This window comes from Sulfitobacter sp. (assembly GCF_036961165.1).
In the GTDB taxonomy this organism is placed as follows: domain Bacteria; phylum Pseudomonadota; class Alphaproteobacteria; order Rhodobacterales; family Rhodobacteraceae; genus Sulfitobacter.
The window spans coordinates 1-47,179 of the sequence record NZ_JBALVJ010000029.1; the positions used below are offsets into that span (position 1 = coordinate 1).

The window sequence follows — 47,179 nt, forward strand, 5'->3', positions numbered from 1 at the left end:
CCTTGGTCCACCTTAAGTTGGCTGCAAACTGGTCGAATTACTGGGACCACCTCTCAGCGCCTGAAATGCCTTGCTGAACGCAAGATCTTCGTCCTCGAATGCCTCGATATAATTAGGCAGGTCGAAGTTTCTCCGCAGCAACAGAATCGCAGCAGTCGGCATGGTGACCTTGCCTTCAAACTTCGTTTGCGTGTCAAACGTGACGCTTCCGTTAAGGAGAAACGTGCCCGAAGGGATCAGAACTGTCCGCCCGTTAGCAGCGGAATTTGCCGCCTCGAACGCCGCGGTGTCATCAGTGACGCCATCACCAATGGCACCATAGTCGCGTACGTCAACAGTAGCGACAATATTGCCCAGAAACAAATGAGAGACATCATTGATTTCGATATCGTCGACCCGCACAACACCGCCATTCTGCCCGACGAGATCAATGCCGAAATGTCCGTAGGCAGCGGTCGCACCCCAAACCATATCCACCCCGGCTCTGTTCCCGATGCCGACAATCGCACTGACCTCGATAACTTCACCATTGCAGTCAGCGGTGTAACCGCGCCTTCGGTGACAACACCCAAATTGGCAGAACCATTCGATCGCTCGGCATAGGCTGCAATGCGGACCGCTGGCAGATTGCTCCTGATCGCTTTGACGCGCACTTTGATCTGGACATAGCATCCCGGCTCGATCGGTGTTTGGCCCTTGTAACGTACCCTCTAGGTGCTGTCGGTCTTCAGAATTTCCAACGCCCCGCCAAAATCCTGATCTGCCGGCACAAAGGCACCATTGCCTGAGGTGGCATAACTAGGCGATCCAGATGTGCCGTTCCCGTTTGAATATGCCGCCAGTCCCTCTGAATAGGGGGCAGGCGTGTATGTGGCCATGTTCATATATATATCCCTTTCGCGCTTCTCCGGCGCAACTGCCGGACAGGCATTGGGAAATATCAACAAGGCGTTTACGGGCCGCTATGGCACCGTCACGGTGGCGTTGCGCCTCAGACTGCCGCCCCCGGCGCATCCAGAATCTGCACCCCACTTATCCGCCAGCCCTCGGGCGTCTCAATCATTCGGTATTCAAGGTAATGCGGGCGGCCATCGGCATCTGTGATCTGCACCCTCTGCCAAAAGCTGCCACCTTCTTCACGCAACTCCAGATATGTCACATCAGCCGGACGCCAAACCATCGGATAGCCCTGCGTCACCATGCGGCCGAAATTTTCAGGTGACTGAAAAAACTGCTGCAAACCAGGGCTGGCGAAGGTGAAAGCGGTGGCAAAATCATCCACCTTAAACGCCTCGAACTGTTGGCTGATGGTGTTGCGAATATCGCTATCTTGCGCCTGCGCGCCAAATGCGCCCATCACCGCAATTGCTGCGGTCAAGACCAGTACTCTCATCATAGCTACTCCTCTGGCTTACGTGACTCTAGGCAAACCACGCAAGCCAGAGGACAAGAGTTTCACGCCGCTGCGAGTTTTCCCGCCAGCGCATCGTCGATCAAAGAAATGGTTTCATCCACACCGTAGAGCGCGATGAATCCGCCGAACCGTGGCCCTTGAGACGCGCCTAGCAGCACTTCGTATAGTGCGGTGAACCAATTGCGCAGCGGCTCAAAACGTTCTTTGCCGACGGCAAAAACCATCGTCTGCAAAGCTTCCGCATCCAGACCGCTATCCCACGACGCCAATTGCGTGCGCAGATCTTCTAATGCCTCGCGCTCCAGATCAGACGGTGCGCGGAACACTTTGGCAGGTTTCACAAAATCGTTATAATAGCGTACCGCATACCCTGCCGCCGCATCCATACTGGGGTTGCTCTCAGGTGTTGCCTCTGGCGCATACCGCTGGATAAAGCCCCACAACTGCGCCTTGTCCTCAGCCGAGGAAACTGACGCGAGGTTGAGCAGCATCGCAAAAGGCACAACCATATCCGACTTTGGCACATCGCCACCGTGGATGTGCCACACAGGGTTGTTCAATTGTGCTTTGATATCTTGCGTCTCATAGGCGCGAAGCTGTTGGTGATATTCGTCCACAGCTTTCGGAATCACATCGAAATACATGCGCTTGGCCGTCTTGGGCTTGAGGTACATGAAATAGGACAAAGATTCGGCGCTGGCATAGGTCAGCCATTCGTCGATCGTCAGGCCATTGCCGGAAGACTTCGAAATCTTGTGACCATCCTGATCCAGAAATAACTCATAGATGAAATGCTCAGGCGCGCGGGCACCCAAAATTCGGCAGATGGAATCGTAGATTGGCGTATTGGTCGAGTGGTCCTTGCCGTACATCTCGAAATCAACGCCAAGTGCGGCCCAGCGTGCGCCAAAGTCCGGCTTCCATTGCAGTTTTACATTGCCACCGGTCAGGGGCAACGTCATCTCCTCGCCCTCTTCAGTGTCAAAGGTGATCGTGCCCGCCTTTGCATCCACTTTCTTCATCGGCACATACATCACGCGACCGGTTTCAGGATGGATGGGCAAGAAAATTGAATAGGTCTGGCGACGTTCTTCACGCAGAGATTTCAGCATCACAGCCATAATCTCGTCGTACTTTTCAGCCGCAAGCATCAGGATTTCGTCAAACAGGCCAGAGCCATAGAATTCTGTGGCCGAGTAAAACTCGTACTCAAAACCGAATGTGTCTAGGAACCGGCGCAGCATGGCGTTGTTGTGATCACCGAAGCTGTCGAACTTGCCAAACGGATCGGGGACAGACGTCAACGGTTTTTGCAGATGCTCGGCCAGTGCCACAGGGTCGGGCACGTTGCTTGGCACTTTGCGCATCCCGTCGAGATCGTCCGAGAAGCAAATGAGCCGCGTGGGAATATCGCTGATCGCCTCGAAAGCACGGCGGATCATGGTTGTCCGCGCGACCTCGCCAAAGGTACCGATGTGCGGCAAGCCGGAGGGGCCATAGCCTGTCTCAAACAACACATAGCCCTTTTCCGGCATCTTTCCCTGATAGCGTTTGAGTACCCGGCGCGCTTCTTCAAAAGGCCACGCTTTGCTCTGCATTGCTGCATCCCGCATCTCAGACATATCAAACTTCCCGAAAATTATCGTCCGCGCCCTATCGCGCGGCTGTCGCTTCATCTATTGTGCAAGGCCTACGCCGTCAATATTCTGCAGGCCTACCGGTTGCGCGCAAAGGACCCATCCAATGACAAATGACCCTTCCCTCGCGCTGAGCGCCCAGGATTGCCTTATAGCTGTAATGGTTGCTGTTTCCGCCTCTGACGGCGATATCGGCACAACCGAGTTGATCAAGATTCAGGCAGCCGTAAACCTGTTGCCAATTTTTGCGGACTTCGACGTGGACCGGATTAAAACCGTCAGTCAGATAGTGTTTGACTTGTTTGAACAGGAGGACGGGCTTGATGCGCTCTTTGGTCTGATCAAAGGCGCGCTGCCTGACCGCCTCAATGAGACAGCCTATGCACTGGCTTGTGACGTGGCCGCGGCCGATGGCACGCTAGAAGAAACCGAACTGCGCTTGCTTGAAGAAATCCGCTATGAGCTGGAAATAGATCGTCTTCATGCTGCCGCGATCGAGCGTGGCGCACGCGCGCGCCACTTGACCTGAATAGGCTCAGGCGCCGTACAGCACGCCCCAGCGTTCCAATAACTGCTGCTGCATGCGCTTTGCGCGGCGGTTCCAGCTAACGCCACCGGGCGGGCCTTCACGCTCCGCGCGGGTAAGTTTGGCGCGGATACTTTCATCTGCGGCAAATATCGCAAAGGCCATCTCGGTGCCATTCGGCCCCGTCAGATACCCCGCGAGAGATGAGACAAAGTTAAGCGTACCGGTCTTGGCGTCGACCTTGATCGGATGATCCTTGACCACCTTGCGCTTGTCATCACGCATCGCAATCGGCTTCAGGATGTCACGCATCCCCTCCGCGTGAACCTTCAACAGCGCAGTTACCATGTCGCTTGCGGTGATACGGCTGTCATCACCAAGGCCAGAATGGTCCACCAGCGCGGCAGACTGCATCCCCAGACGGGTTTGCGCCCAAAGGTTCATCTCTTGTGCTGACGCCTTCAAGTTGTCTGAGGGTTTGCCACGCGCAGCCGTTGCGGCAAGCCCCACCATTTCAGCGGTCAGGTTCGTAGACCATTTCAACATGTCGCGCAGGATACTGCGCAAATCTGTGCTCTGATTGCTGACCAGCACCTCACCCTCGGGCAGGCTGGTGACCATCTTTGGCGCACCAAGGCGTATCCCGTTAGACCCTGCGAGGCTCTCGAAGACCTCACCAGCATAAAGCCCCGGCTTGCGCACTGGCAACCAGCGCGCACCGCTGCCGCCCAGCGCGCCGCGCGCGACTGTCCAAGCGTCACGGCCGGCACTATTCTCGTAGGTGTACACTGGCGAAGAGCGATCCCTGATCTGCATCGCCGCCATCCGCACCGCGGGGCGGTATTTTTCCGTCCGCCCCTCCATTGTGATGGCGTATTTACCATTCGCGCGCTTCCATTCAAAATGCACACGGTTGTAGTTGAGCGCGATGCCCGACACTCCGGGGTTATAGCCGACCTGATCTGGTTGCTCGGGATCAATACGGTCCAGAACCGGCAAACTTGCCTCGTAAACCTTGAAATCGCCCCTGACACCAATGATGCCCGCCGCCTTCAGATTGGCCGCCATTTTGGCCAGCGTGTCAGTGTCCAACGTCGGGTCATTGCCACCGACAAGTATCAGATCACCCAAAATTTCGCCGTCTGCCACGCCACCGGTGGCCAGCAACTGCGTCTCGAAACGATGGTCCGCCCCAAGAGCATCCAGCGCATAAAGCGCGGTGATCGCCTTTGTGACGCTGGCAGGCGGACGGGAAGTCGCCGCCTGCGCACTTTCAAGCGTCATTCCCGAGTTCAAATCAGCCACCACGAAGGAAACCTTGTCCGTGAGCTTTGCCTCGCTCAGGATGTCCTTGGCGCTGCGCACGGCACGTTTAAGGAGATCCTCGCCGCGCATCACCGGCCGCAGGGAGGCCTCGGGCGGAGCCGCCTGAACAGCAGGCGCACCAATCAAGCACGCTGCGGCCACAGCCGTACCTAAAAAATATCGTCGTGATAATGCGCGTTCCATGCCCTAGGGTTACCGCAAGAGCAGACCCGGCTACAAGCGGTCAAAAATCACTTTCTGTCCATTAATTTGCGTGCTAGCGCAGCGCGATGCAACGCGCCGTTCTTATCATGTTTCTAGCCATGTCGCTGATCCCTGCGGGGGACAGCGCCGGAAAACTGCTGACCAGCTCCTACGCGACAGCGCCGATATTCGTCGCTTGGTCCCGCTTTGTTGTGGGGGCCCTTGCGGTCTTGCCGTTTGTACCGCGCAGCGCTTGGGCGCTCTTGCGGAACTGGCGCATCTGGCTGCGGGCGGCCACACTTGCCGCTGGCATTACCTGCATCCAGACAGCGCTGAGGGTCGAAGACGTCGCAACCGTTTTTGCTGCCTTCTTTATAGGACCGCTTATTAGCTACGCATTAGCGGTCCTATTCCTGCGCGAGCCGGTGACGCTGTTGCGCTCGGTACTGGTTCTTGTGGGCTTTGCTGGTGTCCTAATCGTGGTACGCCCCGGAATGGAAACCAGCGCAGGCGTTCTTTGGGCTCTTGCCGCGGGTACATGTTATGGCGTTTTCCTGACCATGTCGCGTTGGCTCGGCCCCTTGGGCACCCCCATGGCCCTCACGTTCACACAACTGCTTATCTCTGCACTATTGTTGCTGCCATTCGGGCTGGCGCAAGTTCCCCCTATGACAGGAGCTATCGCCGCCCTGACTATTACCTCTGCCCTATGCTCAATGTTGGGTAACTTGCTGTTGCTCTTTGCCTACAAGTTGGCACCCGCCACGCGGATCGCACCGATGGTCTATTTCCAACTGGTCGCAGCCGTCGGCCTTGGCTGGGTGATCTTCGGCGATCTGCCAGACGTTTGGACATGGACCGGACTTATCGTCATCCTGACCGCGGGTCTTGCTTCAACCCGTTTACGCTGACCATCCACCAGAAGCGCGGATCGCAGACGAGGACACATCCATCATCGGCACATTCACAAAACACCATGCGGGTGCATGGGTGTGCGCCAACCCTTGACTGAACCGACCCGGAATTCTGTATGGCGCATAGAGAGTGGCGGTGCGGCTCATCCGGGCCGATATCCGCTGCCCCGGACGCGCAAGAATGCCCATCGGAACCGAATTCACAATATCCTGCCAGTCCTGCCAAAGATGGAACTGCGCCAGATTATCCGCGCCCATCAACCAGACAAACCGCTGCTTCGGATAAAGCCCTTGCAGCGCGCGCAATGTCTGGGCGGTGTACCGCGTACCGAGACGCTCTTCGATCCCCGTCACTTTTACACGCGGATGCTGCATCACCGCGCGGGCCTGCGCAAGGCGCTGTTCCATAGGCGCGGGTCCGTGAGACTTAAGCGGGTTTCCGGGGCTCACAAGCCACCAGACCTGATCCAACCCAAACCGTTTGAGCGCTTCACGCGTAATATGCGCGTGCCCTGCATGCGCGGGATCAAACGACCCGCCCAACAGACCGATCACCTGACCAGATGCCGCATATGGAATATCATGGCGCAAAACGAAAACGGCCCCCGAGGTATCTCAGGGGCCGAAAGGACGGGATGCCCCACCATTTGTCAATCAGAGTCAGCTCTCGTATTTGACGATCTCGCCAGACTTCAAGCGACTGAAGTAGCTATTCATCTCGCGCTTGACGATCGGCATAAGGAAGTAGAGCGCCGTAATGTTGACAACAGCCATGGCAAAGATCATCGCATCAGAGAAGTCGATAACCGCACCCAGCTGAGCTGCTGCACCGACGATGATGAAGAAGCAGAAGATCAACTTAAAGATCAGCTCGGTCGTTTTGCCCTCACCAAACAGGTAGGTCCATGCCTTCAGGCCGTAGTAGGACCAGCTGATCATGGTAGAGAACGCAAACAGGATCACCGCAACCGCCAGAACGTAAGGGAACCAGCTGAAGCCCGTCGCGAATGCCGCAGAGGTCAACGCCACACCGGAAGACCCATCGGTCGTCTGGATCGCATTACCCGCCTCGTTCAACACGAAGTTGCCTGTCGCAGGGTCCATCACCAACACGCCAGAAATCGTGATAACCAGCGCCGTCATGGTGCAGATCACAACCGTATCAATGAAAGGCTCCAGCAGTGAAACAACACCCTCGGTCACAGGCTCTTTTGTACGCACGGCTGAGTGTGCAATCGCCGCAGAACCAACACCGGCTTCGTTCGAGAATGCCGCCCGCTTGAAGCCTTGGATCAACGCACCGACGAAACCGCCAGCAACACCAAGACCTGTAAAGGCACCGGCAAAGATCTGGCCAAAAGCCCAGCCAATCTGGTCTGCGTTCACAATCAGAATGATCAAAGCGGCAATTACATACATCACACCCATGAACGGCACGACCTTCTCGGTCACCGAGGCAATGGATTTGATCCCGCCAACAATGACCATGAACACTACAACAGCAAAGATACTGCCAGTGATGAGGCCAGAGAAATCTCCCGTAATCTGGGTGATCTGCGCATGTGCCTGATTGGCCTGGAACATGTTCCCGCCTCCCAATGCACCGCCAATCGTAAAGATCGCAAAGATCACCGCCAGCACTTTGCCACCTGGCAGGCCACGCTCTCTGAAACCCTTGGTCATATAGTACATGGGACCACCCGAAACCGATCCGTCAGGATACTCGTTCCGGTACTTCACACCCAATGTACACTCGGTGAATTTCGAGGCCATGCCAAGCAGACCGGCCACAACCATCCAAAAGGTTGCCCCCGGACCACCGATCCCGACAGCCACCGCAACACCTGCGATGTTACCCAGACCCACGGTACCCGACAGCGCTGTTGTCAGCGCCTGAAAGTGGCTCACTTCGCCCGCGTCGTCAGGGTCAGAATAGTCGCCCTTGACCAGACTAATCGCGTGACCAAATGCCTTAAACTGGATGAAGCCGAAATAGATCGTGAAGATCGACGCGGCGACAACCAGCCACAGCACAATCCAAGGAAAGTTTGTGCCAGGCAGGTTCATGAAAATCAGGTTCACGAACCAGCCTGTAGAGCTAGCGAACACATCGTTGACCTTCTGATCGAAAGAGACCGCATCCTGCGCGGCCGCAAGTGTGGGCAGGCTTAACGCCGTTGCCGCAAACCCGCTTGCTAGAAATCGTTTCATATCTGCCCCCTTATGGAATGACCGTGATCGGAACGCTGGACGCAGCAACCAGCCGCCCCGTCACGCCACCAAACAACCGCTCTTTCATATTCCGTTCGCCCACACGCCCAACGACGATCTGCGAAGCGTTGTGCTTTTTGGCCAGCTTTTCCAGAATCTCGGCGACATCGCCGTGCTTGACGATCCCCTCCACAGTGCAGCCATCGGATTGTGCCAACGCAACAGCTGGGTCAATCACCCGCTCACGGGCAAGGTTCAGTTCTTCTTCACGGCGGGCATGACGCATTTCGTTTTCTTCAGCGGTCTGAAAGCTAAACGGCGACCATTCGATGACATAGACCAGCACAATACGACAATCGCCGATAAGCTTGGCCCGGGATGATGCGAAATCGAGCGCGCGCTTGCCCGCATCCGATCCGTCCAGACCCACGATGAGAGTGGTTTGAGACATTATATTTCCCCTGTTTGCGACTGCATCAAAATAGCAGTCCGGTTTCTCCCCCGCCAATCTGGGCAAAATACCCGAGGAGGATGCTTAAACTCTAACATCATACACTGCGACATTTTGACCTATTTTTTCAATACTTCGGGGAATTGGCCTTAATTTTCCGATTTTACATCCCGAATGATTCCCAAGCGAGGTGAAATATGATCATGCGACCTTATCCGCCTTCATTAACTCTGGAAGCCGGTGTCTTGTAGAATGAATTGTTGGCTAGGCTGTGAAACTGCCATCGATATCAGAACAGCTATTCACCCGATGCGCCTGAATCTGCCTCAAACTGTTCCTACCCCGTGTCGTTCGCACCCATGAACGGCGCAATAGACGTCTGTCTAAATCAACGCATCATCCGATCCGCTTCGGGCGCGATATCCTTGTGCCGTTGATCTTGCCTTGCGCGCCAGTTATTGCAAGCCAAACCCTGACTCATACGAGGAACAGCGCCATGGCCGCATATCAATACGTCTACCACATGCAAGGGGTCTCGAAAACTTACCCCGGTGGTAAAAAATGCTTTGAAAACATCCACCTAAATTTCCTTCCCGGCGTGAAAATCGGTGTCGTCGGCGTGAACGGCGCTGGCAAATCCACCCTGATGAAAATCATGGCTGGTATGGACAAGGATTACACAGGAGAGGCTTGGTCCGCTGAAGGCGTCCGTGTTGGATACCTGCCGCAGGAACCTAAACTTGATCCTACGTTGACCGTACGCGAGAATGTCATGCTGGGTGTTGCGGGCAAAAAGGCGATCCTGGACCGCTACAATGAGCTGGCCATGAACTACTCGGACGAGACTGCCGATGAGATGGCATCTTTGCAAGACCAGATCGATGCCGAAAACCTCTGGGATCTCGACAGCCAGATCGACGTCAGCCTCGAAGCCCTGCGCTGCCCCCCAGATGACGCGCACATCAACGATCTGTCCGGCGGTGAAGCTCGCCGCGTGGCACTGTGCAAACTGCTGCTCGAAGCGCCAGAAATGCTGCTTCTTGACGAACCAACCAACCACCTTGACGCAGAAACCATCGCGTGGCTGCAGCAGCACCTGATGGCCTACAAGGGCACGATTCTGATCGTCACCCACGACCGTTACTTCCTAGATGACATAACCACATGGATTCTGGAACTCGACCGCGGTCGCGGCATTCCTTGCGAGGGTAACTACTCTGATTGGCTGGAGCAAAAGGCCAAGCGTCTGAGCCAGGAATCCCGTGAAGACAAATCCCGCCAGAAAACGTTGGAGCGCGAGCTTGAATGGATGCGTCAGGGTGCCAAGGCCCGCCAGTCCAAATCCAAAGCGCGGATCAAATCCTACAACGAGATGGCAGACCAGTCAGAGCGTGAAAAGCTCGCGACGGCGCAGATTGTCATCCCGAACGGTCAGCGCTTGGGCAACAAGGTGATGGACGTCGAAGGACTGTCCAAGGCCATGGGCGACAAGCTGTTGGTCGAAAATCTCAGCTTCTCCTTGCCGCCCGGCGGCATTGTCGGCGTTATTGGCCCCAACGGTGCCGGTAAATCAACCCTGTTCAAGATGCTGACCGGTCAGGAACAGCCAGATGCAGGCACGATCGAGGTCGGCGACACTGTGCAGCTGTCCTATGTCGACCAGTCACGTGATGACCTAAACGCCGACGATAACGTCTGGCAGGCAATCACAGGAGGGGCCGAACTGATCCAGTTGGGCGATGCCGAAGTGAACTCCCGCGCCTATTGTTCGTCCTTCAACTTCAAGGGCAGCGATCAGCAAAAAAAGGTCGGGCTGCTATCTGGTGGTGAGCGTAACCGCGTTCACATGGCGCGCCTGTTGAAATCAGGTGGCAACGTGCTGCTGCTCGATGAACCGACAAACGATCTGGACGTGGAAACCCTGCGTGCGCTCGAAGACGCGCTGGTGGACTTCGCCGGCTGCGCCGTGGTCATTTCCCACGACCGCTTCTTCCTCGACCGTATCTGTACCCACATCCTTGCCTTTGAAGGCGAGGCCCATGTGGAGTGGTTCGAAGGCAACTTCGAGGACTACGAAGAAGATAAAAAACGTCGTCTTGGTGCCGATTCACTTGAGCCAAAGCGCCTCAAGCACAAGAAGTTCATGCGCTAAAGTTGATGAGGGAGGGCGGCCATTGCGCCGCCCTTTCTACTTTGCGGGGAGCCCGCGCACCATTTCCCCGAACGCAATGATTTGCCTAAATAGCTCCGATCAGGCCCCTGCGATCCTGAAGGACAATCTTTCGAACAATCCCTGAACCTGAAAGGGATCAGCTTGACTGCCCAGATCCGCGCGGGACTGAAAGCTGCGCATGACATCCGCAGCCATCTTTCCCGGCCAAGCCTCGGGCCCTTCGATCCGGCGTGCGGTGATGATTGGTGTAATCGACATCCCTGTCGCGCGACTATCCCAGAGTTTAACAAGCGCATGGTTCGTCCCACGCTGCAAATCAGTCTGTTTCAAAGTCGCACCCTCATGGGCAGCAACAAACATGGTCCCGCGACCTGCATAGGCAAAATAGCAATTCTGCGCGTCAATCACGTCACTCAAGGCGTTGCTGACAGCTTCAATACCCGCACGGAACTGTGCAGGTCTACTGCCGCGATAGAACTCCAGCGCGTTATCCATTTGGACACTGAACAAGGTCAGATCGAGACGGGAATCTCCTCTGCGCAGCAATTCGTTCTCAAGACTCAAGAAACGTTTCACACAAGGGCGTGGTTGCAGGTCGAACGGCTCATCAAATGACACCTCTGCGAGCCGCCCAAGTTCCTCTAACGCAGCAGAGTTTACCCGCTCTCGCTGCTGACTGTCATTAAGCAACGCTGCCAGCCTGATCCGCGTCACCAACTCCAACGCGTCGAAGGGCTTACTGACAAAATCCGTCGCCCCGGCATCGAATGCGCGGCTCATCATATCGCGCGCGCGGCTTGCGGTTATCATGATGACAGGCGTTGACCGGTAACGTTCAAGCGTGCGCAGCTTGGCGCAAACCTCAATCCCGCTTGTCCCAGGCAACATAATATCCAGCAAGAACACATCGTAGGGCACCTTCGCAATCTCGATCAATTCCAGCGCATCCTCGGCGGATGCAGCGAAGGTAATGTCATCAAAGCCGTTTTCTTCAAGCGCGACCCCGAGAACATCCAGTGTCACCGGGTCATCATCCACTGCCAAAATTCGCACTATCGGTTCCTCGCTCACTACCAGTTGCCCCGGCAGGTTAAGCAGGAGCCCTTTTCCTAATAATTGACGCAAATCACGGCAGAGGTGCGGCAGCCGCGTGTCAACAAGACGTACAGAAAGGTGAATCTAAGATAAATTCACGCTGCGGCGTCCAGAAAACCTTGGCTAAGGCAGGTCCCGTCAGCAGATTCGGCATGCCAGCGCCACTCAAATAAATGCCACTCATTTTGGTGGAAATCCCGCGCTGAGTTGGCCCCGTTCTTAGCTTTGATAGGGCGAAAAGTCATAAAACCCCTTGGCTTTCTATAGGGATAGCCCCCTCACCCCCGCGCTGGCAGATGTTTGCCTTTGCCCCCCATGCCACTTGAAATTCTGGGGTCTTTATGCCATATCTCAAAACGCAAACGTTATCTTTATCCAGACCACTGTCTCCGCTACCGCGTTCAGTCTCTCGATTACAGACCGACCAAGCCGGGCCATCGCACACTGCGGATGGCATTTAAACTTAGGAGACTACGGAATGGCTACTGGCACCGTAAAATGGTTTAACACTACAAAAGGCTTCGGCTTTATCGCACCCGATGGCGGCAGCAAAGACGTGTTCGTGCACATCTCTGCTGTTGAACGCGCTGGCCTCACAGGCCTGGCCGACAACCAGAAAGTGACTTTCGACATCGAAGCTGGCCGTGACGGCCGCGAATCTGCGACAAACATCGCACTCGCGTAAGCTGTTCAACGCGGCGCAGACTTAGATCCGCACCCGCAGAACACGGCATTTTGACCGGCCATTCTGCAACGAATGGCCGGTTTTTCCGTTCTGGGCTTGATAATTTAAGTATTTTTGCGACATTGACGCCAATTCATCCGAAAAAGGACCATAAAATGCGCCGTCGTACATTTATTGCAAGCTCTATCGCTGCCACCGCCCTGCCCCAGGTCGTTTCCGCCCAAGCAGCGGCTTTTGATCCGACGCCGCAAATGGTGCGCGTGAAGAAGAACTACCAAGTCGGCGAAATGCTGATCCTGCCACGCAGCTACTATCTGTATTTCATCACCGATGAAAACCAAGCCATGCGTTATGGCGTTGGCGTTGGCAAAGCAGGTCTGGAATTTACCGGCTCCGCAACGATTTCAGTGAAAAAAGAGTGGCCCACGTGGCGCCCGACCGATGAAATGATCGAGCGGGACCCCCAGTCCTACGGCCGCTTCATCGGCAACACAGAAGCACAGCCCGGTGGCCCCGATAACCCGCTCGGTGCGCGCGCACTTTATCTGTTCCAGAACGGCAAAGACACGTACTTCCGCATCCACGGCACCACAGCGCCCAAATCTATCGGTCGCTCGGTGTCCAACGGCTGCATCCGTATGTTGAACGAGCATGTTCAAGATTTGTACCAGCGCGTGCCGATCGGGACCAAAGTGACGGTTCTCTGACTACACTGAAATCACATTAAAAAGGGCCGGTGCTTGCGCCGGCCTTTTCTATTTTGCCCAAGCAGACTTTTCTACCGACCATGCAGCAGATCAGCGCTTAGACAGCTCCTCTAGAACGTTCATCGCATCATGCTCGCGGCCATCTGGAACAAACAGATGGTCATGGAAGAAGCCCGAAACAGGGTTTACCCCCATGTCATGCTTTGCAAGTTCCGTTGCAATTCGAGCCATAAACCCTACCGCTTCTAAAGACGAGTGAATGTTCAGTGTGATCATCCGGCATGGAAATTCGTAAGCCAGCCCATGCTTTTCGGCTTCAGACTTCAGCAAGATATAGGTGGTTCCTTCCGCTTCTTTGAACATCATACGAGGCTCAATGCCTGCCAGTGTCTGATAGGACTGAAGGGTGACGAAAACATACAAACCATCAACGAGAACTGCAGATAGCGACTTAATGAGTTCATCTAAATTTGATTCAACGGTCATGCCTGATTCACTTTGCTGGATTTTACTGATTTGTGAGTATGTAACTGGAAAACGTGCATGTCGAGTTGGCAGGTTTCAGACAACCCTAGCCGGCTCGGATTTCAAGCGGCCCCTGACAACCAAACGTACAGACTTCGGGCGGACAGCAAGCATGAAAAAAGGGGCCCGCACTTTTGTGCCAGCCCCTTCCTTCGGTCTATTGTCTGAGCTTACTTCAAAGCGGCATCTGTAATCACAGACGTCCACGCACCCTCTGGCTGCTTGGAGATCACCGGATCAGAACCACCAGCCAGCAGCGTATCCACTGTGCGCTGGTAATCGGCTTCGACCAATGCACCGTTGGAACCAGCAGTCAGCTTGGCGATTTCTTTCATCATACGGACCTGTGCGTCCTCGGATTGGGCGCCGGTTTCATCATTCTCGATGATGATGCCGCCTGCTTCCTCGGGGTTCGCTGCCGCATACTCCCAACCCTTCATCGAAGCGCGTACAAAGCGGGTCATCTTGTCAACAAAGACTTCGTCCTTGAGGTTGTCTTCAAGCACATAGATGCCGTCTTCCAGCGTCGCGACACCTTGGTCTTCGTACTTGAACGTCACCAACTCATCTGGGTTCACGCCTGCATCCAGCACCTGACCGTATTCGTTGTAGGTCATCGTCGAGATACAATCCGCTTCACGTTGCAACAGCGGATCTACGTTGAACCCCTGCTTGAGCACGGTCACACCGTCCTCACCGCCATCTGTGTCGATGCCTTCTTTGCTCATCCAGCTCAAGAACGGATATTCATTGCCAAAGAACCACACGCCGATGGTCTTACCCTTAAAGTCCTGAACAGACGTGATGCCGGTATCTTTCCAGCAAGTAAGCATCAGGCCAGACGTCTTGAATGGCTGGGCGATGTTCACAACTGGAAGCCCCTTCTCCCGCGCAGCAAGCGCTGATGGCATCCAGTTCAGCATCGCATCCGCGCCTCCGCCCGCAAGAACCTGTGGGGGTGCGATATCAGGACCACCCGGCAGGATCGTCACGTCCAGACCTTCATCCTCATAGAACCCCTTATCCTGAGCCACGTAGTAGCCAGCAAATTGGGATTGAGTGACCCACTGCAACTGCAAAGTGACTGCATTGGCGTGCCCATCCGCAAGCATCGGCGTCGCCGTCATCCCTGCGGCACATGCCGCCGCCATCATAAATTTTTTCATCGTTCGACCTCCAAGTCGGTTGGTTATTAATAGCCCCGTTTATCGGGGTCGTTGGTTATCTCTGTGACGGGTGCCAGAACGTCACCCGCTTTTCGATCAGGCTCATCATCCCGTAAAATGCGCTACCGGCCAAGGCCGCCACCACAATCTCGGCCCAGACCATATCAAGCGCAAGCTGCCCGAAGCTAGTTGAGATGCGAAAGCCCATCCCAACTGTAGGCGAGCCAAAAAATTCAGCAACAATCGCGCCGATCAACGCGAGCGTTGTGCCGATCTTCAAACCGTTGAAGATAAACGGCATCGCGGCAGGCAGTCGAAGCTTGAACAACGTGGGCCAATAGCCCGCCGCATAAGTCCGCATCAGATCACGCTGCATGATATTGGTATCTTTCAGCCCTGCAACCGTGTTCACAAGGATCGGAAAGAATACCATCACAGCAACCACAGCGGCCTTGGATTCCCAATCGCTGCCCAGCCATTTCACTAAAATAGGCGCGGTGCCTACGATCGGCAAAGCGGCCATAAAGCTGCCCACGGGCAAGATCCCGCGTGTCAGAAAATCAGAGCGATCCGCAATCACGGCCACAACAAACGCCGCGAGCGCACCAACGATATAACCGCTCAAAGCGCCCTTAAGCACAGTCTGACGGAAGTCCGCCCAAAGGGTTGGCCCCTCTTGGCCAAGCCGTTCCAGCACCGCGGAAGGTGCGGGCAGGATCACGGGGTTCACCTCGAACCCGCGCACCATCAGCTCCCACACGACCAAAATCACCAGACCAAATATCGCTGGCACCGCGATCTTGACGATAGTGCTGTCTGATGACGCGCCGTTCGCAAGGCGCACATTCACCCACCACCCAAGGACCCAAAAGATCAAACCGAGCATTACATAAATCATGCTGCACCCATCCCCATCCGTCGCAGGGTTGCCCGCTCGATAACACTCAACAGACCCACCAGTGCCGCCGCAGTCAAGGCTGCTGCAAACAGCGCAGCCCAAGACACCAGCGGTTGCCCGTATTGATCACCAACCAGCATCCGCGCACCAAATCCAGCGCGCGCGCCAGTCGGCAGTTCAGCCACAATCGTCCCAATCAGTGACGCTGATATCCCGATCTTGAGCGATGCAAAAAGGTACGGCGCAGAGGCAGGTAGCCGCAGCGCCCAAAAGCTTTGCGTGTCCGATGCATTATAGGTCCGCAACAGGTCAAGTTGCATTGCCGACGGGCTGCGCAGCCCTTTCACCATGCCGACCACTACAGGAAAAAACGACAGATACGCGGCAATCAACGATTTAGGAAACAGCCCTTGTATGCCCATCGAACCCAACACAACAATCACCATCGGCGCCAGCGCCAGAATAGGGATGGTCTGGCTCACAATCGCCCAAGGCATGACTGAACGCTCCATCACGCGGCTATAAACAATCCCGACCGCCAGCAAAATGCCCAAGCCCGTCCCTATTGCGAAGCCCAGCAGCGTTGGCGCCAACGTCACCCAGCCATGATAAACAAGCGACCGCTTCGAGGTAACCTTCTTGGCAAAGATCGTATCGTACATCTCGCCAGCTACCTGTTGTGGGCTGGGCAGACGCGGGCGTTTGAACCCGTATGTCAAAGGGATCAAATCAGGATTGCGAAGGGCCAGCGCGATACCGCCAACCTCTTGCCGCGCAGCAGGCGTATCAGGCTCCACCAGAATTCCGTCCCGCTGTGACTGATCCGCAACCAGATGCATGTTCATCGGGACGACTGCCAGAAGCCAAAAACCCAGGATCGCGGCAATAACTGTCAGGACAGGCACAACAGACTTCACGATGCACCCCCAGCCATGAGTTCCACCAGAATTGCATGTCTACGCGCGGATAAGGAAACGCCGTGGGAGGGCGGGCGGGACGTCGTCGCAGACGCGTGCAGGACGACATCTGCACAAACATCAGTCATCCGCATGCCCCGCCCGCAACCCTTCACGCACCCGGTGCGCAATCGCCAAGAATTCCGGTGTCTCACGAATCTCCAAAGGTCGCTCCTTCGGCAGAGTACTTTCGATCACATCCGTAATGCGCCCAGGTCGCGGGCTCATGACTACAATCTTGGTGCTCAGATAAACCGCTTCAGGGATCGAGTGAGTGACAAAGGCGATCGTCTTGCCTGTCCGCTCCCACAACTTCAAAAGCTGCTCGTTCAAATGGTCGCGAACAATCTCGTCCAGCGCACCGAACGGCTCGTCCATCAACAGGAGGTCCGCATTAAACGACAGTGCCCGCGCAATACTCGCACGCTGCTGCATCCCACCGCTCAATTGCCATGGAAACTTGTTCTCGAACCCCGAAAGCTCGACCAACTCCAGTACCCGCGCAACCCGCTCGACACGCTCGGCCTTGGGCACGCCCATGATTTCCAAAGGCAGCCTGATGTTCCCGCCAATGGTGCGCCATGGATACAGCCCCGCCGCTTGAAACACATAGCCATAAGCCCGCGCTTCCCGCGCCGCTTGGGGAGAGACACCATTCACGGCAATCTCGCCACCCGTCGGCTGTTCCAAATCCGCCATTACCCGCAGGAATGTCGTCTTGCCGCAGCCCGATGGCCCGATAAAGCTGACAAATTCGCCCTGCTTGATGTCAAGATCGACGCCCTTGAGCGCATGGATAGGCCCGTCGTTGGTCTGGAAGGTCAGGTCGAGGTTCTTGGCAGAAATTACAGATGCTGACATGGCTTAGGCTCCCTTAGTTTCGGGTGAGCAGTAGATCCGAAACGCAATATACGGCCCTAAGAAAAAGGCAATCGTTGCAGGGACGAAGAAAATTCCCGCAAAACTGTTAAGGTCCGGATAAGCCAAAATTCCAAATGGCACCATGCCTCCAAAAAACGCGACACCAAAGGAACTGACTGCCGCAGCGCCAGGATCACCCAAACCATTCACAAAAGGTAAGTTCCATATCATAAGCCAAATCAGCAAACCTATGGCGATACCCCAGCTCCAATTAATGGGACCTCCGATCAACAAGCCCCCAACGGTTATTGTTAGAAAACCATCAAGCAAAAGTACCAACTGCATTTTCCCGGAAGCTAACTGAAGTCCACAATACCCCAAACCCATAACAATTAGTGACAATGGGATAGTCAAAGCGCCAACTCTCCACCATCGACTGTCGTTCAACATTTCCGAGCGAGTGAGAAGAACCATCAAATCCCCGCCGGAATATTCAACGGATCACGCTTGATCATCTTCGGTGAATTCAACTCTTTCCATTTCGACAGCGCGACATTCGCACTCGGGAAAGCAGGCCGCGGCACAAACCGTCCTCGCCCCGGATTAGGCTGCGAATTCTGGCCCCATGCCCAGATCACTTCACCACGGCTCAGCGTAAAGCGGCTCTGCGCGCGCACCTCGAACCCTTCGAACACATTGTAGTCCAGCACCGAATGATGGTTCGCAGGGGAGATCGTCTTGGTAATCTTCGGATCCCAAACCACAATATCCGCATCCGCACCCTCAACAATCGCACCCTTGCGCGGGTAGATATTCAGGATTTTCGCCACATTGGTCGAGGTCACAGCTACAAATTCATTCATCGTCAAACGACCCGTCTCGACCCCCTCGGTCCACAACACAGCAAGGCGTTCTTCCAAACCGTTCGACCCGTTCGGAATGATCCGGAAATCATCACGCCCCGCCCGCTTCTGCTCAGTGCTGAACGCCGCATGATCCGTTGCAACCACCTGCAAGCTCCCCGCCTGCAAGCCAGCCCACAGCGAATCCTGATGATCCTTGCTGCGGAACGGCGGCGACATAACCCGCCGCGCAGCATGATCCCAATCCTTGTTGAAATACTCGCTCTCATCCAAGGTCAGGAACTGGATCAACGGCTCGCCATAGACGCGCATCCCCTTTTGCCGCGCACGCCGGATCGCCTCATGCGTTTGCTCACACGACACGTGCACGATGTACAATGGCACACCCGCCGTGTCTGCAATCGTGATCGCACGATTGGCGGCTTCGCCTTCCAATTCAGGAGGCCGGGAATAGGCATGGCCCTCAGGCCCCGTGATTCCCTCGTCAAAATACTTCTGCTGCAATTCCGCGACCAGATCGCCGTTCTCCGCATGCACCATCGGCAGTGCACCCAACTCCGCACAGCGCTTGAACGAGGCGAACATCTCATCGTCCTCAATCATCAACGCGCCCTTGTAGGCCATGAAGTGCTTGAACGAATTCACGCCCATATCTACCGCGTCTTTCATCTCGTTAAAGACGTTTTCATTCCAGCCCGTGATCGCCATGTGATAGCCGACGTCCGAGCAAATCTGCGGCGCGGACTTCCGGTGCCATTCGTTGATCGCATTCTTGATCGAGCCATCTTCACCGGGCAAACAGAAATCCACAATCATCGTGGTCCCGCCAACCGCTGCCGCCCATGTGCCACTTTCAAACGTCTCTGCCGCTGTGGTCCCCATAAACGGCATCTCAAGGTGCGTGTGTGGATCAATCCCGCCGGGGATCACATAGGCCCCCTCCGCATCAATGTACTCGTCGCCCTTAAGGTCCGTCCCGATCTGCTTGATCGTTTCTCCCTCAATCAAAACATCCGCGACCCAAGTCCGGTCCGCCGTGACGACCGTGCCGCCTTTGATTACTTTGGTCATCTTCTAACTCCTAATTGTCGCGGTCGATCACAATGTTTCGGAAGACTAAATCCCATTCCGGATTCATCCTAATGCCCCAAGTTTTATTTCCACATAAAAATGAGGCTGCAGCTTGAATGGAAGCAAAAGTCTTTTCGTCGCTAATCTTGTTGCCGCCTTGTGGGCCACAGACAAATAGCCCGTCTTTCTTTCTGGCTTCAGCAACCATTCCGGTGCCGGCCTGATAAATCCTCACCCAACAATCTCCGCTGTCTCCACCACCGCATGCAGCAAAACATCAGCCCCCGCCATGGCCCATTCCTTGGTGATCTCTTCCGCCTCGTTATGCGAAAGCCCGTCCACACAAGGACACATTACCATCGCAGAGGGTGCCACGCGATTGATCCAGCACGCGTCATGCCCTGCGCCCGAAATCAGGTTCATATGGGAATACCCCAGCCGTTCCGCCGCGTTGCGCACAGCCGTGACACAGCCCTCGTCGAACGCCACGGGATCAAACCCGCCGACCTTCTCGAACTCAATCCCCAGCCCCATGTCATCGGCAATCGCCTGCCCCTCGACCCGCAACCGCGCCTCCATATCCTCGATTACCGACAGATCAGGCGAGCGGAAGTCGACCGTAAACACCACCTTACCGGGGATCACATTGCGCGAGTTCGGGAAGACATCGATATGCCCCGCCGCCCCCACCGCATGAGGCGCATGGCTCCACGCGATCTCATCGACCGCACCCAAAATCCGCGCCATCCCAAGTCCCGAATTCTTACGCAGCGGCATCGGGGTAGAGCCTGTGTGGCTATCCTTGCCGGTCACCGTCACCTGCGTCCACGACAGCCCTTGGCCATGCGTGACAACACCGATATCCTTGCCTTCGGCCTCCAAAATCGGCCCCTGCTCGATGTGCAGCTCAAAGAAAGCATGCATCTTGCGCGCGCCCACTTCTTCCTCGCCGCGCCAGCCGATCCGTTTCAGTTCGTCACCGAACGCTTTGCCTTCCGCATCGACCCGGTCATAGGCCCAATCTTGGGTATGGATACCTGCGAACACGCCAGAGGACAGCATCGCAGGCGCATAGCGCGTGCCTTCTTCATTGGTGAAATTCGTCACCACGATCGGATGCTTTGTCTTCACGTTCAGGTCGTTGAGCGTGTGGATCAGCTCCAGCCCGCCCAGCACACCCAGAACCCCGTCATACTTGCCGCCCGTGGGCTGCGTGTCCAAATGGCTACCCACATAGACCGGCAGCGCATCAGGGTCCGTACCCTCGCGGCGAGCAAACATGTTGCCCATCTGGTCCAGGCCCATCGTGCAGCCTGCGGCCTCACACCAGCTTTGGAACAGCGCGCGTCCCTCACTGTCTTCGTCGGTCAGGGTCTGGCGATTGTTGCCACCCGCGATCCCCGGCCCGATCTGTGCCATCTCTATCAAGCTGTCCCACAGGCGGTCTGGATTGATTCTGAGGTTCTGTCCGGGCGCTGGCATTGCGGGCTCCTATCTGTCTTATTTCGGTCACCAGAATATGATCGTTTTTTTACCGTTTGGTAAAGTGACGATTGCGCCTCACTTCATTCCTGTCAAGAACTGCTTTAGAAAGACCCTCAGAGCGCTTGTTTAACTGCCCAATTTTCCAGCACCTGCGGAGCCGCCTGTGACAAACACCCCTGTAAAGAACCCAAGCCGCATCCAGATGCGTAACCGCAGGCTGATTCTCGACTCCGCCCTCGAGGTCTTTTCCCGCGACGGATTTGGCGGCGCGACGCTGGATGCGATTGCCAAAGGAGCGGGGCTCAGCAAGCCCAACGTCCTCTATTATTTCGAAGGCAAAACCGAGATTTACGTGACCCTTCTGAGCCAGCTTCTGGAGACATGGCTTGATCCGCTGGTCGAACTTGATCCGCAGGGCGATCCAGTCGAAGAACTGCTCGGCTATGTGCGTCACAAGCTGGATATGTCACTGGAACTTCCTGCCGAAAGCAAACTCTTTGCCGGCGAAATCCTGCAAGGCGCACCGCACATCGCGGATTATCTCAAGAATGACCTTAAACCGCTGTTCGACCGTAAATGTAGTGTCATTCAATATTGGATTGCGCAGGGAAAACTTCCAGATATCGACCCGGCCCATTTGATCTTTTCGATCTGGTCGACCACTCAGCACTATGCGGATTTCGGGGCGCAAGTCAGCGTTCTGCTTGATGAACAGGACCCAGCCGCTCGCGCGCATCAACACCTTGAAAAGATGTTCCGCCGATTGCTGTCACCCGTTAACTAATAAGCAAGATTCCCTCCCTGAATTAGGGATGTGTTAACCCCTTAGGATGAATTCTAGCCGTGGGTGGCGGCTACTATTGCAAGAAAAGGGGCAAGTCATGGCGTTGAATATTCCTGTAAACCTGATGAGCACCATCGCGCCGCCGACGCAGGCACAAAGCGCGTCCAACACCGCCGAAACTGGTGGTGACACAAACACTATTCAGCCAGTAGCCAAGTCTGGAAACACGCGTGGCGCATCGACGGGAAGCGATAGCAACGCGGGCTACGGAACTGCGTATCACAAAGCCAGCATTCCAAAGCCAGAGGGCGCAGAACCCAAATCGGTGGTCAGCGCGCAGGCACAAGCTGCCTCAGGCAATCAGATCGACACGGCAAAAGAAACGGACATCGCCCGGACGAAGGCCCTGATCGCCAGCGTGGCAGCGGCACCAGCTACCCTCAATGAATTGGCGGACCGCCCGAACAAGGTGGACCGCTATGCCCCACCTGACCCGTTGCCCACAGCACCAATCCTCAAGACGCCCGCACCAAAGCCGTTTAGGACGTCTCCGGACTGATCCCGCCTATTCTGCCGCCGTTGCCGAAGAAGGGTTGTTGGGGTGCGTTGTCCAGTTGGCATATGTATCCTCGACAACCTTGCCGGTGCGTGGATCGGTTGCGCCTGCGTCCATTGGCACCATCGAAATACAGTTATCCACCGGACAGACCTCTACGCAGAGGTTACAGGCCACGCATTCCTCATCAATCACGGTAAAGGTGCGGTCTTCGGACATTGCGATCGCTTGGTGCGAAGTATCTTCGCAAGCAGCAAAGCAGCGTCCGCAGCTGATGCAGTCGTCCTGATTGATTGACGCCTTGGCAATGTAGTTAAGGTTCAGATACTGCCAGTCGGTCGTGTTCGGCACCGCCGCACCCATGAAGTCCTGAATAGAAGTGTGACCCTTCTCGTCCATCCATTCGGACAGACCGCTGATCATCTCTTGCACGATCTTGAAACCATAGGTCATCGCCGCTGTGCAGACCTGAACGTTGCCACAGCCAAGCGTGATGTACTCAGCCGCGTCGCGCCATGTTGTCACGCCGCCGATACCGCTGATCGGCATACCAGCTGTGGCTGGCGCACGGGCGATCTCGCTCACCATGCTCAGCGCGATCGGTTTGACTGCCGGACCACAATAGCCACCATGCGTGCCCTTGCCGTCAATGCTTGGGTGCGGGCTCATCGTGTCCAGATCGACCGCGACGATAGAGTTGATCGTGTTGATCAAACTGACCGCATCGGCCCCGCCACGCCGTGCCGCTTCGGCAGGTTTGCGTACATCCGTGATGTTTGGCGTCAGCTTCACAATCACCGGTTTGGAATAATACTGCTTACACCAGCGCGTCACCAATTCGATGTATTCAGGCACCTGCCCCACGGCTGCGCCCATGCCACGCTCTGACATGCCATGCGGGCAGCCGAAGTTAAGTTCGATCCCGTCTGCACCAGTGGCCTCAACCTTTGGCAGAATGTCTTTCCACGCCTGCTCCTCGCAGGGCACCATGATGCTCACGATCACGGCGCGGTCAGGATAGTCGGCCTTGACGCGGGTGATCTCGTCCAGGTTGGTCTGCAAATCGCGATCAGTGATCAGCTCGATGTTGTTAAGCCCAAGCACGCGCCGGTCTGCACCGTGGATCACGCCGTAGCGCGGGCCATTTACGTTGACGACGGGCGGCCCTTCAGAGCCGAGTGTTTTCCAGACGACACCGCCCCAGCCCGCCTCGAATGCGCGGCGAACGTTGTATTCCTTGTCCGTCGGCGGCGCAGAGGCCAGCCAAAAGGGGTTTGGGGATTTGATGCCCAGAAAGTCAGTTGTCAGATCAGCCATGGGAGATGCTCCTACATATCCACGAGGGTTTCGAACCCGCCATAAATCAGCCGCGCCGCATCAAACGGCAGCGCGCCCATTTCGGCTAAACGCGGATCGCGCATCGCCTTTTCCATATTCGCGTCGCATGTGGCCTTGTCCGGCCATTCCTGCCAGCCGGTCACAACCGTCTCGCCCTCTTTGGCCGCAACGGCGAGAGGGAAGGACGTGCGCTCCCCATCCGGCACCATATCGCCCCACAGCTCGACCACGCGAAGCGCGCCATGGGATTTCAAGATTTCCGCAGCCATCCGACAATGCGCAAGATAGGCGTCTTTCTGGTCAGTCGGCACAGCGGCAACAAAGCTCATTACATACATCGCTAAAGTCTCCTCTTTGCAGACATCATAGCACAAAAAGACCTATCCAATGAGCAACGCATGAATATCCATTGCGGCATCGCGGCCCTCCGCCACGGCGGTCACAGTCAGGTCATCCCCGCCAGAGGCGCAGTCACCACCAGCCCAAACACCACTAACCGATGTGCGACCTACGCCATCCACTTTGATCTTACGGTTCTCAAGCGCGGGAAGATCGCCGCCTTCCAGTGTTTGACCAATCGCCTTGAAAACCTGATCCGCGGCCAACCGCAGGGTCTGACCAGTCGATGCCATATCGTCGCCTACATAGTCGAAATCGATCTCGCGCACCGCGCCATTACCGATCACGGCCTTTGGCGTTGCATGGGTAACGATCCGCACACCTTTACTGGCAGCAAGATCCTGCTCGAAGGGGCTGGCGTTCATCCGGTCGCGGCCACGGCGGTAAACCAGCGTGACGTTGAGCGCGCCCAACAGCTTGGCCTGAATGGCCGCATCAATGGCTGTCATACCGCCACCAATCACGACAACATCACGGCCCACTGGCACCTGCGCCACATCAGACGCCTGCCGCAGTTCCGCGATGAAATCCACCGCGTCCAACACGCCATCTTTGTCCTCACCGTCTGCGCCAAGCGCGTTCACGCCACCCAGACCCATACCAAGGAACACAGCATCGAAGTCAGACTTCAGCTCATGAAGCGTCACATCGGTGCCCAATGTGCGGCCCGTCTCGATCGTAATACCGCCGATCTTTAGCAGCCAGTCCACTTCGCCTTGCGCGAAATCATCCGGTGTCTTGTAAGCCGCAATTCCATATTCATTCAGGCCGCCAGCCTTGGCCCGTGCATCATAAACCACCACGTCATGCCCTAGCATCGCCAGACGGTGCGCCGCAGACAGGCCAGCAGGCCCTGCGCCCACAACCGCCACGCGCTTGCCCGTAGAGGCTGCGCGGGTGAAGGGATGCACGCCCTGCTCTTGCAAATGGTCCGTAGCATAGCGCTGGAGTTGACCTATCAATACCGGCTTGCCCTCTGCCATCTCACGCACACAGGCCTGCTCGCACAGCTGCTCAGTTGGACAGACGCGGGCGCACATACCACCCATGATATTCTGGCTCAGGATCGTCTTGGCCGCCGCATCGGGCGTGCCTGTGGCGATCTGCCGGATGAACAACGGGATGTCGATATCCGTCGGGCACGCCGTGATGCAGGGCGCGTCGTGGCAAAAGTAGCAGCGGTCCGCTGCAACAACCGCCTCATGTGTATCCAGCGGCGGATGCAGGTCCGCAAAATGCGCCTCATAGGTTTGCGGGTCTAACCGCCCTGCCTGTACGCCTGCTTCAAAAACCTTGTCCGCCATTGCTGATCCCCTGAGAAAACCGTTCCTTGGGTCAAACGCTGGCACAGGTCCATTTTTTTATCAACTGGTAAAATTTAGACTAGCTCTTAAAAAATTGCTACTGCCTGAAAAACGGGCAAACGAGTCAGCTGCTCGCTTTCACCTGCCCGATCAGCTCCTGTACCTTCGGTCCCACCACCTGAATGATGCGCGCGACACCTTTCGCATTCGGGTGGATTCCGTCGGCCTGAAACCACTCCCGAAGGGTCGCCGGATCGGGTGCCGTGCCGTCTTCGCTTAGTCCAGCAAAGAAGCTTTCAAGGTAAACGGCGCCATAGGCTTGTGCCAATTCAGGATAAAGCCCATCGAACTGCGCTTTATACTCCGGCCCATAATTTCCTGGAGCGTCCATCCCTATCAACAAAACCTCAACCTCGGCTTCTTGGGCGGCCTGCAAAATGCTCTCAATATTGCTGCGCGCCTGATCCGGCGACAGGCCCCGCAGCAAGTCATTACCGCCCAGTGTCACGATCATCGCGTCTACCTCTGGCGTCAGTGTCCAACTAACCCGCGATAACCCGCCTGCGGTGGTATCACCCGACACGCCGGCGTTGATCAGCCGCACATTCTCGCCTTCAGCCTGCAACCAAACTTCGAGTTGCGGGACAAAGCCTTCCTCCTGAACCAATCCATAGCCTTGGGTCAGACTGTCGCCCAAAGCGGCAATGACCACGTCACCCGCCTGCGCCATTCCCGCATAAACCGTAAGAATCACTGCTAAAGCCTTGCGCATCGCGACATTCCCTCCATATCCCACAGGGACGCCACCAATGAGGGCCCCATGAACAATCCAATATTCTCTCTTAAAGATGCAGCCTTGCGCCTGAATGGCAATGCGGGACCTGTCGAAATCCTGCACGGCATAACGCTGGAGGTGGCCGCCGGAGAAAGTATTGGCCTGATCGGGCCTTCAGGATCGGGGAAATCCTCGCTTTTGATGGTTATGGGCGGGTTGGAACAAGCCACCGGCGGCAGTGTTCATGCTATGGGCGAAGACCTGACCGCCATGAACGAAGATGCGCTGGCGCGGTTCCGCCGTGACCGGATGGGAATCGTGTTCCAGTCATTTCATCTGATCCCGACAATGACAGCGCTTGAGAATGTCGCGACACCGCTGGAATTGGCCGGACACGCGGACGCATTTGATTGCGCTGCCGAAGCGCTGAAAACCGTCGGGCTTTCTTCGCGGGCCAAGCACTACCCTGCGCAAATGTCGGGCGGCGAACAACAGCGCGTGGCGTTGGCCCGCGCCACAGCACCGCGACCTGCAATCCTGCTTGCGGATGAACCGACAGGCAATCTCGACAGCGCGAACGGTGAAGCAATCATGGATCTGCTGTTTGACCTGCGCGATAAGCACGGCTCGACACTGGTGTTGGTCACGCACTCTGATGCTCTGGCCGAGCGCTGTGACCGCATCATCTCCCTGAGCGACGGGCGCATCGTATGAGCCTTGCCCTTGCGACGAAATTCGCCCGCCGCGAACTGCGTGGCGGCTTGCGTGGCTTCCGGTTGTTTCTGGCTTGCCTTGCACTTGGTGTTGCGGCCATCGCTGCCGTTGGCTCTGTCCGGTCGGGTATTGAAGCGGGACTTGCCCGCGAGGGCGCAGCACTTCTGGGCGGCGATGCAGAGCTTGAGCTGACCTACCGCTTTGCCTCCGAGGCCGAGCTGGCGTGGATGCAAGCTAATGCAACTGCCGTCTCTGAAGTGGCCGAGTTTCGTTCGATGGCTGCTGCGGGAGATGACCGCGCACTGACGCAGGTCAAAGCCGTGGACGGCATGTATCCATTGGTCGGAACAGTCCACCTGGAACCTGAAATGCCCTTGGCTGATGCATTATCGGTGCAGGACGGGCTGCCCGGCGGTGTAATGGAACGCGCGCTTATCGATCGGCTTGGCTTGCAGATCGGTGACGTCTTCGCCTTAGGCACGCAATCCTTCACTTTGCGCGCTGAAATCAACCGCGAACCGGATAGCGCTGGATCGGGCTTTGCCCTTGGACCGCGCACGCTGGTGACCCGCGACAGCCTTGCTGCCTCTGGCCTGCTGTCTGCGGGTACGCTCTATAACAGCAAGTATCGCCTGAAGCTGCCGCAAGAGACATCGATCACCGCGCTGGAGGCCGAAGCTGAAGAGACATTCGCCAACAGCGGCATGCGCTGGCGTGATGCCAGTAATGGCGCACCGGGTGTGGCCCGTTTTGTCGAAAGACTAAGTTCGTTTCTGATTCTTGTAGGCTTGTCCGGCCTTGCCGTGGGCGGCGTTGGCGTCTCGGCTGCCGTGCGCAGCTATCTGGCCCGCAAGACCGAAGTCATCGCGACCCTGCGGGCGCTTGGGGCAGATCGTGCCACGATCTTTCAGACCTATTTCATCCAGATTGGTATCCTGTCTTTGCTCGGCGTCGTGATCGGTGTGGCCCTTGGTGCCGCCGTGCCGTTGGCGCTTGCCCCTGTTCTTGAAGCGCGCCTGCCGATCCCCTCAGCCTTCGCGATCTTCCCCGAACCGCTGATCGAAGCTGGGCTTTACGGTCTGTTGACCGCCTTCATTTTCACCCTTTGGCCATTGGCCCGCACCGACCGCGTGCGTGCGGCAACATTGTTCCGCGATGCGTGGGACGGGGCCAGCCGATTGCCCGCGCTGCCCTTTATCCTCGCCACAGGGCTGGCCATTGCTGCGCTCATAGGATTGGCAGGCTGGTTTAGCGGGAACTGGTGGCTCACGCTTTGGACGCTGGGCGGTATCACTGGCGCGCTGGCGCTGCTGTCCCTCGCCGCTTTCGCCATTCGCATTGCTGCGCGCGTGCTCAGTCATCGCCTGCGTGGACGGCCACGTTGGCGGTGGGCCATGGCTGCGATCGGAGGGACCAGAGAAGGCGCCGGCGCAGTTGTGCTGTCACTTGGGCTGGGTCTGTCGGTGCTGGCCGCTGTAGGGCAAATCGACGGCAACCTGCGTCAGGCCATCGCGGGCAACCTCCCCGATGTTGCCCCCAGCTACTTCTTTGTCGACATCCAAAAAGATCAGATGCCAGGATATACCGAGCGCATGCAAAATGATCCCGCCGTGAGCCGCATTGACAGCGCGCCCATGCTGCGCGGCGTTGTAACCAAGATTAACGGCAAACCTGCTGCCGAAACAGGTGGAGACCACTGGGCTCTGCGCGGGGATCGGGGCCTGACATATGCCGCCCAACCCAGCGAAACAGCCATCATCACCAAAGGCAAATGGTGGGCGGCCGATTATACTGGCCCGCCACAGATCAGCGTCGCCGCAGAAGAAGCGGAAGAGATCGGTCTCAATCTTGGCGATACTTTGACGGTAAATGTACTCGGGCGCGACATCACCGGCACAATTACCAGCTTTCAAGAGGTGGATTTTTCCAACGCGGGCATCGGCTTTGTCTTTACGATGAACCCCGCTGCCCTTGAGGATGCGCCGCATACCTTTATCTCGACAGTCTACGCCGAGCCCGAAGCAGAGGCGCAAATCCTGCGCGATCTGGCGAAGCAATTTCCGAACATTACCGCGATTCGTGTCAAGGACGCCTTGGCCCGCGTCGCCGATGTGCTGGGTGGCCTTGCGGCGGCAACCTCTTACGGGGCCGCGGCAACATTGCTCACCGGCTTTCTGGTGTTGATCGGCGCTGCAGCCGCCGGAGCAGATGCGCGGACCTATGAGGCGGCCATGCTGAAAACCATGGGCGCGTCGCGGCGCATGATCGCCGGCAGCTTTATCTTGCGGGCAGCTCTTTTGGGTTTCGCAGCGGGTGCCGTGGCACTGCTGGCCGGCGCATTAGGCGGCTGGGCCGTAAGCACCTTTGTGATGGAGACCAACTATAGCATCATCTGGCCCTCTGCCCTGATGATCATCATCGGCGGGATCGCGGCCACTGTTCTGGCCGGCCTTGGTTTCGCCCGCCGCGCGCTACAGGCCCGCCCCGCCCGCGTACTACGCGCACGGGAGTAATCAGGCCAGAAACGACGCCTAATCTCTGCTCTTCCCCTTTGCCTTCGAGGTACAGGGGAGTAGAATCGGTTGGAACAAGGAGTGCCCAAATGACCGACATCAGCACCACGCAGGAAACCGACCACACTCTGCCAGCTACATTGGCCCCCGCCATCAGCAACGCGCAACGCACGCAGATCATCAACATGGTGCGCCGCGCGGCCCGCGCCGAAGTGATGCCCCGCTTCCGCCGCCTGTCGGACGGCGACATTCGCACAAAGTCCAACGCACAAGATCTTGTCACCGACGCTGACACCAAGGCAGAAGCGATGATCGCGCGGTCATTGCAAATCGCCTTTCCCTCTGCGCTTGTGATCGGGGAGGAAGCTGTTGCCGCGAAACCGTCGCTTTTGGACGGCATCGCAGAGGCGCAACTGGCCTTTCACATTGATCCCGTCGACGGCACATGGAACTTTGCACATGGCCTGCCGCTGTTTGGCGTGATCATCGCCGCGACGCGCTACGGTAAGCCTGTATTCGGCCTGATCTACGATCCGGTGGGCGATGATTGGGCCATCGCGGACGAAGAGATGACACCCCAGCTGCAACGCCCCTTCGGCGCGCCGCACACGCTGCAAGCGGCCAAAAGCAAACCGCTCGAAGAGATGTCGGGTATCATCCCGCTGCATCTGTTCCCCAAGGACAAGCAGGCCGCCCTTGCTGCGACTTTCCCTGATTTCACGCGCATCAACACGCTGCGCTGTTCAGCGCACGAATACCGGATGCTGGCACAGGGACATGTTGACTTCAGCCTGACAGCACTGCTGCACCCATGGGACCACGCCGCTGGCGCATTGATCGCCAAGCGCGCGGGCGCCCATGTAGAAATGCTGGACGGAGGCGACTATGACGCCGCACGCAAGACCGGCCACCTACTGATCGCTCCAGACAAGGCGACATGGAGCAAGCTGAAGAAAAAATTCAGCTTCCTGATCGCGCCCACAGACGAAAAGTAAGTCTTCGGCCTATCGGATGTATTTCTGGTAGGCCGCTTCGTCCATCAGATCTTCTAGCGCATCGGGATCGTCGATGCTCATCCTGAACAGCCAGCCGTCACCTTGCGGGTCCTCCGAGATCACCTCAGGCGCACGGGTGAGGGGCGTGTTGACTTCAACGATCTCACCGTCCAGCGGGGCAAGAATGTCGACCGCATCATCATCCGCCTCGACGACCACAACCGGATCATCCGCCGAGATCACATCACCCTCTTCGGGCAACTCAACGAACGTAACCTCGCCTAATTCGGCAGCGCCGTAAGTCGTGAGACCGACAGTGACTTCGCCTTCGTCATCATCGACGCGCAGCCACAGGTGTTCTTCGGTAAATTTCATGGCACTTTTTCCTCTTCTTTTTCTGTTTTGCCAAAGCCTGCGGGATTTTTCAATCGCCATGTGCGGGGTTGCTCAGTTGGCAAAGCAATGTTTAGGTAGCGCCATAATTTCAAAGGCAATCTTCTGCAATGTATCCTTGTTTCTTTGGCTATGGCAGCCTTGTTAACCGCGACACCCACAGCTACGCGCAGGCCGCGCGCGCGCAGCTTTCCGGTTGGCGCCGCAAGTGGGTTTATACGCAAGAACGCGGGTTGGCTTTTCTAAGCGTTGTCGCGGACCCTTCGACAACCATCGATGGCCTGATTGCTGAAGTCCCCGGCGCGGACTGGGCAGCACTTGATGCCCGCGAATATGGCTATGCGCGCATACCCTCCGGTGCGGCCGTCCAGCATCCGAATGACCCGCAAACCCACATATCTCATTACGCCGTTCCGCCAGAGACATGGGTAGAGGGCCAGACCAACCACATATTGCTCAGCTATCTGGATGTGGTCGTGCAAGGATATTTACGGGAATTCGGCGCTGGCGGCGTAGCAAATTTCTTTGCCACGACCGACGGTTGGGAGACGCATATCCTAGATGATCGCGCGGCTCCCAAATACCCCCGCGCGCAAATGCTAGGCGCGCAGGAAACATCATTGGTCGATCAACATCTTGCCTTGCGCAACGCCACAATCGTGGCGGGCTGATCTATTAGCCTCCCCTGCAAGAGGGGAGGCCGTGCAGGCCCTTAGGCCCGCGCTTTTACCACCTGCAACAGCGGCATCACTGCCGACATATCAGGGCCGTGTGCCTGACCCGTCAACGCCTTGCGCAACGGCATGAACAGGCCCTTGCCCTTGCGGCCAGTCGCCTCTTTCACAGCAGCAGTCCAGTTAGCCCAAGTGGAGTCGTCAAACTCCCCTTCGGGCAGCATCGCCATAGCTTCTGCAATGAACTCACGATCCTCGTCTTCGATCGAAGGCTCAGCCCCTTCGCTGAACATGGTCCACCAGCCTTTGAGATCATGCAGCGTGGTGATGTTCTCACGTGTCACGCTCCAGAACCGTTCTGCATGAACGTCCGGTACACCCAAGGCACGGATGTCCTCGGCCACATCGTCCAGCGACAGCGTTTGCAAATAGCGCGCAGTCAGCGGCTTTAGGTCTTCTGCATCGAATTTCGTCGGGGCAGAGCCAAAACGGGTGATATCGAAGCCTTCAATGAACTCGGACATCTCGGTGCGCAATTCGACAGGATCGCTTGATCCCAGACGCGACATAAGGCTCAGAAGTGCCTGCGGCGCGATCCCCGCCTCGCGCAGGTCCTTGAGTGCGAGCGTGCCCAGACGCTTGGACAGCGCCTCGCCCTGCGGTCCGGTAAGCAGCGAGTGGTGAGCAAAAGAAGGCACAGTGCCGCCCAGCGCTTGCATGATCTGGATTTGCGTTCCCGTGTTCGTGACGTGGTCAGAGCCGCGCACAACATGGGTCACGCCCATTTCGGTATCGTCCACAACGCTGGCCAGCGTGTACAGAATTTGGCCATCACCACGGATCAGAACCGGATCAGATACCGAAGCACCGTCAATGCTCACGTCGCCTAGAATGCCATCGTTCCAGACGATCCGCTCTTGCAGCAGTTTGAAACGCCAAACACCGTTGCCACGCTCTGCGCGCAGGGCTTCTTTCGCCGCATCATCCAGCGCAAGTGCTGCGCGGTCATAGACCGGCGGCTTACCCATGTTGAGCTGTTTCTTACGCTTGAGGTCCAGCTCTGTCGGCGTCTCGAACGCCTCATAAAAGCGGCCCATCTCGCGCAGCTGTTCTGCGGCTTCGTGATATTTCTCCAACCGCAGAGACTGCCGTTCAACGCGGTCCCAATGCAAACCGAGCCAGTCAAGATCGCGCTTGATCCCGTCCACATACTCTTCTTTAGAGCGGTTCGGATCGGTATCGTCGATCCGCAAAATAAATTCGCCACCCGCCTTGCGCGCAATCAGGTAGTTCATCAGCGCAGTGCGCAAGTTCCCAACGTGAATCCAGCCAGTCGGGGACGGGGCGAAACGTGTAATGGTTTTATCAGACATATATGCCTCCTGTTGCCGCGCTTGCTGGCACAGCGACGCACATTTGTCCAGTTGACAGCGCATCTAGCACGGGGGTTCTGCACGCGCTCCTTAGGGACGCATCACACCTTACAGCTGTCCAGCAGCCATCAACCGTTGCAACGCATAGTCCAAGTATTCTGTCCGGAACGAATGCCCCCCCTTGAAAAGGCAGAACTCAAGGATATCACCTGCCGGATTGTCGCGTTGCCTGCAGCGCTGCATGTCCGTGTCGACGTTTTGCGCAGGCCCGAAAGACCCCAAGCTGCCATACATCTGCATTGCGTCCGAAACCTTGCCCTGCCGTGTCGGCCCAATCGCACGGCCATCCAGCGGCACAGTCGTGTCGCGGTCACCGTGGATATGCACAAGACTTGCGGCAGGTGTGGCGCAATCATCAGGAGGGGTTAACCAGAAGGTACCAGAAAACGGCACAAACCCGACAAAGGTCTCAGGCCGCGCGCACGCTAGGTTCCAGACCATCATACCGCCCGCGCTGAAACCGCTGGAAACCATCCGCGTGGGATCAATATCAAACCGCGCCTGCGCATCCGCGATCATCGCTTCGAAATAGGCAAACTCGGCTGCGCCACTGCTATCTGGCGTGCGGGGACCATTGGGCAAGTCCCATGTCCCGTCCACCCCTTCCGCCGCGATCAAGGCCAAACCCTTATCGTGCACCATTTTACGCAGGCTGCCATTACGCATCACACCAGCAGCAGAACCACCATATCCATGCGCCCAGATCACCGCGCCCACGGGCGCCTGCACTGCCTCCGGTAAAGAGATTCGGTAAAGGCGATCACCCACCAAACAGTCACTGTCGGCGCCACAAGCGCGTACCATCGGGGATATCATCAGGGTCAGGAAAAAAAATACATAACGCATTAACGATCCTTGAGCCGCATAGACCCGAGCCTCAAGTCAATTCTTTGTGTCACTAAGGAAGACAGCCAAGACCAAGGCACGGCCCTATTTCGGATCTGCCTTCTTAGAAAAGACCTGCAATGCTTTTGCCGCAGACACGACCCGCCCGGCCGAGAAGTCCTTGAGCATGATCTGCGGGATCAGGATATGATAATCCGATTTACGAAACAGGCTGGCCGTTGTTGAACGCTGCCTTGGCGTTTGCGCAGCATAAAGCGCGCCAGTACGCGCCACCCTTATCCCGATATAAGTTGTAGGTATAAAAGTGCCTTCGCTGCGATCTCGATACACGCCGAAATCCGCTATCTGGCTCCATGTCAGCGGAGGTGCGTAATAGCCTGAGATGCCGTCCTCATCCATCCGCAGCGCGATCGGTTGCCGGATCGCAATACCAAACAGATAAATTGAAATGCCAAGTAAGGCTAGAGCCATGCCGATATTCACGACCGTTGTAAGCGCCGGTGTAGCCTCACCTGCGCAGCCGAACCGACAGCGCAGTAGCATTCCTCCAGCAAGCGTAATGCTACACACAGCCAACAGAGCCACAACTTCACGATACGTCTTAACAATGACGACTCTGGGGCTCTTGCTCATACCTATTGCAAACCGCGGCCTCAGCTTGGATCACGCCAGCGGTTTGCAATCGGATAACGGCGGTCCAGCCAGAATGCACCTTTGGTCAGGCGTGGCCCCGGTGCGGACTGGAAGCGTTTATACTCAGAGATATAGACAAGATGCTCGACCTTCTTGGCCACGTCACGGTCAAAGCCTGCCGCGACACAATCCGCGATTGAGCCGTCACGGTCCACCAGAATTTCCAAAATCGCATCAAGCTCGGGGTAGTCGGGCAGGCTGTCGCTGTCCTTCTGGTCATCGCGCAGCTCAGCCGAGGGGGCCTTGGTGATGACGTTCTCTGGGATCACCAAGGCCCCCTCGGGGCCCATCATCCACTCAGCGTGGTTGGCATTGCGCCAGCGACATGTCTCAAACACGCGCATTTTATAAAGATCTTTGATCGGGTTATAGCCGCCGGCCATGTCGCCATAGATCGTGGCATAGCCCACCGCCACTTCGGACTTGTTACCAGTTGTCAGTAACATCTCACCAAATTTGTTAGACAGCGCCATCAACAGCAAGCCGCGTAAACGGCTCTGAATGTTTTCCTCGGTCAGATCAGGTTTGGTTCCCTCAAACAGCGGCGCCAGCGTTTGCATGATCGCGTCACGCCCCTCCTTGATCGGCACGTAGTCGTACCGCGCGCCCAGCGCCTGCGCGCAATCCTCGGCATCCTTTAGGGACCCGGCAGAGGTATACTCGGACGGCAGCATGACACAGCGCACATTTTCAGGGCCCAGCGCATCTACCGCAATCGTAGCCACTAGCGCCGAATCGATACCGCCGGACATGCCCAACAGGACTTTCTTGAAACCAGTCTTGCGCATGTAGTCGCGCAGGCCCTGCACCATCACGCGGTAATCCTGCGCGTAAGGATCAGCATGGACAACCTTCTCACCCTCGATAAGGCGCCAGCCGTCCGACCCACGCTCTAGGTCGACGTGCTGGGTCATCGCGTCGAAGGCGGGCATCTGGAAGGCCAGCTTGCCACCGGGGTTGAGGCCAAAGCTCGCGCCGTCAAATATCTGGTCGTCCTGACCACCCACCATGTTGAGATAGATCAGCGGCAAACCCGTTTCGACTACACGCGCGACCATATGGCTGACCCGCGTGTCGAACTTACCGCGGTAGTAAGGCGAGCCGTTGGGCACCAACAGAAACTCCGCGCCGGTCTCAGCCAGCGTTTCGGCGACATCTTCGTGCCATGCGTCTTCACAAATCGGACTACCAATGCGGGTGTTGCCCACCGAATATGGTCCACCCAGTGGTCCGCTGTCAAAGATGCGCACCTCGTCAAAGACTGTCTCATTGGGCAAGTGATGTTTAAGAACGCGAGAGACGATTTTGCCGCCCTTGAGGATCAGATAGGCGTTGAACAGCTCGGCGCCTTCGGCCAACGGCGCGCCGATTGCCAAGGCAGGACCGTCCGCACAGTCAACTGCCAGTGCTTCGATATGGGCCATCACATCCAGCTGGAAGGCTGGCTTCATCACCAGATCCTGCGCGTTGTAGCCCGTGATGAACATCTCAGGCAGCGCCACCAGATCCGCGCCTGCATCGCGGCCCTCGATCCATGCCGCGCGGGTTTGTGCCGCGTTGCTTACCAGATCGCCGACCGTCGGGTTCAACTGCGCCAATGTGATGCGAAACCGCTCTGCCATGGGTGTCCCTCTCGTTTACCAAGCCTGATGTAGCAGATCATGCGTCTAGGGAAAGCCCACATTGGCCGATGGGGTAAAAGGTCGTTGCCCCTTTGGGCCTGCATCATTAGTCTGCTCCTGACCAGACGGGCACGCGACGCCCGACCCAGATGACAGGACCACCATGACACTGCGCACCCTCCTGCTTGCCGCCGCCCTGACGCCGCTGACGCTTGCCCCTGCATGGGCGCAAAACACGCAGGTGCTTAGCAAACAATACGATGACGGCGGCGTGTATGAAGGCACCTTCAAGGCCGGCTTGCAGCATGGCAGCGGCACTTACGCCCTGCCCAACGGGTACGAGTATTCGGGCCAGTGGGTAGAAGGCGAAATACGGGGCAAGGGCGTTGCCCGCTTCCCCAACGGTTCCGTCTATGAGGGCGATTTCTCCAAGGGCAAGCCCGAGGGGATCGGCAAAATCACCATGGCCGACGGCGGCACCTATGAAGGCGAATGGCAGGCCGGCACCATCGCAGGCCAGGGCGTTGCAATCCACGCCAGCGGTGAACGCTACGAGGGCGGCTTTCGCAATGGCAAACGACACGGCAAGGGCGTCTTGGTCACGCCCGCGGGCTATGAATACCAAGGTGACTGGGTTGACGGTCAGGCCACTGGTCAGGCGGTCATCAAAGACGCCGATGGTGCAATCTACGAAGGCACTGTTGTGAACGGCGCGCGCTCCGGCACAGGCACACTGACCCACCCCGAAGGCTTCAAGTTGGAGGGCACTTGGGCCAACGGGCAGCTCAACGGCAAGGGCAAGATCGTTCAAGCCAATGGCGACACCTACGAAGGCGATCTGGTGGAAGGCCGCCGCGAAGGAACGGGATCTTCGACCACTTCGTCGGGTGATACCTACACGGGCGAATATCTGAACGACCAGCGCCATGGGACAGGCACCTTCAAGGGCGCTGACGGTTATACTTACGAAGGGGAATGGGTCGAAGGACGCGCCGAAGGGGCTGGCACCGTGACTTATCCGGACGGCTCGGTCCAGACCGGGACCTTCATCGACAACCTTGCGGAGGGGACGGGTGCAATCACCTATCCCGATGGCTCCACCTACGAAGGAGACTGGGTTGGCGGCGTGATTGAAGGTCAGGGCCGTGCGACCTATCCCAACGACATGGTGTATGAGGGCGGCTTTGTGAATGCCCGCAACGAGGGCCAAGGCACGCTGACCTACGGCGACGGCCGCACATACGTGGGCGCGTGGATAGATGGCCTGCGACACGGTACCGGAACGGCCACCTACCCCGATGGCACGGTCTATGAAGGCCAGTTCATGAATGGTCGCCGCGAAGGCGCCGGCAAGATCACAATGGCCAGTGGATTCGTCTACGAAGGCAAATGGGCCGCCGGTGAGATTGAAGGCCAGGGCACAGCGACTTACGCCAATGGAGATGTCTATGTCGGCATGTTCAAAGGCGGAAGGCGTCAGGGGCAAGGCACCATGCGCTACGCCACGGGCGAGGAAGCCTCAGGCGACTGGGACGACGGAGCACTGGCCGAGCCTGCGATCACAGAGCAGGTAGAACCAGCGCCCCAGACCCCCTCAAGCGACTAAGCCCAAAATTAACTGCGCGTCTTGAACGGCTTATAGAACGCGTTGCGCTCCATCATGCCCATCAAGGTATACTCGGCAGCAGGACATAGCTCCCGCAGCTTTGCCTCAATCTCGCGCGGGTCCTGATCTGCCAAGGTCTCCAGCACCACCAGCGGGTGCCCATTGGAAAGCGATTGTGGCGCGCCTTCCAAGGCGAGCCCTTCGTGCCCTTATTTGTCCAACTGAAGCACACTGACTTTACGGGCTTCGGGCACAAGATCATCAATCCGCACGATATCGACGTCAATCGTACGCCCCTCCTCGAGCGCTTCAACGATTTTGGACGACCCACCCATTTCCTTGCCTGCTGCCGCCGAAACCATTAACGGCAACACCGCTGTTTCTCTTCCTACAGCGACTGGCGATAACTTGACGTTTTTGATGTCGTTGAGCGCCAGCGTCATCGTCGCGGCGGCAAATCCGGTCGGGTTCGGCTCAAACGAATGTACGTAGGCACCACGTTTCAAGGTCCGTGACATGAAGGGCAGGAAATCTCCGACAAACGCGCCGCCACTCACAATATCGCCGTTCCCTACGAACTGCGGGATCAGGCTCAGCGTGCGCGGCTCGTTCACCTCGCCTCTCAACAATGTCTGCTATACTTCGCGTTTCCGGAAAGTGCCCAGAATACAGTAAAACCCTTAGGAATTCATCGCGGGGGACCAGGGAAAGTCGGGAGGGGTAACTGACATTGTGACTGCTGCTCTTTTTATGGCTTTGTCAGATCGTTACAGAAGCAGGCGCAGCAAGCAAGATAGCGGCCTAGATATCAATGGCAAACTGCGCCTCAAACGCAACGCCGCCTGGCTGGGTAAACCGGACCACACGGCTGCCGCTTTCGCGACGGGCCCAACCAAGTTCCTCCATCCGCACCAGCATCGCACGGCCCAACCCGCCAGCCAAATGCATCCGCCGCGCGCTCCAATCCAGACAGGTGCGCGAGCCTTTTCTAGCGCTGACAGATCGACACCAAAAGCGGTGACAAACTCTACACCGGCGGCGCTCAATAGAACTGTATCATTTGTTTCAATCAGATGGCCCCGGGCCAGCATGGCGTCATACATCGCGATGCCCCGCGCAACGGCCAAGTGGTCGTAGCACACCCGCGCCTTCGTATTCTAGGTGCGCGGCCCCCCACAACGGAAACAACTGATCCAACAAGAAGGACACGAAGCAATGATGATTTGTAGAGCAGATTTCGAAGAACTATTTCCCGAATTATTCAAATCGGAACAAGGCCAGCTGGCGGTATCGAGCGCTCCTAAACCACGTTCGCCTTGCTTCGACCGCTGGGACGATGACGGGGGCCGCACTCATTCCAGCTCCAAGAAATCAAACAAAGTGCCCCGCGAGTAACGGCAATCTCAAAAGAACAGCAGCACCCATGATGTGCCGGAATTGATCTGTTTTACAGACTCAACGCTGCAGTTAAGCCAAGCCATGACATGGCTTCGGCTTAATCTCCTGCGCGAACATGCTGGATAGAAACTGCTGAATTCGCAAACGACGCACGCAGTCGGATCAGAGCGGCTTCGCGGATCTGGCGGATACGCTCGCGGGAAACGCCAAACCGTTGGCCTAACGCATCCAGAGTTTTTGGTGTATCAGACACATATATTTGTATGATAATCTCCTGTTCACGCTTGGAAAGTCGGTCCAGATAGGTGGACATCTTGATCCAAAACGCACGGGAACCCAAACATGCGCTGACTTCTTTCTCAACATCTGCATCCGGGTCCTCAATCAGATCTTGCAATTGCGTTGTGCCACCATCGTCACCGACGGGACGGTTGAGGGACCCATCTGGGGCGGCCAGTCTTTGTTGCATCAACACAACCTGTTCGGGCGTAACCGCGAGCTCAGTAGCTATCCGGTCAACAAGGTGTTCCGGTGGTACCTCGCCTGCTGCGACCAGTCGGGTTTCAACGCGCTTCAGATTATGAAACAGCTTGCGGCTGGGCGCTGAATTGGGAAGCCTTACGAGGGACCAACCTTGGATCTTGTAGTCCTGGATTTCCGCCCTGATCCACCATGCGGCATAGGTGGAGAACCGAAACCCCTTGTCGGGGTCGAAGCGATCAGCCGCCTTCAACAACCCGATATTTGCATGCTGCAGAATATCGTTATCCAATTTGCGGCCTTTGCCCCCAGCTCGGCTGGCCGCCGCCATAGCAAGGGCTTGATGCGCGGCAACCAGACGGTTGCGTGCGGCAATATCGCCTTTGTCGCGCCAGCATCTGGCAAGCCGTGCCTCGGTGGGCGCGTCCAGAAATTCTGGGCGTAGTGTTTGTTTGCGGGCCATTCGGGGCGGAGGGAAGGGTTTGTTCATTTTCTGCACATTTGATATCGCTTCGATACTAATATTGATAAGAATTGCTTGTCAATAAGGTTTCGAAACGCTATCAATCTTCCATGATTGACAGTCCAACCACAACGGAAGAAATCGCCGAACTGCTCGTCTATCTTGGGCGCGCGGCGCGCGGGACCGACGCAGGATCTGACCTGACGGCGGCGCAATGGACGGCCACGCGGTTTTTCGCGCGCGCCAATCGACTTTCTCGGACGCCGTCGGCGTTTGCCAGCTTTAATGCCACGACGCGGGGCACTGCGTCGCAAATCATCAAATCTTTGATGCAAAGGGGCTATCTTGTCCGACATCAGGCAGTCGATGACCGTCGTAGCATTCGGTTGGACCTGACGCGCAGCGGGCAGGCAATCATGCGTCATGATCCTTTGCATAACCTGACGGAGGCCATTGATCAGTTGGAAGACGAGCTGCGCGCGGCGTTGCGGCAGGCTTTACCCGCATTGGCAGGAGAACTGGCCAAAGTTCGCGGCACCGTCGCCTTTGGCACCTGCGGCGATTGTCGGCATTTTTCGTGCTGTGACGCGGTCAGCTATTGTGCGTGCGTCGACGCTGAACTGGCTCCCGCCGATCTCGGCTGTCTTTGCGTGAATTTCGCCGCAAGCGAAGGCCGAAAAGCAGCGATGCCAAGCCTCAAATCAAAGGAAATATCATGACGACGGCACAAGCCACATCGAGCCCGGCTGGCGACCCCGGCATGGCGCATCTTGGACAGATCATTGCGGTCGCCAGCGGCAAGGGCGGTGTCGGCAAAAGCACCGTCAGCACCAATCTGGCATTGGCCTTGGCGGCGCAAGGTGCGGCGGTCGGGCTGGTGGACGCTGATCTTTACGGCCCCTCTGTGCCAGGAATGTTAGGGATCGAGACTGGAAAAGCTCCCACGATGTCACCTGCGGGTAAGGTGATCCCTGCGATTGCGCACGGGATCAAGGTCATGTCGATGGGCATGCTGACCGATGACGACAAGCCCGCCATCCTGCGTGGCCCGATGGTAACAAAATACCTGCGCATGTTTATTCTGGAGGTGGAGTGGGGCAAGCTCGACTATCTGATCCTCGATCTGCCCCCCGGCACGGGCGACACACAACTGACGCTAGCACAGGCCTTTCCGCTGACCGGCGCTGTTGTGGTCAGCACGCCGCAGGATGTCAGCCTGAAAATCGCCCGACGCGGCATTCGCATGATGGAGCAGGTCAAGGTGCCCATTCTCGGCATCGTCGAGAACATGAGCGGGTTTACCTGCCCATCTTGCAATGAGGTCACCCACATCTTCCACCAAGGCGGTGGTACTAAGATCGCGGCCAGCCTGGGTATCCCGTTTCTCGGTGCCATTCCGCTTGATCCTGCAATCGTGGATTGCGGCGATGAGGGCCGCCCTTTGGTGATTGCCCTTCCTGACGCACCCGCTTCGGAAGTATATCGCGACATTGCCGCGATCCTGTCAGGTCGCGAGCGCGACGCCGCAGGAATTCCGACGCCATTCGACTGGCATTGGGCCGATGACGCCAGCAAACCAAAGCCTGCAGCCCATGCGGCTCACGCAGGTGGTGCTGCTGAAATTCCGATAGCGCTGGATCGCCGCGACGGGCGTACTCTGGTCTTGTATTGGCAAGATGGCCATGACCAGCAGATCGACGTTCGCGATTTACGTCTGGCATGCCGCTGTGCTGCCTGTGTCGATGAGATGAGCGGGCGCGCGGTGCTGCACCCGGCGACTGTGCCGCTGAACATCGTGCCGACCCGGATCTGGAGCCTTGGAAACTATGCAATCGGTGTCAGCTTCAGCGATGGCCACAGTTCCGGAATTTATACCTTTTGTCATTTGCGCGGCATGGTGGCCGCCGTGGTTGAAGATGTCTGAAGTAACTGGCCCGCTGCGTATCCGCGCCGAAGCTTCGCCCGCTGATCCACACTCCATGCGCTTTGTATTGGACCGGGACGTGCAGGACGGTGCTTTGGCTAGCTTTCCCGATGCAGCTGCGGCGCAGGGCGCACCTTTGGCCGAAGCGCTATTTGCAATTCCCGCGGTGAAAATAGTTGATGTCTCGGGCGCGGTTGTGGTCGTGGTCAAGACCGATGACAGCAATTGGGACGACCTGAAGCGACTGATTGCCGATGCACTCCGCGGTAGCGTGGCTCAGCCTTCAGCGCCTTTGGGTCAAAGCGTCAGGACCTCTGGCCAAGCCCGGAGCGACGGCGAAATCCTTCTTGCGGTCCAAGACGTACTGGACCGACAGGCTAATCCGGCGATTGCCGCCCACGGCGGGCATGTTAGCGTTACGGGCGTGCAGAACGGTGTCGTCAGCATGCTGATGTCTGGGGGATGTCAGGGTTGTGCCGCCTCTGCTGCGACGCTTCGCGGCGGTGTGGAAACGATGATCCGAGCCGCTGTGCCCGAAGTTCGCGACATCATTGACGTGACCGACCACGCCGCCGGAGAGACCCCGTATTACAGCTCCGGACCGGGCGATGAGCAACAGCCGAAGCGCCCCTTATTGTATCGCCCCGTCCCACCCCATGCGATTATGCGTGAGGACGACCAGTTTCTGATCTCTCCTGAATATCTTGCACCGCGGCTGGGGATGGACGTAGAAACCCTGCAGGCGGCGATGCAATCGGGCGAGGTTGTCAGCCAATCTGAAACCGGAACCGAGGCGGACGCGGGAAAGACGCGGCTGATCATGCGATCCAGCAAGCGGGTCTGGGCGGCTGAAATCGCCGCAGATGGCACCGCCCATGAAATTCCCGCCCCGCGTGCCGCCGCAAAAGCTGCCACCGCAAGCAGTGCGTTGCGAGATCGCATTCGGACGCATCTGACAGACCAGTCTGCCGCAGATATGCCGATAACCTACGGCCAACTAGCCCGCGTGATGGGGCTTTACGCGCCCGGGTCTATTGGCAAGGTGTCGCAAGCCCTTGAGGCAACAATGATCGAGGACGTCGAAAGCGGTGCGCCCTTTCTTGCCTCTCTGGTCGTCAGCAAAATTGGGCAAGGTACCCCGGCCGAGGGGTTTTTTCAGCAGGCGCGCGCATTGGGCCGTGGGCCCGGCATCGGCGAAGACGACCAAAGCTGTTACCAACGTGAATTCACCGGTGCCGTTGCGATGCTAAAGGCCCCCGTCTGACGCGGTGCAAGTCAGAACCCGAGAGGACAAAGGCATGCGTCTAAAGTTGCCGCGATGCGGCGGTTTGATTTCGGATGTGGATGATGCGGTTTTTTTGAAACGAGACCGCTCAATCATATCGAAGGGCCGTCGTTTTGCCGCGGAAGATATAATAGGACAGAACCGTATAGCCCAGAATGGCCGGCAGCACGAAGAGCGTTCCTATCAATATGATAAACAAGCTTTCGGGCGCGGAGGCAGCGTCATAAATCGTGATCTTTTCGGGTACGACATACGGGTAAAATGAATAGGCCATGCCCCCATAGGCCAGAGTGAAAAGCGCTGTGGCGGCTGCAAAAGGGGTCCACGACCAACGATCCTCGGCTAAGGGGAGCCGCGCAAGTTGCCACCACAAAAACAGCACAAGCGCGCCCGAGACGATGGGCAGCGCTGACAGATACGCGAACTCGGGCCAGCTGAACCAACGATCAAAAATCCGCGTGCTCACGAACGGTGTGGCCAGTGAAATGGCACCGATCCCCAGAACAAGCCCCCAGATCCCGCCTTTTGCCCAGCGAAGCGAATGGAGCTGCAACCGGCCTTCGGTTTTCCAGATCAGCCATGCCGCACCGATAAAGCTGTAGCCGACGGTCAGAAATACCGCCGTCAAAAGCGCGAAGGCGACATGTGGCAAGGTCCATGTCAGACCCATGATATACATCCCCAGCTTGAACCCCTGACTGAGAGACGCCATCAGGGAGCCTGCGAAAAAGGCCCCGTTCCACATTCTCTTTTGCGCAATGGGTGCCTTTGCGCGCATCTCGAAGGACACACCGCGCAGGATCAGACCGATCAGCATGACAAACACGGGCAGATAAAGTGCCGTCAGGATGATCCCATGCGCCGGCGGAAAGGCGACAAGGAGTAAGCCGACCGCAAGGACCAGCCAGGTCTCGTTGGCATCCCAGAAGGGCCCGATCGAGGCGACCAGTCGATCTTTTTCGTCCTCGTCCGCCAGCGGCATCAGCAGCCCCACACCAAGGTCGAACCCGTCCAGCACCACGTAAATCAGGATCGACAGACCCATGAGGGCTGCAAACGTCCACGGTATCCAGATGGCAGGATCACCAAAATACTCCATGATTATTCTCCTGGCTGAAGGGCGACGACATTGGCTTCGCCGCGGCGGGGATAGGTGCGTGTGGTGAAGGGTTCACCTCGCGTCGCCTTGCGGGCCAGATAAGTGATGACGCCGATATAGGCGACGATCAGCACGCCATAGACCACGAGGTATCCGATCAGGGTGCTCAAAACCATGGCGGCGCGCACATCGCTGACCGCATCCTTGGTCGCCAAAACGCCTTGCACCAACCACGGTTGACGCCCGATTTCGGTGGTGTACCAGCCCGCCAGCGTAGCGATCCATCCGCTGAAACTCATCGCGCAAAACGCATAGAGAGGCAGTTTGGGTATGCCGCCAGCCCCGTATTTGCGCAGCAGGAACAAGCCCGTCCATGACAGCAACAGCATCGTCATGCCGATCCCGACCATGATGCGGAAACTGAAGAACACAGGTGCCACGCGGGGGTGCATGACCTCGCCGTCCTCGGCTACAAAATCGTTCAGGCCCGGCACGACACCATCGGCTTGTGCGTCAGGATCAAAGACGCGCCATTGGGGATCGAGATTTCGAACCGGTTTTCGCGGGCTTCTTCATCTGGTATCGCGAACAGGACCAGCGGTACATTGGGGCCGGTGTCCCAATTTCCTTCCATGGCGGCAACTTTGGCGGGCTGGTATTCAAGCGTGTTCAACCCGTGAAAATCGCCTGCGAGAATTTGCAGCGGAATGAGGCCCGAACCAGTAATGATACCGACCCGCAGCCCAGTCTTGACGTCCTCGCCGCGGTCGCCCCACAGCATCCGCAATGCGGAAATACCGGCAATCAGGAACGCAACCGTCAGGCCAGAGGCCAACATCATATGAACAAAGCGGTAGGGCATCGACGGGTTGAAAACGATCTCAAACCAGTTGGTCGCATGCACGACACCATCAATCAGCTCATACCCTTGCGGCGTGTGCATCCACGAATTCAACACAATAATCCAGAACGTCGACATCGTGGTGCCGAACGCCACAAGGAACGTCGCCAGCGTGTGCACCCACGGTTTCACCCGTGATGCCCCAAACAGCATGATCCCAAGAAACACAGCCTCAAGGAAAAATGCCGTCATGATTTCATAGGCCAGAAGGGGCCCTGCGACATTTCCGACCTTTTCCATAAAGCCGGGCCAGTTGGTGCCAAACTGGAACGACATCGTGATGCCTGACACGACGCCCATGGCAAACGACAGGGCAAACACCTTCACCCAGAACATATAGGCGTCCATCCATTTTCGGTCCCCCGTCGCGCTGAACCTCACCTTGAAGAACAAAAGCATCCAGCCCAACGCAATGGTGATCGTCGGGAAAAGGATGTGAAACGAGATGTTCGCCCCAAACTGGATGCGCGAGAGAATAAGTGTGTCCGCCGAAGGCTCCGTGTCTAACTTTTCTAACTTATTGCGTCAGTTAGGGCATAGGTCGCAGTCGGGAAGATCATGCGACAATAGGCGCAAGTCAGGGTCAAACTGGGCCAATTCGTCGATGTCCGGCTGCTGCCATGACGAAGTTGATACGTGATGCGCTACCCGCAAAGTTGTACGCCGCTTCGGCGTGAAGTGGCGTACATGAGCGGTCAGTCGAAGAATTCCGAGAAGATCGATTTTTTCTTTCGTCGTTTGTCATACCGACGGTCGTCGTATCGATCATCTCTGTGTCGATCCCGGTAACGGTCATCTTCGCCCTTCAATAGCGATGACGCCATCCCCACCAGCCCTCTGGCGTCGCTGCGCTGGTCAGGGCTGTTTCGCGCTTCGTTATCACGCGCCTCGTGGACCGAGGAGCGTTCGATGATTTTGTCCAGCTCTCCGCGGTCGAGCCAGACGCCCCGACACGAAGGGCAGAAATCGATTTCCACCCCGTTTCGATCAGACATCGACAAGCCGGTTTGGCATAAAGGGCACAGCATAGCCGAGACAGTTTCTTGAGTTCGCATTATAGAATTATCCTTCCTGCCGCGCGCCAAACGGGCTCTGAGGCGGTTGAAAACAGGTTATTGTTGTTGGACGTCGCGCAGTTCAGTCATCGCCGTCCTCTTCATCCGCGTCGCCGGTGTCTTGCTCCTCGGCGGTCTCGGCGTCTTGGACTGTGGCAGCCTCACCGATGACGCTGTCTTCCTCGTCACCGCCTGTCAGGAAATACCATCCACCAAATGCTGCGATGGCTCCGGCGATCATCCAGATATTTTTGCTTCCCAAGTGTCTCGCTCCTCTTTCTAAGTCTTACTATGTTTGAAGGCTGCTCATTTGAACTTGGCCTTGTTGCGCACGCTGGCCGTCCAGCGAGGCGATAATCCGGTCCTTTGCCTTCAACCGGGCCGCTTTAAGTGCACGCAGCTGTAACCAATCAGGACGCGGGCGTTTCATTTCTTCTCTGACCTGCGCATTGAGCGAAGAGATCATGCGGGTGAGCGCTTCTTGACGCGCGGTGAACGGCTTGCGGGGGGCGAACTCATTTTGTTTACTCCTTGCACTAATTTTTTGGCGCGATGCTGCTATCAGCACCATGCAATTGAGATGGGGATATTTTTGTGAAAATAAATGTGCATTAATGAGATTTAATGATAGTATTTTCCTATCACCAAGGACGTCTCATTCGATCTCCGCGGAGCACACATGAAACCCAACAAACTAACTCTGAAACAACTTCTATATCTTGTCGCAGTTGAAGTGGTCCTGCTTTTTAGGACAGTTTTGCGGCTTGGCTAAGATGCATCTG

General features: G+C 57.0%; 50 protein-coding genes and 1 pseudogene. 15 read left to right on the plus strand and 36 right to left on the minus strand.

Annotated features, from left to right (window positions below):
• Positions 1-12: 12 nt before the first annotated feature.
• The 4 genes from V7730_RS12960 to V7730_RS12975 all read right to left on the minus strand — a co-directional run bounded on the left by V7730_RS12960 (position 13) and on the right by V7730_RS12975 (position 3,036).
• A complete protein-coding gene (locus V7730_RS12960) occupies positions 13-672 on the minus strand; it encodes a glycosyl hydrolase family 28-related protein (protein ID WP_335748017.1) in 660 nt (219 codons plus the stop codon).
• A 38-nt stretch (positions 673-710) separates the two neighbouring features.
• On the minus strand, positions 711-884 hold the full coding sequence (locus tag V7730_RS12965) for a hypothetical protein (RefSeq protein ID WP_335748018.1): 174 nt from the start codon (positions 882-884) through the stop codon (positions 711-713).
• A 107-nt stretch (positions 885-991) separates the two neighbouring features.
• A complete protein-coding gene (locus V7730_RS12970; protein WP_335748065.1) occupies positions 992-1,393 on the minus strand; it encodes a DUF4864 domain-containing protein in 402 nt (133 codons plus the stop codon).
• A 62-nt stretch (positions 1,394-1,455) separates the two neighbouring features.
• Positions 1,456-3,036, minus strand: a complete 1,581-nt coding sequence (locus tag V7730_RS12975) for a lysine--tRNA ligase (protein WP_335748019.1) — start codon at positions 3,034-3,036, stop codon at positions 1,456-1,458.
• A gap of 121 nt (positions 3,037-3,157) precedes the next feature.
• On the opposite strand from V7730_RS12975, the gene V7730_RS12980 reads away from it, so the two are divergent.
• Complete coding sequence (locus tag V7730_RS12980; RefSeq protein WP_335748020.1) at positions 3,158-3,580, plus strand: tellurite resistance TerB family protein; 423 nt, start codon at positions 3,158-3,160, stop codon at positions 3,578-3,580.
• A 6-nt stretch (positions 3,581-3,586) separates the two neighbouring features.
• Here V7730_RS12980 and dacB read toward each other — a convergent pair whose 3' ends face one another.
• On the minus strand, positions 3,587-5,086 hold the full coding sequence (dacB, locus tag V7730_RS12985; RefSeq protein WP_335748021.1) for a D-alanyl-D-alanine carboxypeptidase/D-alanyl-D-alanine endopeptidase: 1,500 nt from the start codon (positions 5,084-5,086) through the stop codon (positions 3,587-3,589).
• Between the two features lie 86 nt (positions 5,087-5,172).
• Here dacB and V7730_RS12990 point away from each other — a divergent pair, with 86 nt between their 5' ends.
• Positions 5,173-5,997: a DMT family transporter gene (locus tag V7730_RS12990; protein ID WP_335748022.1), complete on the plus strand. Its 825-nt coding sequence runs from the start codon at positions 5,173-5,175 to the stop codon at positions 5,995-5,997.
• Here the strand turns inward: V7730_RS12990 and V7730_RS12995 are convergent.
• From V7730_RS12995 to V7730_RS13005, 3 genes are all read right to left on the minus strand, one after another.
• A complete protein-coding gene (locus V7730_RS12995) occupies positions 5,989-6,591 on the minus strand; it encodes a nicotinate-nucleotide adenylyltransferase (RefSeq protein WP_335748023.1) in 603 nt (200 codons plus the stop codon). The two genes, V7730_RS12990 and V7730_RS12995, sit on opposite strands and share 9 nt — an antisense overlap.
• 69 nt (positions 6,592-6,660) lie before the next feature.
• Positions 6,661-8,211 carry an alanine/glycine:cation symporter family protein gene (locus V7730_RS13000; protein ID WP_335748024.1) on the minus strand — a complete coding sequence of 517 codons (1,551 nt, stop codon included), beginning with the start codon at positions 8,209-8,211 and terminating at the stop codon, positions 6,661-6,663.
• Positions 8,212-8,221: 10 nt separating this feature from the next.
• Positions 8,222-8,662, minus strand: a complete 441-nt coding sequence (locus V7730_RS13005; RefSeq protein WP_335748025.1) for a universal stress protein — start codon at positions 8,660-8,662, stop codon at positions 8,222-8,224.
• Positions 8,663-9,158: 496 nt separating this feature from the next.
• Here V7730_RS13005 and ettA point away from each other — a divergent pair, with 496 nt between their 5' ends.
• Complete coding sequence (gene ettA, locus V7730_RS13010; RefSeq protein ID WP_335748026.1) at positions 9,159-10,814, plus strand: energy-dependent translational throttle protein EttA; 1,656 nt, start codon at positions 9,159-9,161, stop codon at positions 10,812-10,814.
• A gap of 99 nt (positions 10,815-10,913) precedes the next feature.
• Here ettA and V7730_RS13015 read toward each other — a convergent pair whose 3' ends face one another.
• Positions 10,914-11,888 (minus strand): response regulator, encoded by a 975-nt coding sequence (locus tag V7730_RS13015; RefSeq protein ID WP_335748027.1) that lies wholly within the window; start codon positions 11,886-11,888, stop codon positions 10,914-10,916.
• Positions 11,889-12,408: 520 nt separating this feature from the next.
• Between V7730_RS13015 and V7730_RS13020 the strand changes: the two genes are divergently transcribed.
• Together V7730_RS13020 and V7730_RS13025 are read left to right on the plus strand one after the other, a co-directional pair.
• Entirely contained in the window at positions 12,409-12,615 is a 207-nt protein-coding gene (locus V7730_RS13020) for a cold-shock protein (protein ID WP_007117950.1), read from the plus strand.
• A 155-nt stretch (positions 12,616-12,770) separates the two neighbouring features.
• Positions 12,771-13,322: a L,D-transpeptidase gene (locus V7730_RS13025; protein WP_335748028.1), complete on the plus strand. Its 552-nt coding sequence runs from the start codon at positions 12,771-12,773 to the stop codon at positions 13,320-13,322.
• Positions 13,323-13,412: 90 nt separating this feature from the next.
• Here V7730_RS13025 and V7730_RS13030 read toward each other — a convergent pair whose 3' ends face one another.
• The 9 genes from V7730_RS13030 to V7730_RS13070 form a co-directional block, all read right to left on the minus strand.
• The gene (locus V7730_RS13030; RefSeq protein ID WP_335748029.1) at positions 13,413-13,808 is read right to left on the minus strand and encodes an ACT domain-containing protein; all 396 of its coding nucleotides are present in this window, start codon (positions 13,806-13,808) and stop codon (positions 13,413-13,415) included.
• 209 nt (positions 13,809-14,017) lie between these two features.
• Positions 14,018-15,013 (minus strand): ABC transporter substrate-binding protein, encoded by a 996-nt coding sequence (locus V7730_RS13035; protein ID WP_335748030.1) that lies wholly within the window; start codon positions 15,011-15,013, stop codon positions 14,018-14,020.
• A gap of 55 nt (positions 15,014-15,068) precedes the next feature.
• Positions 15,069-15,911: an ABC transporter permease gene (locus V7730_RS13040; protein WP_335748031.1), complete on the minus strand. Its 843-nt coding sequence runs from the start codon at positions 15,909-15,911 to the stop codon at positions 15,069-15,071.
• Positions 15,908-16,828 (minus strand): ABC transporter permease, encoded by a 921-nt coding sequence (locus tag V7730_RS13045; RefSeq protein WP_335748032.1) that lies wholly within the window; start codon positions 16,826-16,828, stop codon positions 15,908-15,910. The genes V7730_RS13040 and V7730_RS13045 overlap by 4 nt, the downstream gene beginning before the upstream one ends.
• 120 nt (positions 16,829-16,948) lie before the next feature.
• The gene (locus tag V7730_RS13050) at positions 16,949-17,728 is read right to left on the minus strand and encodes an ABC transporter ATP-binding protein (protein WP_335748033.1); all 780 of its coding nucleotides are present in this window, start codon (positions 17,726-17,728) and stop codon (positions 16,949-16,951) included.
• A gap of 3 nt (positions 17,729-17,731) precedes the next feature.
• A complete protein-coding gene (locus tag V7730_RS13055; RefSeq protein WP_335748034.1) occupies positions 17,732-18,202 on the minus strand; it encodes a hypothetical protein in 471 nt (156 codons plus the stop codon).
• Positions 18,202-19,662: a dihydropyrimidinase gene (hydA, locus tag V7730_RS13060; protein ID WP_335748035.1), complete on the minus strand. Its 1,461-nt coding sequence runs from the start codon at positions 19,660-19,662 to the stop codon at positions 18,202-18,204. Before hydA ends, V7730_RS13055 begins: the two co-directional genes overlap by 1 nt.
• 10 nt (positions 19,663-19,672) lie before the next feature.
• The gene (locus V7730_RS13065) at positions 19,673-19,897 is read right to left on the minus strand and encodes a hypothetical protein (RefSeq protein ID WP_335748036.1); all 225 of its coding nucleotides are present in this window, start codon (positions 19,895-19,897) and stop codon (positions 19,673-19,675) included.
• The gene (locus tag V7730_RS13070; RefSeq protein WP_335748037.1) at positions 19,894-21,144 is read right to left on the minus strand and encodes a Zn-dependent hydrolase; all 1,251 of its coding nucleotides are present in this window, start codon (positions 21,142-21,144) and stop codon (positions 19,894-19,896) included. Before V7730_RS13070 ends, V7730_RS13065 begins: the two co-directional genes overlap by 4 nt.
• Before the next feature lie 205 nt (positions 21,145-21,349).
• Here V7730_RS13070 and V7730_RS13075 point away from each other — a divergent pair, with 205 nt between their 5' ends.
• Together V7730_RS13075 and V7730_RS13080 are read left to right on the plus strand one after the other, a co-directional pair.
• Positions 21,350-21,931: a TetR/AcrR family transcriptional regulator gene (locus V7730_RS13075; RefSeq protein WP_335748066.1), complete on the plus strand. Its 582-nt coding sequence runs from the start codon at positions 21,350-21,352 to the stop codon at positions 21,929-21,931.
• 97 nt (positions 21,932-22,028) lie between these two features.
• Complete coding sequence (locus V7730_RS13080; protein ID WP_335748038.1) at positions 22,029-22,490, plus strand: hypothetical protein; 462 nt, start codon at positions 22,029-22,031, stop codon at positions 22,488-22,490.
• A gap of 6 nt (positions 22,491-22,496) precedes the next feature.
• On the opposite strand, the gene preA is transcribed toward V7730_RS13080, so the two are convergent.
• From preA to V7730_RS13100, 4 genes are all read right to left on the minus strand, one after another.
• Positions 22,497-23,804, minus strand: coding sequence for an NAD-dependent dihydropyrimidine dehydrogenase subunit PreA (preA, locus tag V7730_RS13085; RefSeq protein ID WP_335748039.1), 1,308 nt, complete (start codon positions 23,802-23,804; stop codon positions 22,497-22,499).
• Between the two features lie 11 nt (positions 23,805-23,815).
• Complete coding sequence (locus V7730_RS13090; RefSeq protein ID WP_335748040.1) at positions 23,816-24,163, minus strand: DUF1428 domain-containing protein; 348 nt, start codon at positions 24,161-24,163, stop codon at positions 23,816-23,818.
• A gap of 42 nt (positions 24,164-24,205) precedes the next feature.
• On the minus strand, positions 24,206-25,528 hold the full coding sequence (locus V7730_RS13095; RefSeq protein WP_335748041.1) for an NAD(P)-dependent oxidoreductase: 1,323 nt from the start codon (positions 25,526-25,528) through the stop codon (positions 24,206-24,208).
• 124 nt (positions 25,529-25,652) lie between these two features.
• The gene (locus tag V7730_RS13100) at positions 25,653-26,300 is read right to left on the minus strand and encodes an arylesterase (protein WP_335748042.1); all 648 of its coding nucleotides are present in this window, start codon (positions 26,298-26,300) and stop codon (positions 25,653-25,655) included.
• Between the two features lie 48 nt (positions 26,301-26,348).
• Here V7730_RS13100 and V7730_RS13105 point away from each other — a divergent pair, with 48 nt between their 5' ends.
• From V7730_RS13105 to V7730_RS13115, 3 genes are all read left to right on the plus strand, one after another.
• Positions 26,349-27,017: an ABC transporter ATP-binding protein gene (locus tag V7730_RS13105; protein ID WP_335748043.1), complete on the plus strand. Its 669-nt coding sequence runs from the start codon at positions 26,349-26,351 to the stop codon at positions 27,015-27,017.
• Positions 27,014-29,530, plus strand: coding sequence for an ABC transporter permease (locus V7730_RS13110; RefSeq protein ID WP_335748044.1), 2,517 nt, complete (start codon positions 27,014-27,016; stop codon positions 29,528-29,530). Before V7730_RS13105 ends, V7730_RS13110 begins: the two co-directional genes overlap by 4 nt.
• A gap of 89 nt (positions 29,531-29,619) precedes the next feature.
• The gene (locus tag V7730_RS13115; protein WP_335748045.1) at positions 29,620-30,525 is read left to right on the plus strand and encodes an inositol monophosphatase family protein; all 906 of its coding nucleotides are present in this window, start codon (positions 29,620-29,622) and stop codon (positions 30,523-30,525) included.
• A gap of 9 nt (positions 30,526-30,534) precedes the next feature.
• Here V7730_RS13115 and gcvH read toward each other — a convergent pair whose 3' ends face one another.
• A complete protein-coding gene (gcvH, locus tag V7730_RS13120) occupies positions 30,535-30,900 on the minus strand; it encodes a glycine cleavage system protein GcvH (RefSeq protein WP_335748046.1) in 366 nt (121 codons plus the stop codon).
• 128 nt (positions 30,901-31,028) lie between these two features.
• Between gcvH and V7730_RS13125 the strand changes: the two genes are divergently transcribed.
• Positions 31,029-31,589, plus strand: coding sequence for a gamma-glutamylcyclotransferase family protein (locus tag V7730_RS13125; protein WP_335748047.1), 561 nt, complete (start codon positions 31,029-31,031; stop codon positions 31,587-31,589).
• A 41-nt stretch (positions 31,590-31,630) separates the two neighbouring features.
• Here the strand turns inward: V7730_RS13125 and gltX are convergent, their stop codons facing one another.
• The 4 genes from gltX to V7730_RS13145 form a co-directional block, all read right to left on the minus strand.
• Positions 31,631-32,965 carry a glutamate--tRNA ligase gene (gltX, locus tag V7730_RS13130; RefSeq protein ID WP_335748048.1) on the minus strand — a complete coding sequence of 445 codons (1,335 nt, stop codon included), beginning with the start codon at positions 32,963-32,965 and terminating at the stop codon, positions 31,631-31,633.
• A gap of 108 nt (positions 32,966-33,073) precedes the next feature.
• Positions 33,074-33,871: an alpha/beta hydrolase family esterase gene (locus V7730_RS13135; RefSeq protein ID WP_335748049.1), complete on the minus strand. Its 798-nt coding sequence runs from the start codon at positions 33,869-33,871 to the stop codon at positions 33,074-33,076.
• 84 nt (positions 33,872-33,955) lie between these two features.
• Positions 33,956-34,504, minus strand: a complete 549-nt coding sequence (locus V7730_RS13140) for a hypothetical protein (RefSeq protein WP_335748050.1) — start codon at positions 34,502-34,504, stop codon at positions 33,956-33,958.
• A 20-nt stretch (positions 34,505-34,524) separates the two neighbouring features.
• On the minus strand, positions 34,525-36,186 hold the full coding sequence (locus V7730_RS13145) for an NAD+ synthase (protein WP_335748051.1): 1,662 nt from the start codon (positions 36,184-36,186) through the stop codon (positions 34,525-34,527).
• 163 nt (positions 36,187-36,349) lie between these two features.
• On the opposite strand from V7730_RS13145, the gene V7730_RS13150 reads away from it, so the two are divergent.
• Positions 36,350-37,792 (plus strand): MORN repeat-containing protein, encoded by a 1,443-nt coding sequence (locus V7730_RS13150; RefSeq protein WP_335748052.1) that lies wholly within the window; start codon positions 36,350-36,352, stop codon positions 37,790-37,792.
• Between the two features lie 8 nt (positions 37,793-37,800).
• On the opposite strand, the gene V7730_RS13155 is transcribed toward V7730_RS13150, so the two are convergent.
• The 4 genes from V7730_RS13155 to V7730_RS13170 form a co-directional block, all read right to left on the minus strand.
• Positions 37,801-37,983, minus strand: coding sequence for a hypothetical protein (locus tag V7730_RS13155; RefSeq protein ID WP_335748053.1), 183 nt, complete (start codon positions 37,981-37,983; stop codon positions 37,801-37,803).
• Positions 37,984-38,001: 18 nt separating this feature from the next.
• Positions 38,002-38,406 (minus strand): FkbM family methyltransferase, encoded by a 405-nt coding sequence (locus tag V7730_RS13160; protein ID WP_335748054.1) that lies wholly within the window; start codon positions 38,404-38,406, stop codon positions 38,002-38,004.
• A 187-nt stretch (positions 38,407-38,593) separates the two neighbouring features.
• A complete protein-coding gene (locus tag V7730_RS13165; RefSeq protein ID WP_335748055.1) occupies positions 38,594-38,740 on the minus strand; it encodes a hypothetical protein in 147 nt (48 codons plus the stop codon).
• A gap of 547 nt (positions 38,741-39,287) precedes the next feature.
• Positions 39,288-40,160 (minus strand): sigma-70 family RNA polymerase sigma factor, encoded by an 873-nt coding sequence (locus tag V7730_RS13170; RefSeq protein WP_335748056.1) that lies wholly within the window; start codon positions 40,158-40,160, stop codon positions 39,288-39,290.
• Positions 40,161-40,243: 83 nt separating this feature from the next.
• On the opposite strand from V7730_RS13170, the gene V7730_RS13175 reads away from it, so the two are divergent.
• The 3 genes from V7730_RS13175 to V7730_RS13185 are packed head-to-tail and all read left to right on the plus strand — an operon-like array spanning position 40,244 to position 43,321.
• Positions 40,244-40,852 carry a MarR family transcriptional regulator gene (locus tag V7730_RS13175; RefSeq protein WP_335748057.1) on the plus strand — a complete coding sequence of 203 codons (609 nt, stop codon included), beginning with the start codon at positions 40,244-40,246 and terminating at the stop codon, positions 40,850-40,852.
• Positions 40,849-42,057, plus strand: coding sequence for a P-loop NTPase (locus tag V7730_RS13180; protein WP_335748058.1), 1,209 nt, complete (start codon positions 40,849-40,851; stop codon positions 42,055-42,057). Before V7730_RS13175 ends, V7730_RS13180 begins: the two co-directional genes overlap by 4 nt.
• Positions 42,050-43,321, plus strand: coding sequence for a DUF6522 family protein (locus tag V7730_RS13185; protein ID WP_335748059.1), 1,272 nt, complete (start codon positions 42,050-42,052; stop codon positions 43,319-43,321). The genes V7730_RS13180 and V7730_RS13185 overlap by 8 nt, the downstream gene beginning before the upstream one ends.
• Positions 43,322-43,430: 109 nt before the next feature.
• Here the strand turns inward: V7730_RS13185 and V7730_RS13190 are convergent, their stop codons facing one another.
• From V7730_RS13190 to V7730_RS13215, 5 genes and pseudogenes are all read right to left on the minus strand, one after another.
• The gene (locus V7730_RS13190) at positions 43,431-44,441 is read right to left on the minus strand and encodes a cytochrome d ubiquinol oxidase subunit II (protein WP_335748060.1); all 1,011 of its coding nucleotides are present in this window, start codon (positions 44,439-44,441) and stop codon (positions 43,431-43,433) included.
• A gap of 2 nt (positions 44,442-44,443) precedes the next feature.
• Positions 44,444-45,819 (minus strand): annotated as a pseudogene (locus V7730_RS13200) (cytochrome ubiquinol oxidase subunit I).
• A gap of 218 nt (positions 45,820-46,037) precedes the next feature.
• On the minus strand, positions 46,038-46,370 hold the full coding sequence (locus V7730_RS13205; RefSeq protein ID WP_443070222.1) for a TFIIB-type zinc ribbon-containing protein: 333 nt from the start codon (positions 46,368-46,370) through the stop codon (positions 46,038-46,040).
• 109 nt (positions 46,371-46,479) lie between these two features.
• Positions 46,480-46,659 carry a hypothetical protein gene (locus tag V7730_RS13210; RefSeq protein WP_335748063.1) on the minus strand — a complete coding sequence of 60 codons (180 nt, stop codon included), beginning with the start codon at positions 46,657-46,659 and terminating at the stop codon, positions 46,480-46,482.
• A 27-nt stretch (positions 46,660-46,686) separates the two neighbouring features.
• Entirely contained in the window at positions 46,687-46,968 is a 282-nt protein-coding gene (locus tag V7730_RS13215; RefSeq protein ID WP_335748064.1) for a DUF465 domain-containing protein, read from the minus strand.
• Positions 46,969-47,179: the final 211 nt, after the last annotated feature.

Coding starts and splice junctions, on each gene's coding strand:
- V7730_RS12960 (WP_335748017.1), bottom strand. CDS start 672: ATGCTATGTCCAGATCAAAGTGCGCGTCAAAGCGATCAGGAGCAATCT.
- V7730_RS12965 (WP_335748018.1), bottom strand. CDS start 884: ATGAACATGGCCACATACACGCCTGCCCCCTATTCAGAGGGACTGGCG.
- V7730_RS12970 (WP_335748065.1), bottom strand. CDS start 1,393: ATGAGAGTACTGGTCTTGACCGCAGCAATTGCGGTGATGGGCGCATTT.
- V7730_RS12975 (WP_335748019.1), bottom strand. CDS start 3,036: ATGTCTGAGATGCGGGATGCAGCAATGCAGAGCAAAGCGTGGCCTTTT.
- V7730_RS12980 (WP_335748020.1), top strand. CDS start 3,158: ATGACAAATGACCCTTCCCTCGCGCTGAGCGCCCAGGATTGCCTTATA.
- dacB (WP_335748021.1), bottom strand. CDS start 5,086: ATGGAACGCGCATTATCACGACGATATTTTTTAGGTACGGCTGTGGCC.
- V7730_RS12990 (WP_335748022.1), top strand. CDS start 5,173: ATGCAACGCGCCGTTCTTATCATGTTTCTAGCCATGTCGCTGATCCCT.
- V7730_RS13000 (WP_335748024.1), bottom strand. CDS start 8,211: ATGAAACGATTTCTAGCAAGCGGGTTTGCGGCAACGGCGTTAAGCCTG.
- V7730_RS13005 (WP_335748025.1), bottom strand. CDS start 8,662: ATGTCTCAAACCACTCTCATCGTGGGTCTGGACGGATCGGATGCGGGC.
- ettA (WP_335748026.1), top strand. CDS start 9,159: ATGGCCGCATATCAATACGTCTACCACATGCAAGGGGTCTCGAAAACT.
- V7730_RS13020 (WP_007117950.1), top strand. CDS start 12,409: ATGGCTACTGGCACCGTAAAATGGTTTAACACTACAAAAGGCTTCGGC.
- V7730_RS13025 (WP_335748028.1), top strand. CDS start 12,771: ATGCGCCGTCGTACATTTATTGCAAGCTCTATCGCTGCCACCGCCCTG.
- V7730_RS13030 (WP_335748029.1), bottom strand. CDS start 13,808: ATGACCGTTGAATCAAATTTAGATGAACTCATTAAGTCGCTATCTGCA.
- V7730_RS13035 (WP_335748030.1), bottom strand. CDS start 15,013: ATGAAAAAATTTATGATGGCGGCGGCATGTGCCGCAGGGATGACGGCG.
- V7730_RS13040 (WP_335748031.1), bottom strand. CDS start 15,911: ATGATTTATGTAATGCTCGGTTTGATCTTTTGGGTCCTTGGGTGGTGG.
- V7730_RS13050 (WP_335748033.1), bottom strand. CDS start 17,728: ATGTCAGCATCTGTAATTTCTGCCAAGAACCTCGACCTGACCTTCCAG.
- V7730_RS13055 (WP_335748034.1), bottom strand. CDS start 18,202: ATGGTTCTTCTCACTCGCTCGGAAATGTTGAACGACAGTCGATGGTGG.
- hydA (WP_335748035.1), bottom strand. CDS start 19,662: ATGACCAAAGTAATCAAAGGCGGCACGGTCGTCACGGCGGACCGGACT.
- V7730_RS13070 (WP_335748037.1), bottom strand. CDS start 21,144: ATGCCAGCGCCCGGACAGAACCTCAGAATCAATCCAGACCGCCTGTGG.
- V7730_RS13075 (WP_335748066.1), top strand. CDS start 21,350: ATGCGTAACCGCAGGCTGATTCTCGACTCCGCCCTCGAGGTCTTTTCC.
- V7730_RS13080 (WP_335748038.1), top strand. CDS start 22,029: ATGGCGTTGAATATTCCTGTAAACCTGATGAGCACCATCGCGCCGCCG.
- preA (WP_335748039.1), bottom strand. CDS start 23,804: ATGGCTGATCTGACAACTGACTTTCTGGGCATCAAATCCCCAAACCCC.
- V7730_RS13090 (WP_335748040.1), bottom strand. CDS start 24,163: ATGTATGTAATGAGCTTTGTTGCCGCTGTGCCGACTGACCAGAAAGAC.
- V7730_RS13095 (WP_335748041.1), bottom strand. CDS start 25,528: ATGGCGGACAAGGTTTTTGAAGCAGGCGTACAGGCAGGGCGGTTAGAC.
- V7730_RS13100 (WP_335748042.1), bottom strand. CDS start 26,300: ATGCGCAAGGCTTTAGCAGTGATTCTTACGGTTTATGCGGGAATGGCG.
- V7730_RS13105 (WP_335748043.1), top strand. CDS start 26,349: ATGAACAATCCAATATTCTCTCTTAAAGATGCAGCCTTGCGCCTGAAT.
- V7730_RS13110 (WP_335748044.1), top strand. CDS start 27,014: ATGAGCCTTGCCCTTGCGACGAAATTCGCCCGCCGCGAACTGCGTGGC.
- V7730_RS13115 (WP_335748045.1), top strand. CDS start 29,620: ATGACCGACATCAGCACCACGCAGGAAACCGACCACACTCTGCCAGCT.
- gcvH (WP_335748046.1), bottom strand. CDS start 30,900: ATGAAATTTACCGAAGAACACCTGTGGCTGCGCGTCGATGATGACGAA.
- V7730_RS13125 (WP_335748047.1), top strand. CDS start 31,029: ATGTATCCTTGTTTCTTTGGCTATGGCAGCCTTGTTAACCGCGACACC.
- gltX (WP_335748048.1), bottom strand. CDS start 32,965: ATGTCTGATAAAACCATTACACGTTTCGCCCCGTCCCCGACTGGCTGG.
- V7730_RS13135 (WP_335748049.1), bottom strand. CDS start 33,871: ATGCGTTATGTATTTTTTTTCCTGACCCTGATGATATCCCCGATGGTA.
- V7730_RS13140 (WP_335748050.1), bottom strand. CDS start 34,504: ATGAGCAAGAGCCCCAGAGTCGTCATTGTTAAGACGTATCGTGAAGTT.
- V7730_RS13145 (WP_335748051.1), bottom strand. CDS start 36,186: ATGGCAGAGCGGTTTCGCATCACATTGGCGCAGTTGAACCCGACGGTC.
- V7730_RS13150 (WP_335748052.1), top strand. CDS start 36,350: ATGACACTGCGCACCCTCCTGCTTGCCGCCGCCCTGACGCCGCTGACG.
- V7730_RS13165 (WP_335748055.1), bottom strand. CDS start 38,740: ATGCATTTGGCTGGCGGGTTGGGCCGTGCGATGCTGGTGCGGATGGAG.
- V7730_RS13170 (WP_335748056.1), bottom strand. CDS start 40,160: ATGAACAAACCCTTCCCTCCGCCCCGAATGGCCCGCAAACAAACACTA.
- V7730_RS13175 (WP_335748057.1), top strand. CDS start 40,244: ATGATTGACAGTCCAACCACAACGGAAGAAATCGCCGAACTGCTCGTC.
- V7730_RS13180 (WP_335748058.1), top strand. CDS start 40,849: ATGACGACGGCACAAGCCACATCGAGCCCGGCTGGCGACCCCGGCATG.
- V7730_RS13185 (WP_335748059.1), top strand. CDS start 42,050: ATGTCTGAAGTAACTGGCCCGCTGCGTATCCGCGCCGAAGCTTCGCCC.
- V7730_RS13190 (WP_335748060.1), bottom strand. CDS start 44,441: ATGGAGTATTTTGGTGATCCTGCCATCTGGATACCGTGGACGTTTGCA.
- V7730_RS13205 (WP_443070222.1), bottom strand. CDS start 46,370: ATGCTGTGCCCTTTATGCCAAACCGGCTTGTCGATGTCTGATCGAAAC.
- V7730_RS13215 (WP_335748064.1), bottom strand. CDS start 46,968: ATGGTGCTGATAGCAGCATCGCGCCAAAAAATTAGTGCAAGGAGTAAA.